This is a genomic window from Tropicimonas isoalkanivorans, from assembly GCF_900112335.1.
Taxonomy (GTDB): Bacteria; Pseudomonadota; Alphaproteobacteria; order Rhodobacterales; family Rhodobacteraceae; genus Tropicimonas; species Tropicimonas isoalkanivorans.
The window spans coordinates 168,048-208,458 of record NZ_FOLG01000009.1; the positions used below are offsets into that span (position 1 = coordinate 168,048).

At 66.4% G+C, this 40,411-nt stretch carries 39 protein-coding genes (1 of these 39 running past the window's edge); 14 read left to right on the top strand and 25 right to left on the bottom strand.

What is annotated here, in order from left to right; genetic code table 11:
• From BM075_RS15160 to hemJ, 7 genes are all read right to left on the bottom strand, one after another.
• Positions 1-558 carry the 5' portion of a ParB/RepB/Spo0J family partition protein gene (locus tag BM075_RS15160; RefSeq protein WP_093361542.1) on the bottom strand. Its footprint begins 366 nt before the window's first position, so only the first 558 of its 924 coding nucleotides appear in the window; its start codon is at positions 556-558; the stop codon falls past the left edge of the window.
• Between the two features lie 11 nt (positions 559-569).
• Entirely contained in the window at positions 570-1,382 is an 813-nt protein-coding gene (locus BM075_RS15165; protein WP_093361543.1) for a ParA family protein, read from the bottom strand.
• On the bottom strand, positions 1,375-1,986 hold the full coding sequence (rsmG, locus tag BM075_RS15170; RefSeq protein WP_093361583.1) for a 16S rRNA (guanine(527)-N(7))-methyltransferase RsmG: 612 nt from the start codon (positions 1,984-1,986) through the stop codon (positions 1,375-1,377). The genes BM075_RS15165 and rsmG overlap by 8 nt, the downstream gene beginning before the upstream one ends.
• 13 nt (positions 1,987-1,999) lie before the next feature.
• Complete coding sequence (gene mnmG / locus BM075_RS15175) at positions 2,000-3,871, bottom strand: tRNA uridine-5-carboxymethylaminomethyl(34) synthesis enzyme MnmG (protein WP_093361544.1); 1,872 nt, start codon at positions 3,869-3,871, stop codon at positions 2,000-2,002.
• 3 nt (positions 3,872-3,874) lie between these two features.
• Positions 3,875-5,155, bottom strand: a complete 1,281-nt coding sequence (mnmE, locus tag BM075_RS15180) for a tRNA uridine-5-carboxymethylaminomethyl(34) synthesis GTPase MnmE (RefSeq protein WP_093361545.1) — start codon at positions 5,153-5,155, stop codon at positions 3,875-3,877.
• Between the two features lie 25 nt (positions 5,156-5,180).
• Complete coding sequence (gene rho / locus BM075_RS15185) at positions 5,181-6,458, bottom strand: transcription termination factor Rho (protein ID WP_425445198.1); 1,278 nt, start codon at positions 6,456-6,458, stop codon at positions 5,181-5,183.
• 131 nt (positions 6,459-6,589) lie between these two features.
• On the bottom strand, positions 6,590-7,042 hold the full coding sequence (gene hemJ, locus BM075_RS15190) for a protoporphyrinogen oxidase HemJ (RefSeq protein WP_093361546.1): 453 nt from the start codon (positions 7,040-7,042) through the stop codon (positions 6,590-6,592).
• 413 nt (positions 7,043-7,455) lie between these two features.
• Between hemJ and BM075_RS15195 the strand changes: the two genes are divergently transcribed.
• From BM075_RS15195 to dnaQ, 4 genes are read left to right on the top strand one after another with little or no spacing between them, the layout of a single operon-like run.
• A complete protein-coding gene (locus BM075_RS15195) occupies positions 7,456-8,067 on the top strand; it encodes a Maf family protein (RefSeq protein ID WP_093361547.1) in 612 nt (203 codons plus the stop codon).
• Positions 8,064-8,897, top strand: coding sequence for a shikimate dehydrogenase (locus tag BM075_RS15200; RefSeq protein WP_093361548.1), 834 nt, complete (start codon positions 8,064-8,066; stop codon positions 8,895-8,897). The genes BM075_RS15195 and BM075_RS15200 overlap by 4 nt, the downstream gene beginning before the upstream one ends.
• The gene (gene coaE / locus BM075_RS15205; RefSeq protein WP_093361549.1) at positions 8,894-9,493 is read left to right on the top strand and encodes a dephospho-CoA kinase; all 600 of its coding nucleotides are present in this window, start codon (positions 8,894-8,896) and stop codon (positions 9,491-9,493) included. The genes BM075_RS15200 and coaE overlap by 4 nt, the downstream gene beginning before the upstream one ends.
• The gene (gene dnaQ, locus BM075_RS15210) at positions 9,478-10,170 is read left to right on the top strand and encodes a DNA polymerase III subunit epsilon (protein ID WP_093361550.1); all 693 of its coding nucleotides are present in this window, start codon (positions 9,478-9,480) and stop codon (positions 10,168-10,170) included. The genes coaE and dnaQ overlap by 16 nt, the downstream gene beginning before the upstream one ends.
• Before the next feature lie 102 nt (positions 10,171-10,272).
• Here dnaQ and secB read toward each other — a convergent pair whose 3' ends face one another.
• Positions 10,273-10,803, bottom strand: coding sequence for a protein-export chaperone SecB (gene secB / locus BM075_RS15215; RefSeq protein ID WP_093361551.1), 531 nt, complete (start codon positions 10,801-10,803; stop codon positions 10,273-10,275).
• A gap of 69 nt (positions 10,804-10,872) precedes the next feature.
• Complete coding sequence (locus BM075_RS15220; protein ID WP_093361552.1) at positions 10,873-11,358, bottom strand: FxsA family protein; 486 nt, start codon at positions 11,356-11,358, stop codon at positions 10,873-10,875.
• A gap of 105 nt (positions 11,359-11,463) precedes the next feature.
• On the opposite strand from BM075_RS15220, the gene BM075_RS15225 reads away from it, so the two are divergent.
• Genes BM075_RS15225 through BM075_RS15235 form a run of 3 tightly spaced genes read left to right on the top strand, consistent with a single transcriptional unit; the run spans position 11,464 to position 13,756 of the window.
• Positions 11,464-12,132, top strand: coding sequence for a Tim44/TimA family putative adaptor protein (locus tag BM075_RS15225; RefSeq protein ID WP_093361553.1), 669 nt, complete (start codon positions 11,464-11,466; stop codon positions 12,130-12,132).
• The gene (gene mltA, locus BM075_RS15230; RefSeq protein WP_093361554.1) at positions 12,129-13,133 is read left to right on the top strand and encodes a murein transglycosylase A; all 1,005 of its coding nucleotides are present in this window, start codon (positions 12,129-12,131) and stop codon (positions 13,131-13,133) included. The genes BM075_RS15225 and mltA overlap by 4 nt, the downstream gene beginning before the upstream one ends.
• A gap of 8 nt (positions 13,134-13,141) precedes the next feature.
• Positions 13,142-13,756 carry a Smr/MutS family protein gene (locus BM075_RS15235; RefSeq protein ID WP_093361555.1) on the top strand — a complete coding sequence of 205 codons (615 nt, stop codon included), beginning with the start codon at positions 13,142-13,144 and terminating at the stop codon, positions 13,754-13,756.
• On the opposite strand, the gene BM075_RS15240 is transcribed toward BM075_RS15235, so the two are convergent.
• The 3 genes from BM075_RS15240 to BM075_RS15250 form a co-directional block, all read right to left on the bottom strand.
• Positions 13,718-14,956, bottom strand: coding sequence for an MFS transporter (locus BM075_RS15240; RefSeq protein WP_342741253.1), 1,239 nt, complete (start codon positions 14,954-14,956; stop codon positions 13,718-13,720). The two genes, BM075_RS15235 and BM075_RS15240, sit on opposite strands and share 39 nt — an antisense overlap.
• Before the next feature lie 169 nt (positions 14,957-15,125).
• Positions 15,126-16,433, bottom strand: a complete 1,308-nt coding sequence (gene hslU / locus BM075_RS15245; RefSeq protein WP_093361556.1) for an ATP-dependent protease ATPase subunit HslU — start codon at positions 16,431-16,433, stop codon at positions 15,126-15,128.
• A gap of 123 nt (positions 16,434-16,556) precedes the next feature.
• A complete protein-coding gene (locus BM075_RS15250; RefSeq protein WP_093361557.1) occupies positions 16,557-17,405 on the bottom strand; it encodes an SDR family oxidoreductase in 849 nt (282 codons plus the stop codon).
• Between the two features lie 90 nt (positions 17,406-17,495).
• On the opposite strand from BM075_RS15250, the gene BM075_RS15255 reads away from it, so the two are divergent.
• The 3 genes from BM075_RS15255 to BM075_RS15265 all read left to right on the top strand — a co-directional run bounded on the left by BM075_RS15255 (position 17,496) and on the right by BM075_RS15265 (position 20,028).
• Positions 17,496-17,909, top strand: a complete 414-nt coding sequence (locus BM075_RS15255) for a winged helix-turn-helix transcriptional regulator (protein ID WP_093361558.1) — start codon at positions 17,496-17,498, stop codon at positions 17,907-17,909.
• Between the two features lie 112 nt (positions 17,910-18,021).
• Positions 18,022-18,810 carry a glycoside hydrolase family 25 protein gene (locus BM075_RS15260; RefSeq protein WP_093361586.1) on the top strand — a complete coding sequence of 263 codons (789 nt, stop codon included), beginning with the start codon at positions 18,022-18,024 and terminating at the stop codon, positions 18,808-18,810.
• 108 nt (positions 18,811-18,918) lie between these two features.
• Positions 18,919-20,028 (top strand): THUMP domain-containing class I SAM-dependent RNA methyltransferase, encoded by a 1,110-nt coding sequence (locus tag BM075_RS15265; RefSeq protein WP_093361559.1) that lies wholly within the window; start codon positions 18,919-18,921, stop codon positions 20,026-20,028.
• Here BM075_RS15265 and BM075_RS15270 read toward each other — a convergent pair.
• From BM075_RS15270 to regB, 12 genes are all read right to left on the bottom strand, one after another.
• Positions 20,025-21,356 (bottom strand): TrkH family potassium uptake protein, encoded by a 1,332-nt coding sequence (locus BM075_RS15270; protein WP_177208369.1) that lies wholly within the window; start codon positions 21,354-21,356, stop codon positions 20,025-20,027. The two genes, BM075_RS15265 and BM075_RS15270, sit on opposite strands and share 4 nt — an antisense overlap.
• A 1-nt stretch (position 21,357) precedes the next feature.
• The gene (locus BM075_RS15275; RefSeq protein ID WP_093361560.1) at positions 21,358-22,020 is read right to left on the bottom strand and encodes a potassium channel family protein; all 663 of its coding nucleotides are present in this window, start codon (positions 22,018-22,020) and stop codon (positions 21,358-21,360) included.
• A 100-nt stretch (positions 22,021-22,120) separates the two neighbouring features.
• Positions 22,121-23,539, bottom strand: a complete 1,419-nt coding sequence (locus tag BM075_RS15280) for a TrkH family potassium uptake protein (protein WP_093361561.1) — start codon at positions 23,537-23,539, stop codon at positions 22,121-22,123.
• 183 nt (positions 23,540-23,722) lie between these two features.
• Complete coding sequence (gene hslV, locus BM075_RS15285) at positions 23,723-24,280, bottom strand: ATP-dependent protease subunit HslV (protein WP_093361562.1); 558 nt, start codon at positions 24,278-24,280, stop codon at positions 23,723-23,725.
• A gap of 185 nt (positions 24,281-24,465) precedes the next feature.
• Entirely contained in the window at positions 24,466-24,786 is a 321-nt protein-coding gene (gene trxA / locus BM075_RS15290) for a thioredoxin (RefSeq protein WP_089234604.1), read from the bottom strand.
• A 59-nt stretch (positions 24,787-24,845) separates the two neighbouring features.
• Positions 24,846-28,235 (bottom strand): double-strand break repair helicase AddA, encoded by a 3,390-nt coding sequence (addA, locus tag BM075_RS15295; RefSeq protein ID WP_093361563.1) that lies wholly within the window; start codon positions 28,233-28,235, stop codon positions 24,846-24,848.
• Positions 28,232-31,207: a double-strand break repair protein AddB gene (gene addB, locus BM075_RS15300; RefSeq protein ID WP_093361564.1), complete on the bottom strand. Its 2,976-nt coding sequence runs from the start codon at positions 31,205-31,207 to the stop codon at positions 28,232-28,234. The genes addA and addB overlap by 4 nt, the downstream gene beginning before the upstream one ends.
• On the bottom strand, positions 31,200-31,898 hold the full coding sequence (locus BM075_RS15305; RefSeq protein WP_093361565.1) for a nucleotidyltransferase family protein: 699 nt from the start codon (positions 31,896-31,898) through the stop codon (positions 31,200-31,202). Before BM075_RS15305 ends, addB begins: the two co-directional genes overlap by 8 nt.
• Positions 31,874-32,893 (bottom strand): aminoglycoside phosphotransferase family protein, encoded by a 1,020-nt coding sequence (locus BM075_RS15310; protein WP_093361566.1) that lies wholly within the window; start codon positions 32,891-32,893, stop codon positions 31,874-31,876. Before BM075_RS15310 ends, BM075_RS15305 begins: the two co-directional genes overlap by 25 nt.
• Positions 32,890-33,405 (bottom strand): tRNA (adenosine(37)-N6)-threonylcarbamoyltransferase complex ATPase subunit type 1 TsaE, encoded by a 516-nt coding sequence (gene tsaE, locus BM075_RS15315; RefSeq protein WP_177208370.1) that lies wholly within the window; start codon positions 33,403-33,405, stop codon positions 32,890-32,892. The genes BM075_RS15310 and tsaE overlap by 4 nt, the downstream gene beginning before the upstream one ends.
• 66 nt (positions 33,406-33,471) lie before the next feature.
• Positions 33,472-35,061: a PAS-domain containing protein gene (locus BM075_RS15320; protein WP_093361567.1), complete on the bottom strand. Its 1,590-nt coding sequence runs from the start codon at positions 35,059-35,061 to the stop codon at positions 33,472-33,474.
• Between the two features lie 97 nt (positions 35,062-35,158).
• Positions 35,159-36,556: a sensor histidine kinase RegB gene (regB, locus tag BM075_RS15325; protein WP_093361568.1), complete on the bottom strand. Its 1,398-nt coding sequence runs from the start codon at positions 36,554-36,556 to the stop codon at positions 35,159-35,161.
• 90 nt (positions 36,557-36,646) lie between these two features.
• Between regB and BM075_RS15330 the strand changes: the two genes are divergently transcribed.
• The 3 genes from BM075_RS15330 to BM075_RS15340 all read left to right on the top strand — a co-directional run bounded on the left by BM075_RS15330 (position 36,647) and on the right by BM075_RS15340 (position 38,326).
• Positions 36,647-37,273, top strand: coding sequence for an SCO family protein (locus BM075_RS15330; RefSeq protein WP_093361569.1), 627 nt, complete (start codon positions 36,647-36,649; stop codon positions 37,271-37,273).
• Between the two features lie 102 nt (positions 37,274-37,375).
• Positions 37,376-37,930: an ActR/PrrA/RegA family redox response regulator transcription factor gene (locus BM075_RS15335; protein ID WP_093361570.1), complete on the top strand. Its 555-nt coding sequence runs from the start codon at positions 37,376-37,378 to the stop codon at positions 37,928-37,930.
• Between the two features lie 3 nt (positions 37,931-37,933).
• Positions 37,934-38,326, top strand: a complete 393-nt coding sequence (locus tag BM075_RS15340; RefSeq protein ID WP_093361571.1) for a hypothetical protein — start codon at positions 37,934-37,936, stop codon at positions 38,324-38,326.
• Here the strand turns inward: BM075_RS15340 and BM075_RS15345 are convergent.
• Positions 38,321-38,914 carry an HD domain-containing protein gene (locus BM075_RS15345; RefSeq protein ID WP_093361572.1) on the bottom strand — a complete coding sequence of 198 codons (594 nt, stop codon included), beginning with the start codon at positions 38,912-38,914 and terminating at the stop codon, positions 38,321-38,323. The two genes, BM075_RS15340 and BM075_RS15345, sit on opposite strands and share 6 nt — an antisense overlap.
• Before the next feature lie 102 nt (positions 38,915-39,016).
• Here BM075_RS15345 and ahcY point away from each other — a divergent pair, with 102 nt between their 5' ends.
• Positions 39,017-40,411 (top strand): adenosylhomocysteinase, encoded by a 1,395-nt coding sequence (gene ahcY, locus BM075_RS15350; RefSeq protein WP_093361573.1) that lies wholly within the window; start codon positions 39,017-39,019, stop codon positions 40,409-40,411.

Genomic DNA, 40,411 nt, shown 5'->3' on the forward strand with positions numbered 1-40,411 from the left:
CCCCTGAACTTCATCAGGAAGCTGCAACAGTCGCATCACGTTCGCGATGTGGCTGCGGCTCTTGCTGAGTGCTTGTGCTAGCTGCTCCTGCGTGTGACCGAACCGCTCGATGAGCTGGCGATAGCCCAAGGCCTCTTCCACCGCGTTCAGATCCGCGCGTTGGATGTTCTCGATAATAGCGACTTCAAGCACTTCCGTATCGTTCAGGTCGCGCTGAATGATGGGCACTTCATGAAGCTGCGCCATCTGGGCTGCACGCCACCTGCGTTCCCCGGCGACGATCTCGTACATCTCCGGGCGACGCGGGCTCTGCCGAACAATAAGGGGCTGCAAAATCCCCTTCGCACGGATGGATTCCGAAAGCTCCAGAAGCGCCTCGCGAGAAAAATCCTTGCGCGGCTGATCCGGGTTGGCCTCCAGCGATTCAATGGGCAGAACGCGCTCGAACGCTTGCGGCGACTGCGGCGCTTCCTTGGCAGGTGCATCCAACGACACGTCCGCCATCAGCGCAGACAGACCACGACCCAACCCGCGCGCTTTTCCGGTCTTCTTGTCCATTCTTCGTCTTCCTATACGGTTGCGGCCGCGACGCCACGGGCCAGCATTTCGCGCGCAAGCGCCCGATAGGCGCTGCTTCCTTTCGAGGAGGAATCGTACGCCAGCACCGGCTGGGCAAAACTCGGCGCCTCTGAAACGCGCACGTTCCGGGGCACGCGTGTCTGGAACACGAGATCGCCCAGCGTTCCCCGCGCATCTGCTTCGACCTGCGCGGAGAGATTGTTGCGCACGTCGAACATGGTCAGGACGATCCCTTCGATGCGGAGGCCAGGGTTCGCGGTCTGCCGCACTTCCCGCACCGTCAGCATAAGCTGGGACAAACCTTCGAGAGCGAAGAACTCGCTCTGTAACGGCACAAGGATCGAATGGGCCGCCACCATCGCATTCACGGTAAGCAGGTTGAGGGACGGCGGACAGTCGATCAGGATGTGATCGAACCCATATGTTGCGATATCTGGTGTCCGCAACGCATCATGCAGCAGAAAACTGCGCCGTTCGAGCCCTGCCAGTTGGATGTCCGCAGAACTGAGATCCGTCGTCGCGGGAGCGATCCAGAGACGTTCGAGGCTGGTCGGCTTCGCCACCTCGTCCAGCGGCGTTTGTTCGAGCAGGAGGTCGTAGGTGGATACGACGCGATCCGTGGCCTCAACGCCGAGACCGGTCGACGCGTTTCCCTGCGGGTCGAGGTCGATGATGAGGACATTCTGCCCATCTTCGGCAAGGGCGGCCCCAAGGTTAATGGCCGTGGTCGTTTTTCCCACGCCGCCCTTTTGATTGGCGATCGCGATGATCTTCGGGCCCGAGGACCGGGGTGAATCAGACACGCTCGATTTCTCCTAGCGACAGGATGACCGCTTTTGGATCCGTTATACTTGGCCTGTCGTTCAGCTGAAAGTGGAACGACGCGCGTGCGGCATCTATTTCCTCACGGTACCTCTCCCCCTTCGGGAACAGACAGAGACCGCCCTTGGCCAGATGCGGCAGCGCGTAGTCCAGCAGTTTCCAAAGCGGCGCGACGGCACGGGCCGATATTACGTTCGCGTTTTGTCGGGGTATCGTCTCAATACGTTGGGAGACAATCGCCGCGGCAATCCCTGTTTCGCGTACGACAGTGGTCAGGAAGGCGCATTTCCGCTTGTCGCTTTCCACGAAGGTGAACCTGAGGCCCGGCGCGTGCTCAGCCGCAAGAATTGCGCAAACGAGCCCTGGAAAGCCGCCTCCGGTCCCGAAGTCCAGCCACTGACCTTGCGACACGGTGGTCATGGAGTAAACCTGCGCAGAATCAACGATGTGTCGCGTCCAGCTCGCCTCCAATGTCGACGGCGCCACGAGGTTGATGGATGGGTTCCACTTCGCCAAAAGGTCCCTATGGACCGTCAGCCGCGTGAGTGTTTCACGTGAAACATCGAGGCCAAGGGCATCCAACAGGTCGCGAGATCCGTCACGCACGCCGACGTTCCGCCTTTCGAAGATGAGCAAGAATCAGGGTCAAGGCAGCCGGGGTCATCCCGTTGATCCGGCCGGCTTGCGCCAAGGTTCGAGGTTGCACGCGCTCCAACTTGCTCCGCAGCTCATTCGATAGGCCATCTAGAGTGGAATACGCGAAGCCGTCAGGAATCTCGCAAGATTCATCCTTCTTCATCGCCTCGACATCCCTGCGTTGCCGCTCGATGTAATGGGCGTACACCGCGTCCCGTGTCACTTGCGTCAGAATGGCCGCATCCATCCCGGCAATCTCCGGAACGACTTGAGCCATAGCGGAAACATCAGCACCTGGAAGTGCTAGCGATTCCAACAGCGTCCGTTTTGGACCGTCCGCATTCACCCGGATTCCAAGATCGCTCAATTCTCGGGATGTCAGGCTGATCTGTGCCAATTCCTCTCGGGTATGATCAAGCGCCTCGCTCTTTTCCTCAAACGCTGCGCGGCGCGCGTCCGAGACGATCCCAAGCTTGATCGCCACGGGGGTCAATCGCTGGTCCGCATTATCCGCTCGGAGCGACAACCGATATTCCGCACGTGACGTGAACATACGGTACGGCTCCGAGACGCCCTGCGTCACCAGATCGTCAATCATCACCCCGATATAGCTCTCGTCCCGACCGAACGTGAGCCGATCCCTACCGAGCGCTCTGTGTGCAGCGTTCAACCCCGCAACAAGGCCCTGAGCCGCCGCTTCCTCGTACCCCGTTGTGCCATTGATCTGCCCGGCCAAATACAGGCCCGAGAACTCGCGGACCATCAGCGTGCCGTCGAGGCTCCTGGGGTCAACGTAGTCGTACTCGATCGCATAGCCCGGCTGCAGTATCTTGACGTGCTCCAGCCCGGCAATTGACCGAACGTAGTCTTCCTGAACATCCACCGGCAGCGATGTCGAAATGCCGTTCGGGTAGATGGTCGGATCGTCGAGCCCCTCCGGCTCTAGAAAGATCTGGTGGGACGCCTTCTCTCCGAAGCGGACCACTTTGTCCTCGATTGAGGGGCAATATCGCGGGCCTACGCCGGAAATATGCCCACCATACATCGCGGATCGAGACAGATTTTCCCGAATAATCTCATGGGTTCGCGCATTGGTGTGCGTAATTCCGCAAGAGATTTGCTTGGCGATCGGGCCTGTCGAGAGGAACGAGAACATCTCTGGCACGTCATCACCCGGCTGTTCCTCGAGCTGGTCCCAGGCAATCGTGCGCCCGTCCAGCCGCGGCGGCGTGCCGGTTTTCAGCCGCCCGAACGTCACACCGAGATCGCGCACCTGAGCAGCCAGACGCTCTGATCGATCCGCACCGATCCGCCCCCCCGGTCGGCGCACGTCGCCGATATGAATCTCGCCGTTCAGGAAGGTGCCTGTGGTGAGAACGACTGCACGCGACCGGAGCGCCGTGCCGTTGGCAAGGACAACACCTGAAATGCGGTCGTGTTCAAGGAGGAACGCCGATACTTCGCCTTCTATAAGGTCAAGGTTGGCCTGCACCAGAATTGCCGCCTGCATGGCCGTTCGGTAAAGCTTGCGGTCCGCTTGCGCACGGGGACCTTGTACCGCGGGCCCCTTCTTGCGGTTCAGCAGTCGGAACTGGATACCCGCCTGGTCCGCGATGCGCCCCATCAAGCCGTCCAAGGCATCCACTTCGCGCACCAGATGCCCCTTTCCTAAGCCCCCGATGGCCGGGTTGCAGGACATCACTCCAAGGTCGCTCGCGCGGAACGTCACCAACGCAGTTCGTGCCCCTGCCCGAGCAGCAGCCGAAGCGGCCTCGCATCCCGCGTGACCGCCCCCAACGACGATGACGTCAAAGTCATGTTTCACGTGAAACATCCCTCATTTACCGATGCAAAAACTGCTGAAAATCTCTCCTAGCATTTCCTCAACGCCAATACGACCCACCAAAGCCTCCATCGAGCGAATGGCCCTGCGGATCGATTCGGCCGCGAGTTCAGCCGTATCGTCGGGAGAATATAGGAGTTTCTCCGCATCCTCCAATGCCTCGGACGCAGCCTGCAAAGCTTCTCTGTGCCGAAGTCGCGTCGCAACCTGATCTTCAGATACGCGCTGGCCGAGGGTGCTCCCGACATATTCGAGAAGAGCAGAAACACCTTCTCCCGTTTTACCAGAGACCGGCAACCCAGTACCCGGATGACCCAGGTCGCACTTCGCAGCCACCCGCAGGTCCTCCTGCTGCACGGAAACACCGAGATCCTCTGCTGCAAGAAAGATCCGCAGGTCGGCCGCTTCCGCCCGCGCCCGCGCCCGTTCTATCCCGATGGATTCCACCGTGTCCTCGGTTTCCCGCAATCCGGCGGTGTCGAGGAAAGTCACGGGCAATCCGCCCACATCCATCCGAACTTCGATGATATCGCGCGTCGTGCCAGCGACCTCAGACGTGATCGCAGCTTCCCGCCCTGCGAGGCGGTTCAGAAGCGTCGACTTGCCCGCATTCGGTGGACCGACAATGGCGACTTCAAACCCGCGGCGCACCTGCTCCGCCGCGCCAACGCCCGCAATCTCACGCCGAAACTCGTCTGATATATTGGCGAGGATCGTCCGGACTTCCGGCATAACATCCTCCGGCACGTCTTCATCGGCAAAATCTATCGTCGCTTCCACGAGCGCTACAGCCCGCAGCAACGACGCCCGCCAGCGTTCTGTCCGCTCCGCCAACGCACCGGTAAACCCGCGCATGGCTTGCCGACGTTGCGCTTCGGTTTCGGAATCGATCAGATCCGCCAAACCCTCGACTTGCGCAAGGTTCATGCGGTTGTTTTCAAGTGCTCGGCGCGTGAACTCGCCCGCCTCCGCCCCACGCAGCCCGTCGATCCGCGACAGCGCCGCCAGAAGCCGTGCGACGACCGCAGGGCTGCCGTGGGTGTGGAATTCGACGCTGGGTTCGCCCGTAAAACTCGCCCCGGCCTCGAACCGCAGGACAAGGGCCTCGTCGATCAACTCGCCGCCGTCCGTCAAACGCCGGAGAGAGGCCAGTCTCGCGGGCGGAACATTCCCGCAAAGCTGTGAACAGACGTCCGCCGCTTGCGGTCCCGACACGCGCACGACGGCAACCCCGGCACGGCCGGGCGCCGTTGCCAGGGCGTAGATCGTGTCCATGACTGTCCTCTCGGTGGCGCGCCGCTCAGGAGTTCATCGAGTCGAAGAACTCGGAGTTCGACTTCGTCTGCTTCAGCTTCGAGATGAGGAATTCGATCGCGTCCGTCGTTCCCATCGGGTTCAGAATCCGGCGCAGGACGAAGGTCTTCTGCAGGTCGCCCTTGTCGACAAGCAGGTCCTCCTTCCGAGTGCCGGACTTAAGAATGTCCATCGCCGGGAACACGCGTTTGTCCGCAACCTTCCGATCGAGAACGATCTCGGAGTTGCCGGTGCCCTTGAACTCTTCGAAGATGACTTCGTCCATCCGGCTGCCGGTATCGATCAGCGCGGTCGCGATAATGGTCAGGGAGCCGCCTTCCTCGATGTTCCTGGCCGCACCGAAAAATCGCTTCGGCCGCTGCAGCGCGTTGGCGTCCACACCACCCGTCAGCACTTTGCCCGAGGACGGCACCACAGTGTTGTAAGCTCTACCAAGTCTTGTGATAGAGTCCAAAAGGATCACAACATCTCGTTTGTGCTCCACAAGGCGCTTGGCCTTTTCAATCACCATCTCAGCCACAGCCACGTGACGCGTCGCCGGCTCGTCGAAGGTGGAGGAAATCACCTCGCCCTTAACGCTCCGCTGCATGTCGGTCACCTCCTCCGGCCGCTCGTCGATCAGCAGCACGATCAGGTAGCACTCCGGATGGTTCCGCTCGATCGAGTGAGCGATGTTCTGCAGCAGAACGGTCTTACCGGTCCGCGGCGGCGCCACGATCAGGCTCCGCTGGCCCTTCCCGATCGGCGCCACAAGGTCGATGATCCGCGCAGAGCGATCCTTCACCGTGGGATCGTCCAGCTCCATCTTCAGCCGCTCATCGGGGTAAAGCGGCGTCAGGTTGTCGAAGTTGATCTTGTGCCGGGCCCGCTCCGGGTCCTGGAAGTTGATCTGCGTGACCTTGGTCATGCCAAAGTAACGCTCGTTCTCCCGCGGCGCCTGGATCACGCCGTCGACCGTGTCACCGGTGCGCAGGGCGTGTTGCCGGATCATGTCGGGCGAAACATAGATGTCGTCCGGACCGGGCAGATAGTTCGCTTCCGGCGACCGAAGGAAGCCGAAGCCGTCCTGCATCACCTCCAGAACACCGTCACCCGAGATCTCCCATCCGTCTTCCGCGCGCTCCTTCAGGATGGCAAACATCATGTCGCCTTTGCGCATGGTCGACGCGTTGTCGATCTCCAGCTCCTCGGCCATTGCCAGCAGGTCAGCCGGGCTCTTGGCTTTCAGTTCGGAGAGAGTAACGGATTCTTCGGGCAAGGACATGGACGCACTTTCTTGGCCAATCATCGGCCGTGTCATCGGTGTGGCGTGGAGAGACCTGGCAGGACTGCCATTGGCCGTCACCTAAGCGCTGACGCCTTGCATGTCAATTCCCCAGCGGTCGGCGGGCCGGATCAGAAGCGAAGGATGACCGAAAAGACGATCAGGATCATCAGCACCGTCGGCAACTCGTTCATGATCCGATACGTCCGCCCGGTCAGCCGGAAGTCCCCCGCAATGAAGTCCTTCCGCCGCGCCGCCAGCCACATGTGGAACCACGTCATCGCCACCACGCCTGCGCCTTTCGTGTAGGGCCACACCGACCCCCAGTCCACGATGCCCGGCGTGAGCACGAGCGCCAGCCCGAACAGCCATGTGGCAATCATGGACGGGTTCATGATGAGCTTCAGAAGTTTGCGCTCCATCATCTGGAACACGCCGTCCATCTCCGTTCCCGGCGTCGTCTGCTCAGTGTGGTGCACGAACAGCCGTGGCAGATAGAACAGACCCGCCATCCAGGCAATCACCGAGATCACGTGCAGGGACTTCGTCCAGAGATAGGAATCCGCAAGCCAGTCCAAGATCATTGTCGCTCTCCCCCAAGGGCGTCTCCCCCGGGCACCTTAAATAAAAAAGAAGAAGAGAAGAAAAGATGTAGTTGATGTAGGGCCTGTGGAGATGTGGATTATCGCATCATCCACAGGACGATGAACAGGTTGATGAGTTGTCCCGGAGTTATCATCGCCCGAAGAACAACGGGTGTTTTCGTTGTATTTCAGTGTATTGATTAGTTTTTTACTGCGGAGGACTCTGTGCATAACCTGCGAACTCCTGTGGATCGGCCGAGCCGTCCCGCGAGAGCGGCGTTCTGTTATCCCGGGGCATGAAATCTTGAATGGCTCGGGATGAAGCGACCGGATTGCACATTTCCCAAAACCCATTCAGTTAGACCCACACGCCATGCGCCCCTTGTACGCAACCTTTCCACAAGGAGATCCACATGAGTGCTCCCCCCGTGCCGCGCCTGCTGTTGGCCTCCCGGTCTGAAATCCGTGCGCAGATGTTGCGGAACGCGGGCGTTGCCTTTGAGGTCCGCTCCGCGCCGGTGGACGAAGAGGCCGTGCGCCTGGGCATGGAGGCCGAAGGCGCCTCTCCGCGCGACATCGCCGACCAACTCGCGGAGATGAAAGCCGCCCGCGTTGCGGCGCGATCCCCGGAGGACCTCGTGCTCGGTTGCGATCAGGTGCTGGACTTCGATGGTCGCGCCCTCGCCAAGCCCCACAGCCCCGAGGAGGCCCGCACCCAGCTCGCCCGCATGTCCGGCAAGCCGCACGACCTCTACTCCGCGGCGGTCCTCTTTCACCTCGGAACGCCCGTCTGGCGCCACGTCGGCCGGGTCCGGATGCAAATGCGGCCGCTCTCCGACGCCTATATCGCCGCCTATGTCGCCCGAAACTGGGACGACATCCGCCATTGCGTCGGCGCTTACCAACTCGAAGCCGAGGGCGCCCGGCTCTTTTCCTCGGTCCAGGGAGACTACTTTTCCGTTCTCGGGCTTCCGTTACTCCCCCTTCTGGACCATCTTGTCGCCAGGGGAGTCCTCGATACATGACCGACAAAATACCGCTGGCCGGCGTGATCGGCTCACCGATCGCCCACTCGCTGTCGCCGCGCCTGCACGGACACTGGCTGAAATCCTACGGGATCAAGGGGTACTACATCCCCATGGACATCGCGCAGGCCCATCTGGACGAGGCGCTGCGCGCCCTTCCTCGCATGGGCTTCGTGGGGGTCAACGTCACCATTCCTCACAAGGAAACCGTCCTTCGCATTGCCCACGCTGTCACCGACCGTGCCGCCCTCATCGGCGCGGCGAATACGCTGATCTTCGACAAGGACGGCCGTATCCACGCGGACAACACGGACGGATACGCCTTCCTGGCAAACATGATGCAGCACTCGCCCGGATGGGAGGCGAAGGACGGCCCAGCCGCCGTCTTTGGCGCAGGGGGCGCGGCGCGAGCAGTCATCAGCGCCCTGCTTGACGCCGGCGCGCCCGAAATCCGGCTGGCAAACCGAAGCCGTGCCCGCGCCGATGGGCTGCGCGCGGAATTTGGCCCGCGGATCGCCGTGCAGGAGTGGACACAGTCGGCAGACATGGTCGAAGGCGCCGCAACCGTGGTCAATACGACGTCTCTCGGCATGGTCGACCAGCCGCCGTTCCCGGTTTCGCTCGACCGGCTCGATCCCTCGGCCGTTGTGTCGGACCTCGTTTATGTTCCCCTCCGCACGCGATTCCTGGAACTCGCCGCCGCTCGCGGGTGCCAAACGGTGGACGGGCTGGGCATGTTGCTGCATCAGGCCACCCCCGGTTTCGAGCGCTGGTTCGGCCGCCGCCCCGCAGTCGACGAGGCGTTGCGCAAGGCGGTGCTGGCCCGATGACCCGGCCGTTTCTCATCGGTCTCACCGGCTCCATCGGCATGGGCAAATCCACCACGGCCGCGATGTTCGCCGACGAAGGGCTTCCGGTCTGGGACGCCGACGCCGCGGTGCATCGCCTCTACGCTCCGGGCGGCGATGCGGTGGAGCCGATCCGCGCGCTTCGGCCGGAGGCCATTGTCGACGGATCCGTCAGCCGCGGGGCCCTGAACGTTTGGATCACCGCGGATGAAAGCGCGCTTTCCCGGATTGAGGCGGTGGTGCACCCCCTCGTCGCCGCAGATCGCAAGCGCTTCATGGAAACGGTCGAGGCGCCCCTCGCCGTCCTCGACGTGCCCTTGTTGTTCGAAACCGGTGCCGACGCGACGATGGACCTGACAGTCGTCGTCTCCGCGCCCTACGCGGAACAACGCCGCCGGGTGCTCGACCGCCCCGGCATGACGGCGGAGAAGCTGCACAGATTGATGGGCAAGCAGATGCCTGACGCAGAAAAGCGCCGCCGCGCCGACGTGGTGATCGACACATCCACCCTGCAGGGCGCCCGCGCCCAGGTGAAGGCCTTGGTGAAGGAGTTGAGAGAGACATGCGCGAAATCGTGATGGATACCGAAACCACCGGTCTCGACCCGTTCGACGGCCACCGCATCGTCGAAATCGGCGGCGTGGAGCTTGAGAACCACGTTCCCACCGGCCGCACGTACCACCAGTACATCAACCCGAAACGGGACATGCCGACCGAAGCCTTCGATATCCACGGGATCTCGGGGGAATTTCTCGCCGACAAGCCGCCATTCGAGAAAATCGCCAGGGACTTCGTGGACTTCGTGGGAGACGCCGTGCTCGTCATCCACAACGCCGCCTTCGACATGAAGTTTCTGAATGCCGAGCTTGAATGGGCGGGCCTCCCGCCGCTGCCCATGAAACAGGCCCTCGATACCCTTGCCATCGCCCGCAAGCGTTTCCCGGGCGCGCCGTCCTCACTCGATGCGCTCTGCCGCCGCTTCGGCATCGACAATTCGGCGCGGACCTACCACGGCGCTCTGCTCGACTCCGAGATTCTCGCCGACGTCTATCTGGAACTCATCGGTGGCCGTCAGCCGGACTTTGCCCTGTCCGCGACCCATGCAGGCGGTACGGACTCGCAAGCCACCGCCTGGCGTCCGCGTCCACGCCCGTCTCCGCTGCCGCCCCGGATCACCGAAACGGAGCGCGCCGCGCACGCCGCGCTCGTGGACAGTCTCGGCAACGATGCTCTGTGGAAAACCTTCACCGCCTAATGCGCGGCTGCCGGCTTCTTGTGTCTGAAAATATCCTCGGGGGGAGCGTGCCCCGTCAGGGGCGCGCCGGGGGGCAGACGGCCCCCCGTTCGCCGTTGACGATCAGGCGTCCGCCTGGGCCTTCGCGGCCTGCTCTTCCTGAGCCCGTCGGATCAGTTCCTGACGGTAGAGCGCTACGAAATCCACGTTGTCGAGGTTAAGCGGCGGGAAGCCGCCATCGCGGGTCACGTCGGAGACGATCCGCCGCACGAACGGGAACAGCATCCGCGGGCACTCGATCAGCAGGAAGGGGTGAAGCTGGTTGTCCGGCACGTTCTCCACCTGGAAAATGCCGCCGTATTCCAGTTCTAGCAGGAACAGAGGCGCCTCGCTTCCTTTGGACTTCGACTCGATCTTGAACGTGGTCACGACCTCGTACTGGTTCTCGGTCGACCGCTTCTTGGCGTCGAGGTTCACCTGAACCTGAACATCGGGCTGCATCTCACCGCTCGCGCCTTTCTGCACGACGATGTTCTCGAACGATAGGTCGCGGATGAACTGCCCCAGGATGCGCATGGAGGGCGATTGCGGCTGCTGGGCCGTCCCGTCGCCGTTGCCTTGCGGTGCGCCGGTGTCAGTGGGTTGATCGGACATGTTTCTCTCCCGGAAATGATCTGTAGTCTTGCTGCGGCTCTATCAAAGCGCCGCTTCGGTCTCAACGGCTCAATCCTGTGTCCAGCCGGATGGCCCCCGGTGACGCCGCGGTTCCGGCTCGATTTCGGAGTAATCGCCGTCGATCACATCCTCACGCCGGTCCGGGCCGGCGCGAAACACCCGCCCGCCCACGCTTGCCGAAGACGTCACGATGAATCGCGCGCGGATCCACCGGAACGCGGTTTCGCGGGCCTTGGGGACGAGCAAGAGGAACCCGAGTGCATCGGTGAAGAACCCCGGCGTCAGCAGCAGCGCCCCCGCGAACAGGATCATCGCGCCATGCGCCAGCGGCTCGGTCGGGTCCGTGAGCGTCTCGAAGGAGGATTGCACGCGTCGCAGTACATCGCGCCCTTGCTGCCTGACCAGCCAGGTGCCCAGAATGGCCGTCAGAACGACGATCAGCAGCGTCCAGCCAAGCCCGAGGAACGAGCCGACCTGGATGAACAGGGCGATCTCGATCAGCGGAACAGCGATGAACAGTATCAGCAACGGCATGCGCTACCTCCCAATAGCCACGTTTGGTAGACTTGTTATCCCTACTCGCCTACATAAGTGCGGTACGGGAAAGATACCAACCCCGCCGCAATAAAGAGGACGTCTATGAGCGCCGCCGTCATCCAGCTCCTGGTCCTTGCCGGGATCGCGATCTTCCTGATCCTGCGGCTTCGGTCCGTGCTGGGAACCCGCGAGGGATTCGAGAAACCGCCCCTACCACCGGGGGACCGTCCGGCTGGCCGTGCACCGAACCGCCCGGACCTCGAGGTGATCGAAGGCGGTCCCGACCGCGACATCACCGATCATGTCCCCGAAGGCAGCCCCGCGGCGCAGGCGCTGGCGCAGATGAAGCGGGTGGAGCCAAGCTTCAACGTGCAGGAATTTCTGCAGGGCGCGCGCGGCGCCTATGAGATGATCCTCATGGCCTTCGAGCACGGCGAACTGGAGCGGATCGAGCCCTATCTCGACCCGGATGTGCGGGAGGCCTTTGCCCAGGGCATCGCCCAACGGGAAGAGCAGGGTCTCACCATCGATTCCAACTTCGTCGGTGTGCGGGAACTCGTCCTGACCAAAGCCGACTTTGACCCCAGCACCGATCTGGCGGAAATCACCGTGCGGTTCGTGGGCGAGATGACCCATATCGTGCGGGACGCGAACGGCACCGTCCTCGAAGGCAGCGAGACCGAGATCAAGCGCCAGCGCGATGTCTGGACCTTTGCCCGCAAGATGGGCATCGGCGATCCGAACTGGCAACTCGTCGCCACGGGCGAATGAGCTTCACGCGGCCCGATGGGGCCGCGACACCCACACCGCACGCCAACGCGCCCTCCTCTGCCAAACGCACCCGTCTGTCTTTCGGCGCGTTGGATGGATGGGAAGATGACGATCACGCCGCCGCCCTGACGGCATTTCGAGCCACCAGCGACCTGCCCGTTGGCCCTCAGTGGCAAGCCGCCCATCGCGCGGCCCGCGCCGCCACTGACGCGCGCGCCTTTTTCGAGAAGCATTTCGAGCCGGTCCTGATCGGCGCGGTCACGCCCGGCCTTTTCACCGGCTACTACGAACCCGAACTGGACGGTGCCCTTGCCCCTACGGACCGCTTCCGTGCCCCGATCTACGCCACCCCGCCGGAAATGTCGGCCAGTCCCTGGGCCACCCGAGCCGAAATCGAGGCCGGCACTCTTCTGACCGGCCAAGGCCTTGAAATTGCGTGGCTCGAAGACCCGGTGGAGGCCTTCTTCCTCCAGATTCAGGGTTCCGGCCGCATCCGCCTTCCGGACGGCACCGCGATCCGGGTGGGATTCGACGCGAAAAACGGCCACCCCTATCGATCCATCGGACAGGAGCTGGTGCGCCGAGGCATCTTCGACGCGACCACGGTCTCGGCACAGGCCGTGAAGGACTGGCTGCGCGCCAACCCCGAGGCGGGCCGCCTGCTGATGCAGGTGAACGACTCGTTCGTCTTCTTCCGCACCCTTACCGGCATTCCTCCCGACTCCGGCCCGCCCGGCGCTATGGGCCGCCCGGTGACCGCGCATCGTACCCTCGCGGTCGACCCGGCGTTCACCCCCCTCGGCGCTCCCGTCTGGCTGGAGACCGACGGCCCCGCTCCGATCCGCCGCCTGATGATCGCGCAGGACGTCGGCTCCGCGATCAAGGGGCCGCAGCGCGGAGACATCTTCTACGGTACCGGAGCGCACGCTGGCGAAGCGGCGGGAAACATGCGAGATCCCGGTCGCATGATCGTTCTTGAACCTGTCAGCCCGCGGACGTGACTCAGCCGATGTCGTCCCGCCGCCCGCCCCGCCGTCTCAGCGAGGACGACCTCGCCATCTGGCGCCAGGTCGCCAAGAGCGCAACGCCCATGCACGCGGTCCGCCCGACCGCGTCGCCCGCTCCGACCGCGCCGCCCACCTCGCCCCAGGGTGGCCGCACCCAGCCGCCGGAGAGCCTGCCGGCGTTTACCATCGGGCAGGCCGCGAGCTACGACCGGTCAAAGGGGCACAACCTGTCTCCGACGCTGGAGACGCGCCTCGCCGCGCAACCCGTCCGCATGGATCAGAAAACCTTCACCCGCATGAAGCGGGGCAAGCTCCGCCCGAACCGGAAGATCGACCTGCACGGCATGACGCTCGACCGCGCCCATCCTGCGCTCAGCCGGTTCATCATCGCCGCTCATGCCGATGGCTGCCGCCTCGTTTTGGTGGTTACCGGCAAGGGTCGCACGCACCGCGACGACGACGGGCCGATCCCCACGCCGCGCGGCGTTTTGCGCAACCAGGTGCCGCAGTGGCTCCGCATGGCACCCCTTGGCGCGCTGGTCCTCCAGGTGACCGAGGCGCACAAGAGCCACGGCGGGTCAGGCGCCTACTACGTCTATCTCTCCCGCCGGCGCTAGCATCCGCGCCGCCCGCCGGAGCGTGACCGCCGCCAGGGCCGCGGCGGCGACGCAATAGAGGGCGATCCACAGCATCTGCTTCTCGAACCCTACTCCGGCATCAATCGCGATCCCTGTCGCGACCGGGCCGACCGCCGTGCCGAAGACGAGCATCGCCTGCGCCATCGCCTTGATCCCGCCCATGTGCCGCGTTCCATAGAATTCGGCCCAGAAGGCATTCGGCAGGGTGGAGTTTGCCCCCGAGGTGATGCCGACGACCGCCATGCCCACGCCAATGCCAAGCAGCCCCTCGCTCCGCGACAGCACGATGAACCCCACGGCCAGCGGCAAGACCAGGAACGGCAGCAACCGGCCTGTCCCCCACCGATCGAGCGCAATCCCGCTCGCGACCATCGCGGCGACGGCGCTGGCGGTATAGACGGGGAACAGCGCGACAAGTGACAAGTGGCTGATTTCCTTGATCTCCGCCAGATGCACCTGGTGGAAGAACAGGACCGTCACGAAGGTGGATGGCCCGAGGATCAGCGGCATGACACTCCAGAACACCCAGTTCCGCAGGACCTGTCCGCGCGTCCAGTGAACGCCGCGCATCCCTGCCGCCGGATTGGACGCCAGATCCGCCTGCGGCGTCCGTTCCCAGCGCAAGAGGGATTGCAGGATCGGCAGCGTGGCCAGGATCAGCACCGCCGCAAGCACCCACAGGCTCCGCCATCCCGCCACGGCCAGCAAGGCCACGAAGGCAAGCGGCATCAACGACTCCCCCAGCGTCACGCCGAGCGAGGCTACTGACAACGCCTTGCCCCGGTTCGCCACGAACCACCGGCTCATGGCGACAATCGCCGTGTGCGTTGTCATTCCCTGCCCGGCCAGCCTCAGCGCAAAAATCACGAAGGGCAGTGCCCAGGCGCCCGGCACGGCAGCCATCGCCAGACAGGCAGCGGCAAAGAACGGCAGGACGACGAGGATCAACTCGCGCACCCGAAACCTGTCCGTCAGCGTCCCGGCCCAGACCATGACGATGGCCGAGGCCAGCGTGCCCACGGAATAGACCGCGCCCCAAAGGCCATGGCTTAACCCGAACGCGGCCCGGATCTCGCCCGCGAAAATGGAAATGAAGAATGTCTGCCCGAAGCTGGAACTCAGCGTCAGCAGAAAGCCGGCCGCCAGCCACGCGGCATTGTCCCGGATAAAGGTGTACACGGCGATCCCCACAGTATGGTTGCGATGGGGAGATCCGGTCCTGTCGGTACCCGTTGCGCCAACCGAACACCGCAGTGCCCCGGCGGCCGCAAGCCCCTTCGCTCCCTGTGTACCCTGCCCGTTCCGCCGCCGCCATGCCCTCGTGACGGCGGCGACGCCGATCGGCGGATCAGAGCACGTAGCGGCTCAGATCGGCCGACCGGGCCAGTTCGCCCAGGTTCTTCTCCACGAAGTCCGCATCGACCGAAACCGCCTGCCCGGCCTGGTCGGGCGCGGCGAAGCTCAGTTCCTCGAAAACCCGTTCCATCACGGTGTAAAGCCGCCGTGCGCCGATGTTCTCGATCGCCTCGTTGACGTCCGCCGCGATCCGCGCCAGCGCCGCGATCCCGTCCTCGGTGAAGCTCACCTCCACCTCCTCCGTCGCCATCAGCGCGGTGTATTGCCGGGTCAGCGCGTTGTCGGTTTCCGTAAGGATTCGCACGAAGTCCTGTTCCGTCAGCGCCCTGAGTTCCACCCGGATCGGCAGCCGCCCCTGCAATTCGGGCAGCAGGTCCGATGGTTTGGCGATGTGGAACGCGCCACTGGCAATGAACAGGATGTGGTCGGTCTTTACGGGCCCATGTTTGGTGCTGACCGTGGTGCCCTCGATCAGCGGCAGCAGGTCGCGCTGCACACCCTCGCGGCTCACGTCGCCGCCGCGCGCTTCCTGACGGGCACAGACCTTGTCGATCTCGTCGATGAAAACAATGCCGTTTTCCTGCACCGACTCCAACGCCACCCGCGTCACCATCTCGTCGTCCAGAAGCTTGTCGGCCTCCTCCGAGATCAGCACCTCGTAGCTGTCGGCAACCGTCATCCGGCGTTTCACTGTCCGTCCGCCGAATGCCTTGCCGAAGATCGAGCCGAGGTCCATCGCGCCGATATTGGCGCCCGGCTGGCCCGGAATGTCGAACATCGGCATGGCGGGGGCGCTTTCGGCCACCTCAAGTTCGATTACCGTGTCGTCCAGATCCCCGCGCTTCAGCTTGTCCCGGAACATCTCGCGGGTCTGCTCCCGCGCGTCCTTGCCGGCGATGGCTTCCACCACACGGTCTTCGGCATTTCGGTAGGCCTTGGCCTTTACCTCGTCGCGCATGTACTCGCGCGTCTGCTGGATCGCGGCGTCCACCAGGTCACGTATGATCTGCTCCACGTCCCGGCCGACGTAGCCCACCTCGGTAAACTTCGTCGCTTCGACCTTGATGAAGGGCGCCCGCGCGAGCTTGGCCAGCCGGCGGGAGATCTCCGTCTTGCCGACGCCGGTCGGGCCGATCATCAGGATGTTCTTGGGGTAGACCTCTTCCTTCAGATCGTCCGCAAGCTGCTTGCGCCGCCAGCGGTTGCGAAGGGCCACGGCCACGGCGCGCTTGGCGTCCTTCTGGCCGATGATGAAACGGTCGAGTTCGCTCACGATCTCGCGGGGGGTCAGGTCGGTCATGTCCTCTGCCTATCGGGTGGCGACGTTGCGGCCTAGGTAATCATATGCGCCGCCAACGCAAGGCATCGGCGGCGCATTCCTTCCGGGCCAGGCGACCCCCGGTCCCTCGGCCCGATGGCCAGATCAGCCCCTCAAACCTGCCGCAACGATCTCGGACAGCGGTGTCGTCGGCCGGCCGATCAGCTTGGAAAGGTCGTTGCCGTCATTGTACAGCGCCCCATCGGCGGCCTTGGCGTCGAAGCTGGCGAGCGCCTGCGGCCACGGCTCCGGCAGGCCGGCTTGTGACAGGGCCGCGGCATAGTCCGCTTCCGGCAGGTCGGTGTAGGGGATTGCCTTGCCGGTCTGCCCGGAGATATCGCCGGCAAGCTCGGTCAGCGTGTGCCCGTTGTCACCTGCCAGTTCGTAGACCTTGCCCTCCTGCCCTTCAGCCGTCAGCACCACCGCTGCCGCTTCGGCGAAGTCGTCCCGCGTCGCCCAGGATATCCGGCCCTCACCCGCCGCCCCGTAGAGCGCGCCGAGCTGCACCGCCGTCGGGATGGATGCGGCATGGTTCTCCGCGTACCAGCCATTGCGGAGGAGCGTGAACGGAATGCCGGACTCCCGGATCATCGCCTCTGTCTCCAAGTGCTCCGGCGCCAGGCTGAGCGGCGAGGTATCGGCCCGGAGCAAGCTGGTATAGACGATCCGTCCCACACCCGCCGCCTTCGCCGCCACGATCACATTGCGATGCTGCGGTGCCCGCTTGCCGACCTCGCTGCCGGAAATGAGGAGCAGCGTGTCCACCCCCTCCAGCGCGTCCGCCAGCGCGTCCGCCTGGTCATAGTCGAACGCCCGCGCGGTCACGCCGAGCCCCTCTGCCTTTTCCGGCGTCCGTGCGAGCGCAATGATTTCCTCGTCCCCGGCCCGCGCTTTCAGATGTTCGATCACGCGCTGGCCAAGCTGGCCCGTGGCTCCCGTAACGGCAATTGTCATCTCTTGTCTCCATCAATGGCTTCGGTCTTGCGCTACATAACGAGATCACTTACCTTTCGTAAGTACGTACAAATTTGTTAGTGTTAAAAAATGTCGACCCACCCGACCGAAATCCGGCCCGAACCGCTCTCGGCCAAGCTGCGCCGGGGCGATCTGCTCGCCGAAAAGTGCCCCTCCCGCGAGGTCCTGAAGCATGTCACCAGCCGTTGGGGCGTGCTTGTGCTGATCGTGCTGGAAACCGGAACTCACCGGTTCAGCGACCTGCGCCGCGCCGTCGGCGGTGTGAGCGAACGGATGCTGGCGCAAACGCTGCAAAACCTCGAGAAGGACGGTCTCGTCCTCCGCCGCTCCTACGACGAGGTTCCGCCTCGCGTCGAGTACAGCCTCACCCCGCTGGGGCGGGAGGCGGCGCAGCATGTCCGCGCCCTGGCCGACTGGATCGAGCAGAGCCTGCCCCGCATCGCGGAGGTCTGGCAGGCCAACGGGGCCGCCCCGGACACGTGACGCGGTTTCCCACGGCAATCCCCGCCGTGCCCCCTTGCCAGACTGGCCCGCGGCGATTCAAATGACCCAAAGCGGACGCACCGTCCGCGCGGCCACCCGGGAGAGCCTGCCGATGCGGTCTACGATCTTCCTGCTCCTTGCTGCCTCATTTCTCGCGGCCTGCGGCGGCGGCACGCGCCAGACGGCCACCGTCTCAACCTCTGCGCTCCGCCCGATCGAGGTCGCCCACCCGACCTTCGGCGACCACGACCCGCACGACTGGCAGGGGCGCCGGCCCGTGAACTACCCGGTGCACGGCATCGACGTATCGCGCTGGCAGGGTGACATCGACTGGTATCGTGCCCGCGCCGCCGGCGTGTCCTTCGTCTTCATCAAGGCGACGGAGGGCGTGGAGGAACTCGATCCCAAATTCGCCACCCACTGGCGCGGCGCCGCCCGGGCCGGGATTCCGCGCGCGGCTTACCATTATTACTATTTCTGCGCTCCGGCCGCCGAGCAGGCGCGCTGGTTCATCGCCAACGTGCCGCGCAACGAGTCGGGCCTGCCCCACGTGCTGGACATGGAGTGGAATCACCGCTCCCCCACCTGCCGAGTGCGCCCCGATGGTGCCACCGTCCGCGCCGAGGCCGACCGTTTCCTCGATATCCTGGAGCGCCACTATGGCCGCCGCCCCATCGTCTACACCACGGTGGATTTCTGGCGCGACACTGACATCGGCCGCCTGCCCGGCACCGAATTCTGGCTCCGCTCCGTCGCCGGCCACCCGCGCGAGACCTATCCCGGCGCACGCTGGACGTTCTGGCAGTACACCGGTACCGGCGCCATCGACGGCGTTCCGGGGCCGATCGACATCAACGTCTTCGCCGGCTCCCATGCGGCCTGGCAAAGCTGGGCGCGCTAGCGCCCCTGTCTTTCGCCCGGATTGACCGGCGATCCGCCCACAACGGCAGGCGCATCGCGGGCCACACTGTCCGTTGCCATTCCCGCAGCGCGCGCCCATAGAGGCGCCATGACCGCCCCCGACCTCGATATCTTCCTCGTCGCTCTTCCCGGCCTCGAACCGGCGCTCTGCGCCGAGGCCCGCGATTTGGGCTTCGATGCCACTGCCGTTCCAGGCGGCGTCGAATTTCGTGGCGGCTGGCCCGACGTCTGGCGCGCGAACCTCAAGCTGCGCGGCGCCACCCGCGTTCTGGCCCGCCTCGGCAGCTTCCGCGCCTTCCACCTCGCGCAGTTGGACAAGCGCGCCCGCAAGTTCCCGTGGGCCGAGACGCTCCGCCCTGACGTTCCCGTCCGGGTGGAGGTCGCCTGCCACCGCTCGAAAATCTACCACCAGGGCGCCGCCGCCGAGCGGATCGAGCGCGCCATCTCGGAGACCCTGGGCGCGCCGATTTCCGAAACCGCTCCGGTGCAAGTCAAGGTCCGCATCGACGACAACCTCTGCACCATCTCCGTGGACACCTCCGGCCCCTCCCTGCACAAACGGGGCCACAAGGAAGCCGTCGGCAAGGCGCCCCTGCGCGAAACCATGGCCGCCCTTCTGCTCCGGGAGTGCGGGTTCACCGGCGCGGAGCCGGTGCTGGACCCGATGTGCGGCTCCGGCACCTTCGTCATCGAGGCCGCCGAAATCGCCGCTGGTTTCGACGCCGGCCGTGCCCGCAGCTTCGCTTTCGAGCAGCTTGCAAGCTTCGACCCCGCGCAATGGCAGGCGATCCGCGCGGCCTCCGCCCCTCGGACCCCGGCCGCGCGGTTCTACGGCTCCGACCGGGATGCCGGTGCGATCCGGATGAGCCAGGCCAACGCCGAGCGCGCTGGCGTGGCGGAGTGGACCGACTTCGCCACTCGCCCCATCGGCGACCTGCCCCGTCCCGATGGTCCGCCGGGCCTCGTCATGGTCAACCCGCCCTATGGCGCCCGCATCGGCAACCGCAAGCCGCTCTTCGCCCTCTACGGCAGTCTCGGGGAGGTTCTGCGCGAGCGGTTTTCCGGCTGGCGCGTCGGGCTGATCACGACCGACATGGGCCTGGCGAAGGCCACCTCCCTGCCCTTTGAGCCGCCCGGCCCGCCCATCGCCCACGGTGGCCTGAAGGTCCGCCTCCTGCGGACGGGGTCGCTTCCTTAACCCAGGTGCACTCGCCCCTCGGGAAACTTCACGCGCGGCGGCTGCCGTGTCGCCAGCAGGTACCCGAAGGTCAGCGGTCCGACCCGGCCCATGAACATCAGGAAGATCACCACCGTACGCCCGATGTCGTCGAGCTTGCCCGTCGCCCCGCGACTGAGCCCCGTGGTGCCGAAGGCCGAGGCGATCTCGAACGCGAGGTCGAGGAAGTCCCCATCGTGAGAGATCGACACGAAGAACAAGCCCGACAGCATCGTCAGCATCGCAATCGTCGTCAGCGCCATCACCTTCAGCACCTGTTCCTGCCCGATCCGCCGCCCGAAGGCATTCGGCGCGCTCCGCTGAAAGAACGCCACCGTCGCCAGCAGGGCCACCATCAGCGTCGTCACCTTGATCCCGCCGGCGGTGGAAGCGCTGCCGCCGCCCACCAGCATCAGCGAAATCATCACCAGCGCGGTGCTGTCGTGAATATGCGCCAGATCGAGCGTGCTGAACCCCGCCGTCCGCGTCGTGACGGACTGGAACCAGCTCGCGGTCACCTTCGCGCCGGTTGTCTCCAGCCCGCCCAGCGTCGCCGGGTTGGTCCATTCCAGCACGGCGAACGCGATCATGCCGCCGATGGTAAGGAACGCTGAGCCCAGCAGCATCAGCTTGGAATGCAGGCTCAGCGTCCGCCAGCGCCGTTTTTCCACGAGTTCGCTGATCACGACGAAGCCGAGCCCCCCGATCATGAAGAGCGCCGGCACCGCGATGTTGATGACCGGGTTCGCCACCCACGGCGCAAGGCTGTCGGCCCTGAGCCCGAATCCGGCATTGTTGAAGGCCGACACCGTGTGAAACAGCGCGTACCACAGCCCGCGCACCACCCCCATTTCCGGCACGAAGACGGTGGCGAGCACCACCAGCCCCGCCGCTTCCACCACGAGGGAGATCCGCAGCACCGACCCCGCGAGCCCCATGAGGTCGTGCGCAGTGCCCTGGTTCAGGTCCTCCCGCAGCACGTTCCGGGACGGCGTGCCGATCCGGACCCCCAGAGTGGACAGCAGAAGCACGGCAAAGGTCATCAGCCCGACCCCGCCGATCTGTATCAGCACGAGCACGACGATCTGGCCGAACAACGTCAGGTCGGTTCCCGCATCCACGACCGACAGCCCCGTCACCGTGACCGCCGAGGTCGCCGTGAACAGGGCATCACCGATACTGATCGGCCGCGTCGTCCCGATGGGCAGCATCAAGAGCGCCGTACCAAGCAGGATCAACGAGCTGTAGAGCGCGGCCAGCAGCACCGGCGGCGCGGGCGGAAACAGCTTCCGACGGGGCTTGCGCGCCATGTCAGAGGCTCGCGGCGAAGTCGCGAAGGTCGCCGCGCCGGCCGAGCAGGATCAGCTTGTCCTCAGCCTTCAGCGTCGGGTTTTCCGCATCCCCCCCGAGGAAATCCGTCCCCCGCATCACACCGAGACTGCGCAGCTTGAACTTGTCCATCAGCGCAAGGTCAACCAGCGCCTTGCCTTCGAGCTTTTCCGGGACGATGAAGTTCACCACGTGGAAGCCATTGCCCATACTCAGGAAATTCCGCATCCGTGGATTGTGGAGCACCTGCGCGATACTCAGCCCCACTTCCTCCTCCGGCAGGATCACCCGTTCCGCGCCGAGCTTGCTCAGAATGCGGTGGTGCGTCCGGTTGATCGCCTTCGCCCAGACCGTCTTCACCCCCACCATCCGGGCGTTGATCGTGGCCAGAACGTTGGATTCCAGATCCTCGCCAATCGCGATCAGCGCCACGTCGCAGTCCCCCAACCCGGTCTCGCGCAGGGCGGCCTCGTCGCGCGCGTCGGCGATCACGGCATAGGAAATGTCGTCGGCCACCGCGGCCACCGCGCGTTCGCTGATGTCGACTCCGATGACGTAGTCGCCAAACCGCGCCAGTTCCTTTGCGACGGTCGAGCCGAAGGTGCCCAGGCCGATGACGGCGAATGTACGATGCGCGTTGGCCATGAAAACACCTGCAAGACTTTGGGACGAGCCCACTATTGACGATTCGACGTCCGATACAACCATGAGCCGCCGCCCCATGCGTCGGGCGGGCTGCTGAGCCCTACGCCATCGCTCCCCAGAACTTCGGGAAGAGCAACACATAAACCGTCAGGATCTCCAGCCGCCCCGCATACATGCCGAAGGAGAGGACCCACTTCGCCCCGTCCGGCAAGGACGAGAAGTTGCCCGCCGGCCCGATGATGTCGCCGATCCCCGGCCCGACGTTCGCCACGGCGGTCAACGCGCCGCTGATCGCGGTCGACAGGTCGAGCCCGTAGAAATCGAGCGCCATCGCGATCCAGAAGATCGTGGAGCAGTACAGCACGAGGAACGTCATGACCCCGCTCTGCACGCCCCAGTCGATGGGCTTCCCATCGTATTTTACGGTGACGATGCCGCTGGGGAACCGGATGCGCTTGATCTCGGACGCGAAGCTGCGGACGCAGATAATCCAACGCATCATCTTCGCACCTCCCGCGGTGGACCCCGTGCAGCCACCAACCGCCGTCAGGCTCAGGAACGCGACCGTCACGAACGGCTCCCAGGTGGTGTAATCCGTCGTCGCATAGCCCGTCGTGGTGACGACCGACACCACGTTGAACGCGACGAGCCGCAGGGTTTCGAGCACCGGACTGCCATTCGCCAGAACGTGCCACGCGGTCAGGATCAGGATCACGACCACCAGCATGCTCACCAGCCACTGCACCTGCTCGCTCCGCACCCGCCTGCGATGCAACAGCCTGATATACCAGGAAAACGGCAGCGCGCCCGCCAGCATGAACAGGGTGCCCGACCATTGCAGGTAGCCGCTCTGGAAATGCCCGAAGGACGCGTCCGACGTGGAGTAACCCCCCGTGGAGACCGTCGTCATCGCGTGCACGATGGCTTCGAACCCGGTCATCCCCCCGAAGGTGTAGACCAGGGTGCAGGATACCGTCAGCCCCGCATAGACCCAGATCGTGGCCAGCGCGAAACGGGCTGCGCTGGCGAATTCCTTCTCGCCGTGTTCGGAGCTTTCCGTGCGGAACAGCTGCATCCCGCCCACGCGCATGATCGGCAGCAGTGCGATGCCCACCACGATGAACCCGATGCCCCCCAGCCATTGCAGGATCGCCCGCCAGATCAGAATGCCCGGCTCGGTCGTGTCGAGCCCGATCATGACCGTCGATCCAGTGGTGGTGATACCCGACATCGCTTCGAAAAAGGCGTCGGTCGCGGTCATGTGCCAGAGCCAGAGCGGCAACGCCCCGGCGGCCGCGGCGGTCACCCACGCGCTGCTGGTCAGCACGAAGGAGTGCAGCCGGTGCAGGTGCCCCCTGCGCGCGGAGGAGGCGATGCACAGCAAGCCGCCGACAAAGGCGGAGAGCAGCGCCGCCTCCAGAAAAACGCCGCGCGTCCCGGAATAGGCCAGCCCGGTCAGGCCCATGAGGCCGCCCATGCCGAGCAACAGGAGTCCGTTGACAAAGACGACGAAATGCATGCCGGGCGAAGCGTCCAAACCTGCGCTAGGGTGAAGGCGACAGTCGCCTTGCCGGAACTTGCGGAACCGCGTTGCCGCAGCTCCGCCGACAGCAAATACCAAGCATCGGACGGCGGAAATGGCAAGAGGGCGCCGCGCCGCGATGCGCTGGACGCCCTCCCCTCTATGCTCTGGCCCCGGAGGTCAGCGCGCGATGCGCTCGACCGTCAGATTTCCGTTGGTATAGACGCAGATGTCTGCTGCGATCGCCATCGCCTTGCGCGCGATCTCTTCCGCGCCCATGTCGCCCTCGATCATCGCCCGGGCAGCGGCGAGCGCATAGTTGCCGCCCGATCCAATGGCGGCAATGCCATGCTCGGGTTCCAGCACGTCCCCCGCTCCGGTGATGATCAGAAGCTCCTTGCCATCCGTCACGATCAGCATCGCTTCGAGCTTCTGCAGGTACTTGTCCGTGCGCCAGTCCTTCGCCAGCTCCACCGCCGCGCGCTGCAACTGGCCCGGCGTCGCCTCCAGCTTCGCTTCCAGCCGCTCCAGCAGCGTGAAGGCATCGGCCGTGGAGCCTGCAAAGCCGCAGACCACATCCTGCCCACCCGGGCTGAGCCGGCGCACCTTGCGGGCGGTTCCCTTGATCACCGTCTGGCCCAGGCTCACCTGCCCGTCGCCCGCGACGACCACCTCGTCGCCCTTCCTGATTCCGATGATCGTCGTCCCGTGCCAGCCGGGAAAATCGCTGTCGGCCATATTCGTCTCCACTTCGTCCGCCCCTATATGGGCCCTCCCGCCCTGCCCCTCAACCGGCTTGCGCACCGCTTGGCGGGGGCGAGTATCGGCCGAAAAATCGTGCCAGGTGGCACCGTTGCGTCTGCCCACGAAAAAGGGCGCCGCAGCGCCCCTCGTCGTCTCGGATCGGTCGAAACGGACCCGCCTCAGATCGACTCGTCGATCCAGGCCTTCAGCGCGGCCTTCGGCGCGGCACCAATCTTGTTGGACACCACCTGCCCGTCCTTGAACAGGAACAGCGCCGGAATGCCACGCACGCCCATCTGGGCCGGCGAGTTCGGGTTCTCGTCGACATTCACCTTGGCGATCTTGATCTTGCCTTCGTATTCCTCGGCAAGCTCCTCGAGCGCCGGGCCGATCTGCTTGCACGGACCGCACCACTCGGCCCAGAAATCCACCACGACGGGGATATCGGAGTTCTTCACATCAGCGTCGAAGCTGTCGTCTGTCACGGGGACGGTTGCCATCTGGTTTCTCCTCGGCGTCACGCGTTGGAGATGGAACGTAAGCAGCCCCCGGTTGAGCGTCAAGGTGATGCCGCGCGCAGCAGCGCCGCCCGGACCAGCGCCTCCGGCAGCGGCATCAACTGCGCCGCGCGAGTCCAAAGGATTGCCGTCTCGATCTCCCGCCCCGGAAAAATCTGTTCCAAAGCAGAGGCATAGGCCCCCATCTGTCGCAGCAGGCCCTCGGGCGTGTGCTCCGCCGAAGCGGGCACCAGGGCGTTGGTTTTGAAGTCGACTGCAAGAATCTGTGCGCCGTTGAACACCAGCCGGTCGATCGTGCCATGGATCCGCCGCCCTCCGAGTTCGGCGAGGCTCGCGGTGATCGGAACCTCCGCAAGGCTCTCCGGCCCGAACAGGCGGGCGAGGTCCGGCCGATCCAGAACGCCCGCGGCCTCCGCCAGCAAGGGCCCATGCTCCGGCTCGTCAAGGTCCGGGCCGAGCAAACGCCCCGCCAGGCCCGCCCGGCTCTCCGGCCCCTGCCCCGCAAGGTGTTCCAGCAGCAGGTGAATCCGCGTCCCCCGCAGCTTCGCCGCCGCCTCGTCCAGCCCTCCGCCGGCCCTCGGTTCCCCCGGCAGAACCTTCGCACCGCCGAGGTCGGAGGGCGACAGTGTCCCGTCCGGTCGCTGCGGCGCCTCCACCGGCCGGTGAAGCCAGTCCGGCAGATCCACCGAAGACCCCGCTTCCGACACACCCGCCTCCGGCCGCCGGCCCTCCACCCAGTGGGCCGATTCCAGCCGCAGCCCGTTGCCGCCACCGAAGTCGTGCTCCGCCGCGTCCATCGCCCGCAACCCGGCGTCGATCTGCTCGTACCAACTGTCCCCCGCCGTGCCGAGATCCCCCGCCGCCGCCACGATCAGCCATTGCTCCGCCCGCGTCATCGCCACGTAGAGCAGCCGCTGCGCCTCCTCCAACTGCCGCGCGACGGCCGCCTGCTTCCACGCGCTCGCGTTGGCCGGGCCTTCCGCCTGCGGCATCGACCAGCACGGCACCCCGTCCGGCCCCGGCAGCAGCCGCCCCTTGAACTCGCGCGGCGTCTTGCGAAAGCCGGTGTCCGGCAGGATAACAATGGGCGATTCCAATCCCTTGGCCCCATGTACGGTCATCACGCGGATCTTTGCGCCGCGCCCCTCCGCCCGCCGCTTGACCTTGACGTCGGCCCCCTCCATCCGCGCCAGAAACCCGGTCAGCGACAGCGGCTCGGCCTGCTCCAGGTCCAGCGCCTGAGCCAGCAGCGAGTCGATCCCGTCCGAGGCCTCCTCCCCCAGCCGCGCCACCAACCGCCGCCGTCCGTCGTGCCGTGTCAGCAGCCGTTCGATCAGGTCGTAGGGCCGCAAGTAGTCGGTGAGGTCGCGCAGGTCCCGCAGCACCGCGTGGGTGCCTGCAAATTCCTCCTGTCGCCGCCGCAAGGCCTGCCAGACGAACTCATGCGGCCCCCGCTCGGTCGCCAGATCGTAAAGCTCCGCCTCGCTCCATCCGAACAGCGGCGAGCGCAGGGTTGCGGCAAGCGACAGGTCGTCTTCCGGTGTCGACAGGAACGACAGCAGCGCCCGAATGTCCCGCACCGCCAGCTCCTCGCCCAGCTTCAGCACGTCCGCGCCGGCCACCTCCAGCCCTTCGACCTTGCAGGCCCGGATGATCTCGTGGAACAGCGGCCCCCGGCTCTGCACGAGGATGAGCACGTCCCCCTCGGTGATCGGACGCTCGCGAAACGCGCCCTCCGCCTCCTCCCAGAGGAACCCGGAGCGCACCATCTCCCGCACCTGCGCCGCCACCTTGCGGGCCAGACGCACCGTGTGATGCTCGTCGCTCACGTGATCGACCGGGTCGTACCACAGCCGGTCGTCGTCGGCCTTCTCGCTTTTCTCCTCCAACGGCCACAAATCCACCCGGCCGGGCATCTTGCCCTTGAAGGCGATATGGCTCACCGCATCCCCCATCCCGCGCAGATCGCCCTGCCCGAACGTGCAGTCCACCGCCCGAAGGATCTCGCCCGAAGAGCGGAAAGAGTATTTTAGTTCAAGCTGTTGCAGCCGCAGGTCGATGGCTTCCAGCCGGTCGGCAAACGCTTGGCGCATCCGGATGAAGCCCGCCGGGTCGGCCCCCTGGAAGGAATAGATCGACTGCTTCAAATCCCCCACGACAAAGATCGACCGGTCCCCAACCTCGGCGCTCCCCGCGCCGGACGTAAACTCCCGCGTCAGATGCTCGATGACCTGCCATTGCAGCGGGCTCGTGTCCTGCGCCTCGTCCACAAGGATGTGATCGATGCCACCGTCGAGCTTGTAGAGGACCCAATCTGCAACCTCCGGTTGCGCCAATAGCGCCTCGGCGCGTTCGATCTGGTCGTCGAAGTCGAGCCACCCGCCCTCGTCCTTCCGCCGCGCATATTCCGGCAGGAAGGCCGCCGCGAAACGGTAGAGCGCCAACGTCCGCCGCGCCGCCTCCAGCGCCTTCAGCCGCCCGGCGGCGTTCGACACCCGCGCACAAAGCTCGTCGAAGACCGTCTCCAGCGGGCCAAGCTCCGCCCGCCGCTTCGCGCTTACGACGTTCGATTTCGGCTGTCCGTCGGCCTTGCGGAGCAACAGATCCGCGAGTGCATCGTACCCGGATTGATCCAGTCCATTGGAAAGAATGGAGAAAATGGACTCCGCAACCTTTTTCGTGGTCGCCGTCTGGCGCGCCAATTCGCCCGCGAGCGCCCGCAATTCTCCCGCGTCAACGTCTGCCAGCACCTCCGCCAGTGCCGTCTCGGCGTCGAACCCCGCCGGAAGGTCGAAAAGCGCCAGCACCGCGTTCCGGTCCGGCCGTGCCGGGAAAAGCGTCCGGTGCGCGGAGATCTCGGAGGCGAGTCCCGTCAAGTCCGCGTCCCCCACGAGTGCCGCGACCTCCGCAAACACCTCTGGGTTGTGCTCCGCGACCGTATCGAGCACCTCCGTCTGCAACGATGCGGTGGCCTCCTCGTCCAGTTCGGTGAAGCCCGGACTGACGCCCGCCTCCAGTGGAAACCGCCGCAGCAGACCGGCGCAGAAGGAGTGGATCGTCTGTATCTTCAGCCCACCCGGCGTCTCGATCGCCCGCGCGAACAGCCGCCGCGCTTTGGCCAGCGTCTCCGCGCTGAGCGCATGCTCAACGCCGAGCTGGCCCAGCGCCGTACGCAGGTCCACGTCCTCCCGCATCGCCCAATCGCCGAGCCGCTGGAACAGGCGGTTCTGCATCTCCGACGCGGCGGCCTTGGTATAGGTCAGGCACAGGATGTTCTGCGGCGGCACGTCGTCCAGCAACAGCCGCGCCACCCGGTCGGTCAGCACCCGCGTCTTCCCGGACCCCGCGTTCGCCGAAAGCCAGGTGGAGCTGCGCGGGTCCGCGGCGGTCATCTGGTGCCGCGTGGCGTCGTCGATGCCGTGGGCGGTCATGGCGCGGCCTCCTCATCAGGGCCGACAGGCTCCGGCGCCGGATCTTCGGTCAGGTTCCATTCCCCGAAGCGGGCGAGGTGGTCGTAATCGCCGGCAAAGTTGGTCATCTGCGCCGCCCGGATCGCCGTGTAGCCCTGCGTTGGCCGGCGGTAGCGGGCGATCAACTCGTGCAGCCGCTCCCAGGTGACGTCGGGCAGGCGGCCATCCTCGTCCTCCAGCTTCAGCATCCGGTCGCCGCCCGCGACGGACAGCCCGATATACCCCAGCCCGGCCAGATCCCCGGTCCCGATCGCCGCGAACCCCCCGCGTTCCAGCATCGCGCCCTGCAATGGCAGCTGTTTCTCGAAATGTTTGACCTCGTTGTCGGTGGGCGGCTTGCCGGACTTGTAGTCGAGGATCGTGTAGCGGCCGTCCACCAGCCGGTCGATCCGGTCCGGCTTCGCCGTCAGGCGGAAGTCCAGCCCGGCCAGATCCACGTGGCCCGACCGTTCCGTCAGCACCGGCGTGCCCTCCGCAAGCCGCACCATCTCCCCCGCAATCAGCCGGTCGGCCACCGCCATCAACCGCGCGTGCCAAAGGGCCTGCATGGAGGGCAGGGGGGTCGCCTCGCGGAGCACCTGCCAGCCGATCTCCGACAGGCGGTCCCGGGCGGCCGCATCGTCCCCCTGCCAGTCTTCGCGGCAGGCGATGAACGCCTCCATGATCCGGTGCAACGCGGTGCCGCGCAGCCGGGCATCGGCCGCCGGCGCGAGCGGCGCCAACGGGCGCAACCGCAGGATGTACTGCGCATAGATCGCATACGGGTCCCGGATCAGCGTCGTGATCCGCGTCACCGCCAGCTCCCTCGGCCGCGCCGCAACCGGCGGGCGAGGGGAGGGGCGGCGAACCGGCGGCTCCGGCGCGGCAGGCCGGTCGATCTCCCCCGCCAGGGCCAGCCAGCGCCGCCCCCGCCCGCGCATCCGCTCCAGCGCCCCCGCGCTCTCCGGGCCGATGCCGTCGAGCAGGTTGACCAGCCGGTTCAGCCAGCGCGAGGGCACCGTCTCGGCTTCCTCGTTGCGGGTGGCGCGGGTCAGCATGACTTCGGGCGCGGCAACTGCCATCTGGAAGTCATGCGCCGCCAGCCCGATCCGCCGGTCTGGCAGCAGCAACCCGGCCTCCGCCCGCATCTGCCGGTTCAACCACGTGTCCGGCCCCGGCAGATCGGGCCACGTCCCGTCATTGAGCCCCGCCAGGATCGTCAGCTCCGCACTCTGCACCCGCGCTTCCAGCGTGCCCCAGATCATCACGCCGGGATGCGGGCGGTTGGGGTCCTGCACCGTCCGCGCGCCCAGGTGAGACTGAAGCAGGCTCAGGTAGTCCCGCGCCAGAAGCGCGCCGCCCCGGCCACTTGCCGCCGCCAGATCGGCCATCGCGACCTGCGCCGCCTCGCCTGCGCGCCCCTCCCAGATGCGCCCCGTGCCACGCGCCGCAGGCCCTGCCGCCAGCGCGCAGGCCAGCGCCATGTGCCGCGCGATGTGCGCCTCCAGCGAAACCGCGCCACCGGGGCGAACCTCGGCGAGCAGGCCCGCAAGCCAATCGGCCCAATCGCGGCGGCCATCGTCCGTCCGGCTCCGCGCAGCCCACCGGATCAGGTCCGCCCCCTCGGGCCGCGCCACCGCCTCGCGGCGCAGCCACAGCTCCAATTCCCGCGTCCACCGCAAATGCGGCCCCCGCAGGCCGTCGGTGGAGACGGTCAACGGGTGCTTGAGCAGCGTCAGCAACGCCGGAAGGTCAGGCGGCGCCAGCCACAGCGCCGCAACATGGCGCAGGAACCGCCCCGGCGCGGCCTGGTGCAGCGGCTCCCCCGCGCTGTCGTCCGGTTCGATCCCCCAGCGTTGCAGCGCGGCGGCGACGCGGCGGGTCAGCATCCTGTCCGGGGTGATGAGCGCAGCCGCCTGACCATCCTCCACCGCCTGCCGCAGGCGCAGGGCAATCGCCGCCGCTTCCGCCCGTTGCGAGGGCGCCTCCAACAGCGTCAGCCGGTCGGTCGCCTCCGCAATCCCGGACAAGTGCCGCCCCTCCGCCCGCCACTGATCGGTTACCGGCGCTGGGCGAAGGGCCAGCGAAATCAACCGGTTGCCCTCGGGGGCCGGGGCAGGGGCCTCCGACCAGCGCCGCACGTCTGCCGGCTGCACATCCAGCGCCCGCATCAGCGCGCGAAAGCGGAACTGCGGGTGATCCTCCCCCTGAAGCGTCGCGTCGAGCGCCGCCCACACCGGCCCCGGCTGGTCGAAATCGTACCCCGGCAGCACCACGTACCCCTGCGGCAGCCGCGCCACCGCCTGCAGGAGCAGGTTCGACGGCCCGCGCGACCCGGTGGACCCCGCGATCACCACCGGGCCCTCCGGCGGCTCCTTCTCCCACCGGCGGGTCAGCGCCTCCACCACACGGCGTAACCGCGCCTCCGGCCCGGGCAGTTCCCCCGGCCGCGCCCCGAAATGGGTGAACGCGGCCTCAACGATGGCCCGCCCGCGCTTCCAGTGCTCGGCAAAGGCGCCCACATCCAGTTCCGCCAGCGCCTCCACCCCCACTCCCTGCCCATGCATCTCGTCGATCAACGCGGCAAGGCTGTCGGCCAGTTGGAACGCCGCCGCGCGCGGCGCCTGGTCCGGGTCCCGCTCGATCAGTTGCAGGATCAGCTCCGCAAGGTCCAGCCGCAGGTGTAGCGGCGGCAGGGCAGGGGGGATCTGTGGAAAGCCGGGATCGTCCGACAGGTCCGAAATCAGCCGCAGCCGGGGCAGCAGGCGCGGCGGCCCGGCGTCCAGCACCTCCCGGATGCGCCGTCGCATCCGCCCGCTGTTGGCGAAGATCGTCACCCGCGCCCAGGCGACCGGGTCCTCCGCCGGCAGGCGCCGCGCAAGGCCGTCGATCAGCGCCTCGGCATAGGGGACTCCCGGCGCGAGACCATACAGGCGCGCCTCCGTCTCAGGCATCGGCCGCCTCCGCCAGCATCGCCTCGGCCAGCGGAATGCTGTCCGGCCGCCCCACATCGCACCAGCCGCCGGAATGCACCGTCCCGAACAGGCGGCCTTGCGCCAGCATTCTGTCCCACACGACGTTCAGCGAAAACGCGGACTCCCGGATCTCCGACAACATCTCCGTCCGCAGGATTTGCGCGCCGGTATAGACCGCGCCCGGTCCGCGCTGGATACGGCCATTCGCGTCACTCAGAAAATCCCCATGTCCGGCGTGGCCCCGCGCCCGCTCCGCCGGAACCAACAACAGCAGCCCGTCCATATCCTCCGGCCGCCAAGCAGACCGAAGCGTTTCCAACGGGTTACGCCCCGTCCAGACAGCATCCGTGTTGAGCGTGAAGACCGGCCCGGAACCCAGCAGCGGCAGGGCTTGTCGCAGCCCGCCGCCGGTGTCCAGCACCTCCGGCGTTTCGTGGGAGATCTGCACGTCGGGGCGGTCCGCAAGGTGGTCGGCCACCTGCTCGCCGAGGTAATGCGTATTGACCACGCGCCGCCGTGCACCTGCCGCGGCCGTCAGATCCAGCGCGTGATCCAGCAGGCAGCGGCCGGCCACCGGCAGCAGCGGTTTCGGGCGCGTCCGGGTCAGGTCGCCCATCCGGGTGCCGAACCCGGCAGCGAACAGCATCACGGCGTCGGGTGTGTCCCGCATGCGTGTCGTATCCTTTCCAGTCGGTCGGGGGTCGGGTCGGGCAGGGTGTCCGCCAGGAACGCCGCCAGCTCCGCCAGCGCCGGGTGGGCCAGGTCGCCCTGCAGGTGCGCCCAGACGCGGGGGATGAGGTCCACGTATTTCGGCTTGCCGAAATGCATCGCCAACCGCGCGAAGACGCCGAGGATGCGCAGATTCCGCTGCGCCGCGACAACGTCGGCGCTCAGGCGGAACGCGTCGGCGTCGCAGCCGCTCGCGGCGATGTAGCGGTCGATCATGGCGGCGCGCACGGGCGGCGGCACGTCCCGTCGCGCGTCCTCCAGCAGGGACACAAGGTCGTAGGCGCGTCGGCCCGCGAAGGCGTCCTGAAAGTCCAGCAGCCCGACCTTCGCCGGCCCCGACCGCTCCGGCAGCCAGATCAGGTTCTCGGCATGGAAATCGCGGAGCGCCACGACCGGCGCTTCGACCGGCAGGTCCGCGAGCGCCTGCGCCACCAGCGCAACGCAGCGCTCTACTTCTGCGGCGGAGGTCTCCCGCCCGCAGCCGGGCGCGTACCACGTCAACGCCAAGTCCACCGCCTGCGCCATGTCCTTCGGCCCGGGGCGTGGCAGGTCGGGCGGGGCGGGGTGCCGGTGAAGCGCCACCAGCAGATCCGTGGCCGCAGCATAAAGCGCGGTCTCATCGGCCGGGGTCTCCGCCACCAGCCGCGCCAGCAACGCATCGCCAAGGTCCTCGAGGAGCAGGAACCCCTCCGCCCGATCCTCCGCCAGCACCCTCGGGGCGGACAGGCCGAACGACGTCAGATGGCCGGCGATGCGGACGAAGGGCTCGACATCGTTGCCACGGTCGGGCGGGGCGTCCATCAGGATGGCCGTCTCCGCACCGCGCGCCAGCCGTTCGTACCGGCGGGTGGAGGCGTCTCCTGCCAGCGGCGCAGCCTCGGCCCCGCCCCATCCGGCGCGCCTCAGGAAGGCGTCGCGGGCCGCCTGCCGGGTCATGTGGGCGCTCCGGTGGCTGAAAGGTCATTTCGCAGTGCGTCCCACCGCGGCGACGTCGCCGTCAGACGCGCCATGCGCCCGTCGGTCTCGGGGTCGGCGGCAAGATCGATGCGCAGCGCCGCCTCGGGCGCGGCCTGCGCGAGCCGATCGGGCCACTCGACCAGACAGATCGCGGAGTCGAACGCGGCATCCAGCCCCAATTCCCAGATCTCGTCCGGCCCGCTCAGGCGATAGAGATCCGCGTGCCAGACCTCCACCCCGTCCAGCTCGTAGGTTTGCACCAGCGTGTAGGTCGGCGACGGGACATCCTCGCGCGGGGTGCCCGTCCGGTCCATCATCGCCAGGATGATCGCCCGGGCGAGGTGGCTCTTGCCCGCGCCGATGGGCCCCGAAAGCAGCAGCGTGTCCCCCGCCCGCAGCCCTCCCGCCAGCGCCCGGCCCAGCGCGTCCGTCGCGTCGGGACCGGGAAGGGTCAGGCGCATGTCGAGGCGGTCGGGGGCGGTGCGGTTCATGCCCCGCACACTAGCGTTCTGCGCCCCGCCCGCAACCGCCATCGCAGGGGTCCGGCGCGGCCGGACTCACCGCCCCGTCGCCGGCACCTTCACCCAGATCTTGGACGGCGAGGCGAGGCTGCGGTGGCTCTGCACATGGGAGAATCCCACCAGCGTGGCGTGCCCGGTCAGCGGCGTGAACCGGCAGGTCAGCCGTTTCCCGTCGAGCCGCCGCACCTCCGCCGTCCACTCCGCCCGTTCGCCCCCGTCCCCCACGAAGTCCCGCAGGTCGCCCCAGACGGGGGTCGGGTGGCAAAGCGTCTGCCACAGCGCGGTCGCCTGAACCACGCCGGTATCGGCGAGGCTCGCGTCGGGGTCGTGGTCCCACATCTCGCGATAGGCGCGGTTCGACAGGATCATCACCCCGGCGGAGGAAAAGACCGCAATCGCCTCGTCCACCGCGTCCAGAACCGATTGCCCCAGCTCCAGCTCGGACCGGAACCGCCGCGTCAGCGCGATCTCGGCGCTGATGTCCTCGAACAGGAACGCCAGCGCGCCGTCGGGATGCGGCCGCCCGGTGACGCGAAAGGTCTGTCCGGAGGGCAGGTACCACGTCTCCTGATAGGTGCCGGTGGACGCCGCGCTCTCCAGGTCGGTGATCTGCCGGCGCCACGTTTTGTAGTTCTTCGGCTCCGGCATGCGCCGGCTGTCCCGCAGTTGATCGAGGAACTCGAACAGGCTCGGCCGGCTGCTCAGGAACACCGGCTCCAGGCCCGACAGGTCCGTCAGCGCCGGGTTGAACAGGGCCAGCCGCCGTTTCCGGTCGAACACCGCAAGCCCGGTGGGCAGGTGCGCGAAGGTCTTGGTCAGCGTCTGCACGAACTCCCTGAGCGAGGTTTCCGCCTTCACCAGCTTGTCGGCGGGCAGGGCAAAGATCAGCGTGTCGTCTTCCTGCGCCTCGTCGTAGCTGTCGAACCACAGCGGCTCCTCGCAGTTGGGCACCGTGATAGACAGCCGCCGCGGGGGTTCGGCCATGTCGGGACCGATGGGGCGCTGGTCGAACAGCCGGGGCAGGGGCCAGCCGATGGCACCCGGGCTCTCCGAGATTCGCCGCACCAGGTTGACATAGGCGGCGTTCGCCCAGCGGACGGCCCCGGTCGCATCCTCCTTCCACACCAGCATCGGCGCATCGTCGACCACGCCGCGCAGCGTCTTCAATTCACTGGCGAGCGCCTCCTGATGCAGCCGGTCGGGCTCCCGCGCACCGGCCTGCGCGCCCGTTCCCGATATCAGAACGATCCGGGCCAGCCCGCCCCGCCATTCGGCCTCCACCCGGTCGCCGGTCTCCGGGTCGGTCAGCTCGATCCACTGCGCCTCGCCCAGCTTGCCGATCTCGACCGCGAGGGAAGGGAAGCGGTCCTCCAGCAAGGCGATCAGCCGCGGCCATTCCTCCAGGAACCCGGCCCCCGTTTCCAGCAGCGCGCGGGCATCGGGGGTGGCGTCCACCAGCTCCTTGTCGCGAAACAGGAAAACCACGCGCTCGCCCATCTGCTCGATGGGCGTCCAGCTTACCTTTCGGGAGGGCATGAGGTGGCCCATCAGGTAGAGCGCCACCGCCGCCGTACCAAAGGACGAAACCACGAGAACCAGTCCAAGCGAGAGGTCAAACATCCCCATAATCACACGCGTCTTCCAGCCGTTTCTAGCTCGGAGCGTTCACCGCCAATGGTTAATCCGACGTTAAGGCCGCGGTCCCGCGCCGCAGGAAGATGGCTCAAGTGATGGGAATGCGTTCATTTTCCCCCAAACCTTCGCCATCCGCGGACTCGATGGACAAACCGGCGCGCGGCCACATCACCTCCACGATGGCGCCGCTGCGGGCAGGGCGCTCCGATTCTGTCAGGAACGGGTCTGCCCCGTTGGAAAAGGTCAGCTGCGCCCCCGACCGCTCCAGCAGCGTCTTGGCGATGAACAGCCCCAGACCCATGCCCTCGTATTCCGGCCGCCGGGCGCGTTCCGCCTGCGTCTTGCGGATGCGCATAAAGGGGTCGCCGATGCGCCCGATGGCATGCGGGGGAAAGCCGCGCCCGTCGTCCGCGATTCGGATGATGATCTTGTCGTCGGTCCAGCGGGCATCCACCCAAACGGTATCGACCGAGAAATCCACCGCGTTCTGCACCAGGTTGCGCAGCCCGTGAATGATCTCCGGCCGCCGCTGGACCGAGGGCTGCCGGCTGTCGCCGCCGGGGCCTGGGGCCACGTCGAACAGGATCTCCTTGCCGCGCTCCTGATGCGGTTCGGCCGCCTCGCGGATCACCGTGTCGAGCGGCGCGTGGCGCATGTGCAGGTCGTCCTTCCCGGCCCGGCCCATGGAACGGAGGATGTCGCGGCAGCGGTCGGCCTGGTCCCGGATCAACTCCGCGTCCTGCCGCAGCATCTCGTCGTCTTCCAGCTCCTCGATCAGCTCCGAACTGACCAGCTTGATCGTCGCCAGCGGCGTGCCCAGTTCATGCGCCGCCGCCGCCACCACCCCGCCCAGGTCGGTCAGCTTCTGCTCCCGGGCCAGCGCCATCTGCGTGGCCACCAGCGCGTCGGACATGGAATTGATCTCGTTGGCGACCCGGCGCGCATAGAGCGCGAGAAACGCGATGCCGATCACGATCGCCGTCCAGAAGCCAAAGCGGAAGATGTCCGGCATTTCCAGGATCGATCCGTCCTCCACGCGCAGCGGCACATAGAAGAACCCCAGCAGCGTGATGAGCAGCACCGCCATTCCGCCGACGATCAGCGTCGACGGCAGGCGCAGCGCCGTTGCCGCAATGGTGACAGGCGCCAGCATCAGCAACGCGAAGGGATTGTTGAGCCCGCCCGCCAGGAACAGCAGGAAGGACAGCAGCGCAAGGTCGAACGTCAGCGCGAGCAGCGTCTCGTGCTCCGTCAGCCGCTTGTTCTGCGGATAGACGAACACGGCCAACAGGTTGACGATGACCGCGATCCCCAGCGCGAGGATGAACAGGCCAAGGTCGAGTTGCAGCCCGTAGAAAGCCGTGGAAATCAGGATCGCCGCGAACTGCCCGGCAATGGCCACCCAGCGCAGCACGATCAACGTATGAAGCCGGACCCAGTGGCTCCTCGACATTCCGTCGAATACCGGGAATGTAGTGTCAGCCATGAACGCTCCTGATCTCGGGTCCGGGTGGATCGCCGCCGTTGATACCCTGCTCCGGGAGCGTCGGCAAACGTAAGTCCTGGAGGTAATCCGATGAAATCCCGTGGCCTTGTCATCGCCGCCGCCGCTGTTGGCGTCGCGGCGGTCGCGCTCGCCGGCGTGGTCTATGTCCTTGCCCGCCCGGAGGCAGATCGTTTCGCGGAGTGCCGGACAGGCGTCATGGCCGGGGGCGAGGACGCGATCGGCGGCCCGCTGGAGCTGGTGAGCGAAACCGGAGAGACCGTCACGGACGCGGAAATCTTCACCAAGCCGTCGCTGCTCTATTTCGGCTATACCTACTGCCCCGACGTCTGCCCGCTCGACACCGTGCGCAACGCCGAGGCGGTGGAATTCCTCCAGGAGCGCGGATTCGACGTGCAGCCGGTCTTCGTCTCCGTCGACTGGGGCCGGGACGACGCGCAATCGATGGACGACTTCACCGCCAACATCCACCCCGACATGCTCGGCCTGACCGGCTCGGAAGAGCAGATCCGCGCGGCGTCGAAGGCCTATCGGACGTACTTCAACATCCGCGACCCGGAAGACGAGTTCTACCTCATCGACCATTCCACCTTCACCTACCTCGTCCTGCCGGAGACCGGATATCTCTCCTTCTTCCGGCGCGAACTGACAGGCGAACAGCTCGCCGACCAGGTGCAGTGCTTCCTCGAGAAGTTGTGACTGCGACACCCCTGCGGAAAATCGCTTCAAGCCAACTGTTTGACGCTGCGGCGACATGACACTAGTTTCCGCCAAGGAATACACGGTTGCCGGAGGGCCTCGATGGCTGAGCGCGAATTGCAGGATATCGGAGAGGACAGGTCGCTCCTCATCGTTGACGACGACGAACCCTTTCTGCGCCGCCTGGCCCGCGCGATGGAGAAGCGCGGCTTCGAGACGGAGACCGCGCTGTCGGTCGCGGCGGGCAAGGCCATCGCCACCGCCCGCCCGCCCGCCTATGCCGTGGTCGACCTGCGGCTTGAGGACGGCAACGGCCTCGACGTGGTGGAGACGATCCGCGAGAAGCGCCCCGATGCGCGCGTGGTCGTGCTAACCGGCTACGGCGCCATCGCGACGGCCGTGGCCGCCGTGAAAATCGGCGCCACCGACTATCTCTCCAAGCCGGCGGACGCCAACGACGTGACCGCCGCACTGCTGGCCGACGGCGACAACCTGCCGCCGCCGCCCGAAAACCCCATGTCCGCCGACCGCGTGCGCTGGGAGCATATCCAGCGCGTCTACGAGCTCTGCGACCGCAACGTCTCGGAGACCGCCCGGCGGCTCAACATGCACCGCCGCACGCTGCAGCGCATCCTCGCCAAGCGCAGCCCGCGCTAGACCATGCCCGCGCGCCGCATCCCATACCTGCAACCGGCCCTCGCGGCCGGTTGTCTCGTTCTGGCCGCCTGCGGCTCGGCCCCATCCTCCGTCTCGCCCGCGCCCGCTGGCCGGATTGAGAAGGTGGCCGACCCGGTCTTCACCGATGGCGGCATCACCGCCGGCGGGACGGGGCGGGAAATCGGCTTCGGCCGCGCGGAGCCCGGGGCTGTCGTCGCGATGTCCAAGCTGATGGGCACCGGTCCGGCCGCCGTCGCGCCTGCCTGCACCGGCCTGCGCGCCGCGCGCTGGGCGGACGGCACGACGCTCTACTTCGCCGAACGCCCCTACGACCCCGCTGCTTTCGTCGGCTGGCGGACGGCCACCGGCCAGGCGGGGCGGACCTGCGCGCTATAGCCGGGTCAACAGCTCCGCGTGGCGCCGGGTGAACTCCTCGCGCACCTGAACCGGTGGGCGCAGGTGAATGTGCAGCCCCGCGATCACGTCCCCACGGGGCCGCCCGAAAAACCGGTTCGACTCTGCCTCCGAAAACCCCGCGATCTGCGTCGCCTCCAGCCAGGCGCTGATTTTGTCGGCTTTCTTGATCTGCTTCTTCACGCTCACCGGAATCTGCGCCGGCAGGCCGAACCGGATGTGAATCGCCGCCGTCAGCCGCTCGTCCAGCGCCCCGTAGTTTGGCCCCACAGCCGCCTTGACCGGCGAGATCATGTCGCCGATCACGTATTCCGGCGCGTCGTGCAGCAACGCCGCCAGCCGCCATTTCACCGGCGCGTCAGGGTGCATCCGGCCGAAGATCTCCTCCACCAGCAACGAATGCTCCGCCACCGAATAGGGAAAATCCCCCATCGTCTGCCCGTTCCACCGCGCGACGAAGGCCAGACCATGCGCGATGTCCTCCACCTCGATGTCCACCGGGGTCGGGTCGAGCAGGTCCAGCCTGCGGCCGGAAAGCATGCGTTGCCAGGCGCGAACGGGTTTGGCCACCGGAATTCCTTCCTCTCAGGTCCCGGACCGGCATTCTTGCCGACCGGCAAGCGCGGTGCTACGTCAGCGCGAAACCGATTTCCAGCATCCGAAGGAGCGCACATGGCGCAGGATTTCATCATCAAGGATATTGCCCTGGCAGATTTCGGGCGCAAGGAGCTCGATATTGCGGAGACGGAGATGCCGGGTCTGATGGCGCTGCGGGCTGAATATGGCGATGCGCAGCCGCTGCGCGGGGCGCGGATTGCCGGCTCGCTGCACATGACCATCCAGACCGCCGTGCTGATCGAGACGCTGGTGGCGCTCGGGGCGGATGTGCGCTGGGCCTCCTGCAACATCTTCTCCACCCAGGACCACGCCGCCGCCGCCATCGCCGCGGGCGGCACGCCGGTCTTCGCCGTCAAGGGCGAGACGCTGGAGGAATACTGGTCCTACACCGACCGGATCTTCCAGTTCCCCGACGGCGGCGCGAACCTGATCCTCGACGATGGCGGGGACGCGACGCTCTACATCCTGCTCGGCGCGCGGGTCGAGGAGGGCGAGCCGGACCTGATCGCCACGCCCCAGTCGGAGGAGGAGACGGCCCTCTTCGCGCAGATCCGCAAGCGCATCGCGGAGACGCCGGGCTGGTTCGTGCGCCAGCGCGAGATGATCAAGGGCGTCTCGGAAGAGACCACCACGGGCGTGCACCGCCTCTACCAGCTGATGGAAAAGGGCCTGCTGCCCTTCCCGGCGATCAACGTCAACGACAGCGTCACCAAGTCGAAGTTCGACAACAAGTACGGCTGCAAGGAATCGCTGGTGGACGGCATCCGCCGCGCGACCGACACCATGATGGCCGGCAAGACGGCCGTGGTCTGCGGCTACGGCGACGTGGGCAAGGGCTCGGCCGCGTCTCTGCGGGGCGCCGGCGCCCGGGTGAAGGTGACGGAGATCGACCCGATCTGCGCCCTTCAGGCCGCGATGGACGGCTACGAGGTTGTCCGCCTGGAGGACGCGGTGGAGACCGCCGACATCTTCATCACCACCACCGGCAACCGCGACGTGATCCGCCTGGAGCACATGCGGGCGATGAAGGACATGGCCATCGTCGGCAACATCGGCCACTTCGACAACGAGATCCAGGTGGCCGCGCTGAAGAACATGAAGTGGACCAACATCAAGGACCAGGTGGACATGATCGAGATGCCGAACGGCAACCGCCTGATCCTGCTCAGCGAGGGCCGTCTGCTGAACCTCGGCAACGCCACCGGCCACCCCAGCTTCGTGATGTCGGCGTCCTTTACCAACCAGGTGCTGGCGCAGATGGAACTGTGGCGGAACGGCGGCGACTACCGCAACGAGGTCTACATCCTGCCCAAGCACCTCGACGAAAAAGTCGCCCGCCTCCACCTCGCCCGCATCGGCGTCCGACTCTCCGAACTCTCCCCCGAACAGGCCGACTACATCGGCGTCACCGTCGACGGTCCCTTCAAGCCGGACCACTACAGGTACTGA

Excerpts from the sequence above, each read along its gene's own strand:
- mnmG (WP_093361544.1), bottom strand. The coding sequence starts at position 3,871 with ATGTTTCACGTGAAACATGACTTTGACGTCATCGTCGTTGGGGGCGGT.
- mnmE (WP_093361545.1), bottom strand. The coding sequence starts at position 5,155 with ATGGACACGATCTACGCCCTGGCAACGGCGCCCGGCCGTGCCGGGGTT.
- rho (WP_425445198.1), bottom strand. The coding sequence starts at position 6,458 with ATGTCCTTGCCCGAAGAATCCGTTACTCTCTCCGAACTGAAAGCCAAG.
- hemJ (WP_093361546.1), bottom strand. The coding sequence starts at position 7,042 with ATGATCTTGGACTGGCTTGCGGATTCCTATCTCTGGACGAAGTCCCTG.
- BM075_RS15195 (WP_093361547.1), top strand. The coding sequence starts at position 7,456 with ATGAGTGCTCCCCCCGTGCCGCGCCTGCTGTTGGCCTCCCGGTCTGAA.
- BM075_RS15200 (WP_093361548.1), top strand. The coding sequence starts at position 8,064 with ATGACCGACAAAATACCGCTGGCCGGCGTGATCGGCTCACCGATCGCC.
- coaE (WP_093361549.1), top strand. The coding sequence starts at position 8,894 with ATGACCCGGCCGTTTCTCATCGGTCTCACCGGCTCCATCGGCATGGGC.
- dnaQ (WP_093361550.1), top strand. The coding sequence starts at position 9,478 with ATGCGCGAAATCGTGATGGATACCGAAACCACCGGTCTCGACCCGTTC.
- secB (WP_093361551.1), bottom strand. The coding sequence starts at position 10,803 with ATGTCCGATCAACCCACTGACACCGGCGCACCGCAAGGCAACGGCGAC.
- BM075_RS15220 (WP_093361552.1), bottom strand. The coding sequence starts at position 11,358 with ATGCCGTTGCTGATACTGTTCATCGCTGTTCCGCTGATCGAGATCGCC.
- BM075_RS15225 (WP_093361553.1), top strand. The coding sequence starts at position 11,464 with ATGAGCGCCGCCGTCATCCAGCTCCTGGTCCTTGCCGGGATCGCGATC.
- mltA (WP_093361554.1), top strand. The coding sequence starts at position 12,129 with ATGAGCTTCACGCGGCCCGATGGGGCCGCGACACCCACACCGCACGCC.
- BM075_RS15235 (WP_093361555.1), top strand. The coding sequence starts at position 13,142 with ATGTCGTCCCGCCGCCCGCCCCGCCGTCTCAGCGAGGACGACCTCGCC.
- hslU (WP_093361556.1), bottom strand. The coding sequence starts at position 16,433 with ATGACCGACCTGACCCCCCGCGAGATCGTGAGCGAACTCGACCGTTTC.
- BM075_RS15250 (WP_093361557.1), bottom strand. The coding sequence starts at position 17,405 with ATGACAATTGCCGTTACGGGAGCCACGGGCCAGCTTGGCCAGCGCGTG.
- BM075_RS15255 (WP_093361558.1), top strand. The coding sequence starts at position 17,496 with ATGTCGACCCACCCGACCGAAATCCGGCCCGAACCGCTCTCGGCCAAG.
- BM075_RS15260 (WP_093361586.1), top strand. The coding sequence starts at position 18,022 with ATGCGGTCTACGATCTTCCTGCTCCTTGCTGCCTCATTTCTCGCGGCC.
- BM075_RS15265 (WP_093361559.1), top strand. The coding sequence starts at position 18,919 with ATGACCGCCCCCGACCTCGATATCTTCCTCGTCGCTCTTCCCGGCCTC.
- BM075_RS15270 (WP_177208369.1), bottom strand. The coding sequence starts at position 21,356 with ATGGCGCGCAAGCCCCGTCGGAAGCTGTTTCCGCCCGCGCCGCCGGTG.
- BM075_RS15275 (WP_093361560.1), bottom strand. The coding sequence starts at position 22,020 with ATGGCCAACGCGCATCGTACATTCGCCGTCATCGGCCTGGGCACCTTC.
- BM075_RS15280 (WP_093361561.1), bottom strand. The coding sequence starts at position 23,539 with ATGCATTTCGTCGTCTTTGTCAACGGACTCCTGTTGCTCGGCATGGGC.
- hslV (WP_093361562.1), bottom strand. The coding sequence starts at position 24,280 with ATGGCCGACAGCGATTTTCCCGGCTGGCACGGGACGACGATCATCGGA.
- trxA (WP_089234604.1), bottom strand. The coding sequence starts at position 24,786 with ATGGCAACCGTCCCCGTGACAGACGACAGCTTCGACGCTGATGTGAAG.
- addA (WP_093361563.1), bottom strand. The coding sequence starts at position 28,235 with ATGACCGCCCACGGCATCGACGACGCCACGCGGCACCAGATGACCGCC.
- addB (WP_093361564.1), bottom strand. The coding sequence starts at position 31,207 with ATGCCTGAGACGGAGGCGCGCCTGTATGGTCTCGCGCCGGGAGTCCCC.
- BM075_RS15305 (WP_093361565.1), bottom strand. The coding sequence starts at position 31,898 with ATGCGGGACACACCCGACGCCGTGATGCTGTTCGCTGCCGGGTTCGGC.
- BM075_RS15310 (WP_093361566.1), bottom strand. The coding sequence starts at position 32,893 with ATGACCCGGCAGGCGGCCCGCGACGCCTTCCTGAGGCGCGCCGGATGG.
- tsaE (WP_177208370.1), bottom strand. The coding sequence starts at position 33,405 with ATGAACCGCACCGCCCCCGACCGCCTCGACATGCGCCTGACCCTTCCC.
- BM075_RS15320 (WP_093361567.1), bottom strand. The coding sequence starts at position 35,061 with ATGGGGATGTTTGACCTCTCGCTTGGACTGGTTCTCGTGGTTTCGTCC.
- regB (WP_093361568.1), bottom strand. The coding sequence starts at position 36,556 with ATGGCTGACACTACATTCCCGGTATTCGACGGAATGTCGAGGAGCCAC.
- BM075_RS15330 (WP_093361569.1), top strand. The coding sequence starts at position 36,647 with ATGAAATCCCGTGGCCTTGTCATCGCCGCCGCCGCTGTTGGCGTCGCG.
- BM075_RS15335 (WP_093361570.1), top strand. The coding sequence starts at position 37,376 with ATGGCTGAGCGCGAATTGCAGGATATCGGAGAGGACAGGTCGCTCCTC.
- BM075_RS15340 (WP_093361571.1), top strand. The coding sequence starts at position 37,934 with ATGCCCGCGCGCCGCATCCCATACCTGCAACCGGCCCTCGCGGCCGGT.
- ahcY (WP_093361573.1), top strand. The coding sequence starts at position 39,017 with ATGGCGCAGGATTTCATCATCAAGGATATTGCCCTGGCAGATTTCGGG.